At 65.0% G+C, this 56,572-nt stretch carries 52 protein-coding genes and 1 other RNA gene (2 of these 53 running past the window's edge); 34 read left to right on the forward strand and 19 right to left on the reverse strand.

All coding sequences use genetic code 11. From position 1 onward, the window contains the following. The 4 genes in view from ACFSQR_RS13860 to ACFSQR_RS13875 are tightly spaced (at most 14 nt apart) and all read left to right on the forward strand, a layout consistent with a single transcriptional unit that may run on beyond the window. Positions 1-1,032, forward strand: partial view of a heme A synthase gene (locus ACFSQR_RS13860; RefSeq protein ID WP_377730478.1) — the 3' portion only. It extends 63 nt beyond the left edge of the window; only the last 1,032 of its 1,095 coding nucleotides appear in the window; its start codon lies off the left edge, out of view; it ends in the stop codon at positions 1,030-1,032. Beyond that, a complete protein-coding gene (cyoE, locus tag ACFSQR_RS13865) occupies positions 1,029-1,919 on the forward strand; it encodes a heme o synthase (RefSeq protein ID WP_377730480.1) in 891 nt (296 codons plus the stop codon). Before ACFSQR_RS13860 ends, cyoE begins: the two co-directional genes overlap by 4 nt. A gap of 1 nt (position 1,920) precedes the next feature. Further along, entirely contained in the window at positions 1,921-2,499 is a 579-nt protein-coding gene (locus tag ACFSQR_RS13870) for an SCO family protein (protein ID WP_377730481.1), read from the forward strand. 14 nt (positions 2,500-2,513) lie between these two features. Continuing rightward, complete coding sequence (locus ACFSQR_RS13875) at positions 2,514-3,569, forward strand: AI-2E family transporter (RefSeq protein ID WP_377730482.1); 1,056 nt, start codon at positions 2,514-2,516, stop codon at positions 3,567-3,569. A 38-nt stretch (positions 3,570-3,607) separates the two neighbouring features. Here the strand turns inward: ACFSQR_RS13875 and ACFSQR_RS13880 are convergent, their stop codons facing one another. Together ACFSQR_RS13880 and nhaR are read right to left on the reverse strand one after the other, a co-directional pair. Beyond that, the gene (locus ACFSQR_RS13880; RefSeq protein ID WP_377730483.1) at positions 3,608-4,942 is read right to left on the reverse strand and encodes a hemolysin family protein; all 1,335 of its coding nucleotides are present in this window, start codon (positions 4,940-4,942) and stop codon (positions 3,608-3,610) included. A gap of 40 nt (positions 4,943-4,982) precedes the next feature. Continuing rightward, positions 4,983-5,891 carry a transcriptional activator NhaR gene (gene nhaR, locus ACFSQR_RS13885; protein ID WP_377730484.1) on the reverse strand — a complete coding sequence of 303 codons (909 nt, stop codon included), beginning with the start codon at positions 5,889-5,891 and terminating at the stop codon, positions 4,983-4,985. 97 nt (positions 5,892-5,988) lie between these two features. Between nhaR and ACFSQR_RS13890 the strand changes: the two genes are divergently transcribed. The 5 genes from ACFSQR_RS13890 to ACFSQR_RS13910 all read left to right on the forward strand — a co-directional run bounded on the left by ACFSQR_RS13890 (position 5,989) and on the right by ACFSQR_RS13910 (position 10,652). Continuing rightward, complete coding sequence (locus ACFSQR_RS13890) at positions 5,989-7,038, forward strand: DUF475 domain-containing protein (RefSeq protein ID WP_377730485.1); 1,050 nt, start codon at positions 5,989-5,991, stop codon at positions 7,036-7,038. 56 nt (positions 7,039-7,094) lie between these two features. Continuing rightward, positions 7,095-7,790 (forward strand): TIGR00266 family protein, encoded by a 696-nt coding sequence (locus ACFSQR_RS13895; RefSeq protein WP_377730486.1) that lies wholly within the window; start codon positions 7,095-7,097, stop codon positions 7,788-7,790. A gap of 203 nt (positions 7,791-7,993) precedes the next feature. Next, positions 7,994-8,392: a GntR family transcriptional regulator gene (locus ACFSQR_RS13900; protein ID WP_377730487.1), complete on the forward strand. Its 399-nt coding sequence runs from the start codon at positions 7,994-7,996 to the stop codon at positions 8,390-8,392. After that, positions 8,389-9,267 carry an ABC transporter ATP-binding protein gene (locus ACFSQR_RS13905; RefSeq protein ID WP_377730488.1) on the forward strand — a complete coding sequence of 293 codons (879 nt, stop codon included), beginning with the start codon at positions 8,389-8,391 and terminating at the stop codon, positions 9,265-9,267. Before ACFSQR_RS13900 ends, ACFSQR_RS13905 begins: the two co-directional genes overlap by 4 nt. Beyond that, positions 9,264-10,652 (forward strand): hypothetical protein, encoded by a 1,389-nt coding sequence (locus ACFSQR_RS13910; protein WP_377730490.1) that lies wholly within the window; start codon positions 9,264-9,266, stop codon positions 10,650-10,652. Before ACFSQR_RS13905 ends, ACFSQR_RS13910 begins: the two co-directional genes overlap by 4 nt. Here the strand turns inward: ACFSQR_RS13910 and ACFSQR_RS13915 are convergent, their stop codons facing one another. The 6 genes from ACFSQR_RS13915 to ACFSQR_RS13940 form a co-directional block, all read right to left on the reverse strand. Next, positions 10,653-10,985 (reverse strand): hypothetical protein, encoded by a 333-nt coding sequence (locus ACFSQR_RS13915; RefSeq protein ID WP_377730491.1) that lies wholly within the window; start codon positions 10,983-10,985, stop codon positions 10,653-10,655. Positions 10,986-11,058: 73 nt separating this feature from the next. Continuing rightward, positions 11,059-11,949, reverse strand: coding sequence for an RNA polymerase sigma factor RpoH (gene rpoH / locus ACFSQR_RS13920; protein ID WP_377730601.1), 891 nt, complete (start codon positions 11,947-11,949; stop codon positions 11,059-11,061). A 288-nt stretch (positions 11,950-12,237) separates the two neighbouring features. Continuing rightward, a complete protein-coding gene (gene ftsX / locus ACFSQR_RS13925; protein WP_377730492.1) occupies positions 12,238-13,158 on the reverse strand; it encodes a permease-like cell division protein FtsX in 921 nt (306 codons plus the stop codon). Beyond that, positions 13,155-13,814: a cell division ATP-binding protein FtsE gene (locus tag ACFSQR_RS13930; protein WP_377730493.1), complete on the reverse strand. Its 660-nt coding sequence runs from the start codon at positions 13,812-13,814 to the stop codon at positions 13,155-13,157. The genes ftsX and ACFSQR_RS13930 overlap by 4 nt, the downstream gene beginning before the upstream one ends. 9 nt (positions 13,815-13,823) lie before the next feature. Next, positions 13,824-15,236: a signal recognition particle-docking protein FtsY gene (gene ftsY / locus ACFSQR_RS13935; protein WP_377730602.1), complete on the reverse strand. Its 1,413-nt coding sequence runs from the start codon at positions 15,234-15,236 to the stop codon at positions 13,824-13,826. Positions 15,237-15,701: 465 nt separating this feature from the next. Next, a complete protein-coding gene (locus tag ACFSQR_RS13940; RefSeq protein WP_377730494.1) occupies positions 15,702-17,399 on the reverse strand; it encodes a thiamine pyrophosphate-binding protein in 1,698 nt (565 codons plus the stop codon). 176 nt (positions 17,400-17,575) lie between these two features. Here ACFSQR_RS13940 and rnpB point away from each other — a divergent pair. After that, an RNA gene (gene rnpB, locus ACFSQR_RS13945) (RNase P RNA component class A) lies at positions 17,576-17,907 on the forward strand. A 16-nt stretch (positions 17,908-17,923) separates the two neighbouring features. Continuing rightward, complete coding sequence (glpK, locus tag ACFSQR_RS13950; protein WP_377730495.1) at positions 17,924-19,408, forward strand: glycerol kinase GlpK; 1,485 nt, start codon at positions 17,924-17,926, stop codon at positions 19,406-19,408. Positions 19,409-19,426: 18 nt separating this feature from the next. On the opposite strand, the gene ACFSQR_RS13955 is transcribed toward glpK, so the two are convergent. Next, the gene (locus tag ACFSQR_RS13955; protein ID WP_377730496.1) at positions 19,427-20,359 is read right to left on the reverse strand and encodes an EDSAP-1 family PEP-CTERM protein; all 933 of its coding nucleotides are present in this window, start codon (positions 20,357-20,359) and stop codon (positions 19,427-19,429) included. Between the two features lie 142 nt (positions 20,360-20,501). Then, complete coding sequence (locus tag ACFSQR_RS13960; RefSeq protein WP_377730497.1) at positions 20,502-21,434, reverse strand: EDSAP-1 family PEP-CTERM protein; 933 nt, start codon at positions 21,432-21,434, stop codon at positions 20,502-20,504. Between the two features lie 587 nt (positions 21,435-22,021). On the opposite strand from ACFSQR_RS13960, the gene mraZ reads away from it, so the two are divergent. The 18 genes from mraZ (at position 22,022) to lpxC (ending at position 41,901) form a co-directional block, all read left to right on the forward strand. After that, on the forward strand, positions 22,022-22,450 hold the full coding sequence (gene mraZ, locus ACFSQR_RS13965) for a division/cell wall cluster transcriptional repressor MraZ (protein WP_377730498.1): 429 nt from the start codon (positions 22,022-22,024) through the stop codon (positions 22,448-22,450). A 10-nt stretch (positions 22,451-22,460) separates the two neighbouring features. Then, positions 22,461-23,417 carry a 16S rRNA (cytosine(1402)-N(4))-methyltransferase RsmH gene (gene rsmH, locus ACFSQR_RS13970; protein ID WP_377730603.1) on the forward strand — a complete coding sequence of 319 codons (957 nt, stop codon included), beginning with the start codon at positions 22,461-22,463 and terminating at the stop codon, positions 23,415-23,417. Next, positions 23,414-23,686: a cell division protein FtsL gene (gene ftsL / locus ACFSQR_RS13975; protein WP_377730499.1), complete on the forward strand. Its 273-nt coding sequence runs from the start codon at positions 23,414-23,416 to the stop codon at positions 23,684-23,686. The genes rsmH and ftsL overlap by 4 nt, the downstream gene beginning before the upstream one ends. After that, positions 23,683-25,458, forward strand: coding sequence for a peptidoglycan D,D-transpeptidase FtsI family protein (locus ACFSQR_RS13980; protein WP_377730500.1), 1,776 nt, complete (start codon positions 23,683-23,685; stop codon positions 25,456-25,458). The genes ftsL and ACFSQR_RS13980 overlap by 4 nt, the downstream gene beginning before the upstream one ends. Continuing rightward, positions 25,458-26,999, forward strand: a complete 1,542-nt coding sequence (locus ACFSQR_RS13985) for a UDP-N-acetylmuramoyl-L-alanyl-D-glutamate--2,6-diaminopimelate ligase (RefSeq protein ID WP_377730501.1) — start codon at positions 25,458-25,460, stop codon at positions 26,997-26,999. The genes ACFSQR_RS13980 and ACFSQR_RS13985 overlap by 1 nt, the downstream gene beginning before the upstream one ends. Further along, positions 26,999-28,399 carry a UDP-N-acetylmuramoyl-tripeptide--D-alanyl-D-alanine ligase gene (murF, locus tag ACFSQR_RS13990; protein WP_377730503.1) on the forward strand — a complete coding sequence of 467 codons (1,401 nt, stop codon included), beginning with the start codon at positions 26,999-27,001 and terminating at the stop codon, positions 28,397-28,399. The genes ACFSQR_RS13985 and murF overlap by 1 nt, the downstream gene beginning before the upstream one ends. A 2-nt stretch (positions 28,400-28,401) precedes the next feature. Further along, positions 28,402-29,571, forward strand: coding sequence for a phospho-N-acetylmuramoyl-pentapeptide-transferase (gene mraY / locus ACFSQR_RS13995; RefSeq protein WP_377730504.1), 1,170 nt, complete (start codon positions 28,402-28,404; stop codon positions 29,569-29,571). Beyond that, positions 29,572-31,068 (forward strand): UDP-N-acetylmuramoyl-L-alanine--D-glutamate ligase, encoded by a 1,497-nt coding sequence (gene murD / locus ACFSQR_RS14000; RefSeq protein WP_377730505.1) that lies wholly within the window; start codon positions 29,572-29,574, stop codon positions 31,066-31,068. Next, entirely contained in the window at positions 31,068-32,279 is a 1,212-nt protein-coding gene (gene ftsW / locus ACFSQR_RS14005) for a putative lipid II flippase FtsW (RefSeq protein ID WP_377730506.1), read from the forward strand. Before murD ends, ftsW begins: the two co-directional genes overlap by 1 nt. Further along, entirely contained in the window at positions 32,276-33,358 is a 1,083-nt protein-coding gene (gene murG, locus ACFSQR_RS14010; protein WP_377730507.1) for an undecaprenyldiphospho-muramoylpentapeptide beta-N-acetylglucosaminyltransferase, read from the forward strand. Before ftsW ends, murG begins: the two co-directional genes overlap by 4 nt. Next, positions 33,355-34,746 carry a UDP-N-acetylmuramate--L-alanine ligase gene (gene murC / locus ACFSQR_RS14015; protein ID WP_377730508.1) on the forward strand — a complete coding sequence of 464 codons (1,392 nt, stop codon included), beginning with the start codon at positions 33,355-33,357 and terminating at the stop codon, positions 34,744-34,746. Before murG ends, murC begins: the two co-directional genes overlap by 4 nt. A gap of 2 nt (positions 34,747-34,748) precedes the next feature. Beyond that, the gene (locus ACFSQR_RS14020) at positions 34,749-35,708 is read left to right on the forward strand and encodes a D-alanine--D-alanine ligase (protein WP_377730509.1); all 960 of its coding nucleotides are present in this window, start codon (positions 34,749-34,751) and stop codon (positions 35,706-35,708) included. 13 nt (positions 35,709-35,721) lie between these two features. Beyond that, complete coding sequence (locus ACFSQR_RS14025; RefSeq protein ID WP_377730510.1) at positions 35,722-36,546, forward strand: cell division protein FtsQ/DivIB; 825 nt, start codon at positions 35,722-35,724, stop codon at positions 36,544-36,546. Between the two features lie 15 nt (positions 36,547-36,561). Further along, on the forward strand, positions 36,562-37,794 hold the full coding sequence (gene ftsA, locus ACFSQR_RS14030) for a cell division protein FtsA (RefSeq protein ID WP_377730511.1): 1,233 nt from the start codon (positions 36,562-36,564) through the stop codon (positions 37,792-37,794). A gap of 149 nt (positions 37,795-37,943) precedes the next feature. After that, a complete protein-coding gene (gene ftsZ / locus ACFSQR_RS14035; protein ID WP_377730512.1) occupies positions 37,944-39,137 on the forward strand; it encodes a cell division protein FtsZ in 1,194 nt (397 codons plus the stop codon). 277 nt (positions 39,138-39,414) lie between these two features. Then, positions 39,415-39,921 (forward strand): peroxiredoxin, encoded by a 507-nt coding sequence (locus ACFSQR_RS14040; protein ID WP_377730514.1) that lies wholly within the window; start codon positions 39,415-39,417, stop codon positions 39,919-39,921. Positions 39,922-40,024: 103 nt separating this feature from the next. Beyond that, positions 40,025-40,915, forward strand: a complete 891-nt coding sequence (locus tag ACFSQR_RS14045; RefSeq protein WP_377730515.1) for a DMT family transporter — start codon at positions 40,025-40,027, stop codon at positions 40,913-40,915. Between the two features lie 50 nt (positions 40,916-40,965). Next, positions 40,966-41,901 carry a UDP-3-O-acyl-N-acetylglucosamine deacetylase gene (gene lpxC, locus ACFSQR_RS14050; RefSeq protein WP_377730517.1) on the forward strand — a complete coding sequence of 312 codons (936 nt, stop codon included), beginning with the start codon at positions 40,966-40,968 and terminating at the stop codon, positions 41,899-41,901. A 21-nt stretch (positions 41,902-41,922) separates the two neighbouring features. On the opposite strand, the gene ACFSQR_RS14055 is transcribed toward lpxC, so the two are convergent. Continuing rightward, positions 41,923-42,420, reverse strand: a complete 498-nt coding sequence (locus ACFSQR_RS14055; RefSeq protein WP_377730518.1) for a DciA family protein — start codon at positions 42,418-42,420, stop codon at positions 41,923-41,925. Positions 42,421-42,638: 218 nt separating this feature from the next. Here ACFSQR_RS14055 and secA point away from each other — a divergent pair, with 218 nt between their 5' ends. Next, the gene (gene secA / locus ACFSQR_RS14060) at positions 42,639-45,401 is read left to right on the forward strand and encodes a preprotein translocase subunit SecA (RefSeq protein ID WP_377730519.1); all 2,763 of its coding nucleotides are present in this window, start codon (positions 42,639-42,641) and stop codon (positions 45,399-45,401) included. Between the two features lie 93 nt (positions 45,402-45,494). Here the strand turns inward: secA and ACFSQR_RS14065 are convergent, their stop codons facing one another. Further along, positions 45,495-46,199 carry a hypothetical protein gene (locus ACFSQR_RS14065; RefSeq protein WP_377730520.1) on the reverse strand — a complete coding sequence of 235 codons (705 nt, stop codon included), beginning with the start codon at positions 46,197-46,199 and terminating at the stop codon, positions 45,495-45,497. Between the two features lie 76 nt (positions 46,200-46,275). Here ACFSQR_RS14065 and ACFSQR_RS14070 point away from each other — a divergent pair, with 76 nt between their 5' ends. Next, on the forward strand, positions 46,276-47,358 hold the full coding sequence (locus ACFSQR_RS14070) for an alpha/beta hydrolase (RefSeq protein ID WP_377730521.1): 1,083 nt from the start codon (positions 46,276-46,278) through the stop codon (positions 47,356-47,358). Positions 47,359-47,453: 95 nt separating this feature from the next. Here the strand turns inward: ACFSQR_RS14070 and ACFSQR_RS14075 are convergent, their stop codons facing one another. Continuing rightward, entirely contained in the window at positions 47,454-48,818 is a 1,365-nt protein-coding gene (locus ACFSQR_RS14075; protein ID WP_377730522.1) for a DUF945 family protein, read from the reverse strand. Positions 48,819-48,984: 166 nt separating this feature from the next. On the opposite strand from ACFSQR_RS14075, the gene argJ reads away from it, so the two are divergent. The 3 genes from argJ to ACFSQR_RS14090 are packed head-to-tail and all read left to right on the forward strand — an operon-like array spanning position 48,985 to position 52,001. Then, positions 48,985-50,211 (forward strand): bifunctional glutamate N-acetyltransferase/amino-acid acetyltransferase ArgJ, encoded by a 1,227-nt coding sequence (gene argJ / locus ACFSQR_RS14080; protein ID WP_377730523.1) that lies wholly within the window; start codon positions 48,985-48,987, stop codon positions 50,209-50,211. A gap of 59 nt (positions 50,212-50,270) precedes the next feature. Further along, positions 50,271-50,696, forward strand: a complete 426-nt coding sequence (locus tag ACFSQR_RS14085; protein ID WP_377730524.1) for an NUDIX domain-containing protein — start codon at positions 50,271-50,273, stop codon at positions 50,694-50,696. A 9-nt stretch (positions 50,697-50,705) separates the two neighbouring features. Further along, complete coding sequence (locus ACFSQR_RS14090; RefSeq protein ID WP_377730525.1) at positions 50,706-52,001, forward strand: D-amino acid dehydrogenase; 1,296 nt, start codon at positions 50,706-50,708, stop codon at positions 51,999-52,001. Between the two features lie 62 nt (positions 52,002-52,063). On the opposite strand, the gene ACFSQR_RS14095 is transcribed toward ACFSQR_RS14090, so the two are convergent. The 6 genes from ACFSQR_RS14095 to ACFSQR_RS14120 all read right to left on the reverse strand — a co-directional run. Further along, on the reverse strand, positions 52,064-52,609 hold the full coding sequence (locus ACFSQR_RS14095; protein ID WP_377730526.1) for a transposase: 546 nt from the start codon (positions 52,607-52,609) through the stop codon (positions 52,064-52,066). Positions 52,610-52,739: 130 nt separating this feature from the next. Continuing rightward, positions 52,740-52,916 (reverse strand): DNA gyrase inhibitor YacG, encoded by a 177-nt coding sequence (yacG, locus tag ACFSQR_RS14100; protein WP_377730528.1) that lies wholly within the window; start codon positions 52,914-52,916, stop codon positions 52,740-52,742. Position 52,917: 1 nt separating this feature from the next. Beyond that, entirely contained in the window at positions 52,918-53,673 is a 756-nt protein-coding gene (gene zapD, locus ACFSQR_RS14105; protein ID WP_377730529.1) for a cell division protein ZapD, read from the reverse strand. A 64-nt stretch (positions 53,674-53,737) separates the two neighbouring features. After that, positions 53,738-54,385, reverse strand: a complete 648-nt coding sequence (gene coaE, locus ACFSQR_RS14110) for a dephospho-CoA kinase (protein ID WP_377730530.1) — start codon at positions 54,383-54,385, stop codon at positions 53,738-53,740. A gap of 22 nt (positions 54,386-54,407) precedes the next feature. After that, a complete protein-coding gene (locus ACFSQR_RS14115) occupies positions 54,408-55,274 on the reverse strand; it encodes a prepilin peptidase (protein ID WP_377730531.1) in 867 nt (288 codons plus the stop codon). A gap of 52 nt (positions 55,275-55,326) precedes the next feature. Beyond that, a protein-coding gene (locus ACFSQR_RS14120; RefSeq protein ID WP_377730532.1) for an acyltransferase family protein crosses the window boundary here: on the reverse strand, positions 55,327-56,572 show its 3' portion. It continues 719 nt past the right edge of the window; only the last 1,246 of its 1,965 coding nucleotides appear in the window; the start codon falls outside the window, past its right edge — the gene reads right to left on this strand; the stop codon is at positions 55,327-55,329.

Here is a 56,572-nt window from a genome sequence, read left to right on the forward strand (position 1 = left end):
CTGGTGGTGCTGCGTTCGCGCGACACCGACAAGTTCCGCAAGCTGGTGCGCGTGTCGATGTTCCTGACGCTCGAGCTGATCGCGTTCGGCGCCTTCACGCGCCTGACCGATTCCGGCCTGGGCTGCCCGGACTGGCCGGGCTGCTACGGCATGGCCAATCCCTTCCTTGCGCACGACCACATCGTTGCGGCCGAAGAGATCATGCCGCATGGCCCCGTGACCGTGATGAAAGCGTGGATCGAGATGATCCACCGCTTCCTGGCGATGGCGATCGGCCTGATGTCGATCGTCGTGCTCGCATGGTCCTGGCGCCTGTGGAAGAAGACCGGGCAGGCGCGCTATGCCCCCGGGCTGCCGCTGGCGATTCTCTTGTGGATCTGCCTGACCGGCGCATTCGGCGCCTGGACTGTCACCCTCAAGCTGCAACCGGTCATCGTGTCCGGACACCTGATGCTGGGCATGGGCACGCTGGCCCTGTTCACCTGGCTGTACTGCCGCCAGCAGGCGGTGTACGCGCCGTCCGCCAGTGCGCCGGTCGCACCGGGCATTCGCGCGCTGGCCGCCCTTGGCGGCGCCGTGACCGCGCTGCAGGTCGCGCTGGGCGGCTGGGTCAGCACCAACTACGCCACGCTCGCGTGCAACGACTATCCGCTGTGCGGCGGGCAGGTGGTGCCGGACATGGACTTCGAACACGGCTTTACGCTGTGGCGCGAGCTGGGCATGACGGCCGCCGGCCACTACCTGCCGTTCCAGGCGCTGACCGCGATCCACTGGGTCCACCGCAACTTCGCGCTGGTCGTGTTCGCGCTGCTGGCCGTACTGTTGGTGCGCGCCTGGAAGGTGGAGCACCTGCGCCCCCTGGCGCGTGGCGTGGCCGTCGTGCTCGCGCTGCAGGCGCTCACCGGCATTTCCACCATTTACCTCAGCACGCCGCTGGCGATCGCGGTGCTGCATAACGCGGGCGCGGCCGTCCTTGTACTGCTGATGACCATGTTAAACTACCGCGCAAAGCCCCACGCCCCTCAAGCATGACCACTCAACAGCTCAGCAAGCCCGCCAACCGCCTCGCCCAGTACTGGACGCTCACCAAGCCGCGCGTCACGCAGCTGGCCGTGTTCTGCGCGGTGATCGGCATGTTCCTCGCCACGGACAGCTTCCCCGGCTGGCAGGTCCTGATCGCGGGCACGCTCGGCATCTGGCTGCTGGCCGGCGCCGCGTTCGCCTTCAACTGCCTGCTCGAATCCGAGATCGACGCGCGCATGGCGCGCACCGCGCGCCGCGCCACCGCGATGGGCGAGCTGACCAAGACCCAGACCATGGCGGTGTCGGTGGCGGTGGGCGCGCTCGGCATGTGGGTGCTGTATGCGTTCGTCAATCCGCTGACCATGTGGCTGACCTTCGTCACCTTTGTCGGCTACGCGGTCATCTACACCCTGATCCTGAAGCCGTCGACGCCGCAGAACATCGTGATCGGCGGCCTGTCGGGCGCGATGCCGCCGGCGCTGGGCTGGGCTGCCGTCGCCAACGAAGTGCCGATGCAGGCGTGGCTGCTGGTGCTGATCATTTTCGTCTGGACTCCGCCGCATTTCTGGGCGCTGGCGATGTACCGCCGCGACGACTATGCGCGCTCCGGCCTGCCGATGCTGCCGGTCACGCACGGCATGCAGCTCACCGGCTTCCACGTGTTCCTGTACGCGATCATCCTGGCCGCCACCACCATGCTGCCATTCGCCGTGCAAATGAGCGGCCTGATCTACCTGGCCTGCGCGGTCGTGCTGAACGCGCTGTTCCTGCGCCACGCCTGGCTGGTGCACAAGCGCTACAGCGACATCGTGGCACGCAAGGCGTTCACCTTCTCGATCATCTACCTGTCGCTGCTGTTCGCCGCGCTGCTGGTCGACCACTACATCACACTGTGACATGAAAAAGCTTTTTGCAATCCTCGCGATGGCGCTCGCGCTGGCCGCTTGCGACAAGGCGGCGCCGCCGCCCAGCTTCCAGAGCGTCGACGTGACCGGGCTCGGTTATGCGCGCGACTTCAAGCTGACCGACCACAACGGCAAGCCGCGTTCGCTGGCCGATTTCCGCGGCAAGGTCGTGGTGATGTTCTTCGGCTTTACCCAGTGCCCCGACGTGTGCCCGACCACCATGGCCGAAATGGCCCAGGTGCTCAAGCTGCTGGGCGAACAGTCCAAAGACGTGCAGGTGCTGTTCGTCACGGTCGACCCCGAGCGCGACACCCAGGAACTGCTGCAGCAGTACGTGCCGGCCTTCCATCCGAGCTTCCTCGGCCTGCGCGGCGACGAGGCTGCGACGGACGCGGTCATGAAGGAGTTCCGCGTGGTGCGCATGAAGTCGGCCGGCAAGACGCCGACCAGCTACATGATCGACCACACGGCTGCCAGCTTCGTGTTCGACAAGGAAGGCAAGGTCCGCCTGTACGTGCGTCCGGACATGGCGCCTGAAGCGGTCGCCGCGGACATCAAACAACTTCTCTGATTGGCAGGCGGAGCATGGAACCACGCACAAGAAACTATGCCCGCATTACCCTGATCCTGCTGCTGCTGGTCGGCTGCCTGGTCGTGCTGCGGCCATTCCTGGCGGCCGTGCTGTTCGCCGGCGCCGTCACCATCTCCACCTGGCCGCTGTACCGCCATGTGCTGGACCGCATGCGGGGGCGCAATACGCTGTCGGCGGCCATCATGACGCTGTCCCTGGTGCTGGTGGTGATCGTGCCGCTTGCGCTGGTCGCCTACAACCTGGCCGACGACATCGCGCGCTTCTATGAAGAACTCAAGAACTCACTGATCCGCGGCGACCTGGCGCCGCCCGCGTGGCTGCGCCAGATCCCGGTGATCGGCGAGTGGGCCAACGCCTACCTCGACAAACTGTTCCACAGCCGCGAGGAACTGGTCGAAGTGGCCCAGCGCATGCTGGAACCGGCGCGCCGCATCCTGGCCGGCGCGGCCGTCGTGCTGGGCACCGGCGTGGCGCAGGTCAGCCTGGCCGCATTCGTGTGCTTCTTCCTCTACCGCGACGGCAATGCGATCGCCAGCGCCATCGCGATTGCCATGCAGCGCCTGATCGGCGATACCGCGCCGGAAGTCGCGGGCATCGTCATCCGCACCGTGCGCGGCGTGATGTACGGCCTGCTGGGCACCGCGCTGGCGCAGGCCTTCGTGGCCGCGATCGGATTCACCATCGCCGGCGTGCCGGCGGTGCCGCTGCTGTCCGTGATGACCTTCCTGTTCTCGCTGATCCCGGTGGGGCCGCCCCTGGTCTGGGGTGGCGCCGCGTTCTGGCTGTTCAGCCAGGGCGAGACCGGCTGGGGCATCTTCATGGTGCTGTGGGGCGTGTTCGCGATCAGCAGCGTGGATAACATCGTCAAGCCGATGCTGATCAGCCGCGGCTCGGACCTGCCGTTCCTGCTGGTGCTGCTGGGTGTGCTGGGCGGGGTGCTGGCGTTCGGGTTCGTCGGGCTGTTTATCGGGCCGACGCTGCTGGCGGTGGGGTTCTCGCTGATCCGCGACTGGACGCGCGTGCGGCCCGAGGGTCCGCCCCTCGAATAAAGCAGGAGACTGTCCCCGTTCAGGGAAGGTCCTCCATTTCAATCCTGCTCGTCGTCGATGGTAATGCGCGGCGAGCGCGGAATCACCTTCACGAGCACGATCCGCGGCCCGTTCATCTTCTTCACCACGATATCGAAGCCCGGGAACGTGACGCGCTGACCCTGCTTGGGGATATCGCCAAGCTGCACCATGATCAGGCCGCCGACCGATTCCACATCGTCCAGGCCTTCGTTGTCGATGTCGATCCCGAGGATGCGTTCAAGCGAGAAGATCGGCAGGCTGGCCTTGCCGATCAGCGTGCCGTCCGGTGCGCGCAGCCAGTCGTTCTCGTTGAGGCGGAACTCGTCGTGGATCTCGCCCACCATGGCGCCCAGCAGATTGTCCAGGGTGATGAAGCCGACCGGCCGCTTGCCCTTTTCGCCGATCAGCGCAAAGTGCGGCGCGCCTTCGCGGAAGCGGCGGAACAGGTCCTGCGCCTTGGTGCGGGCCGAAATGGTTTCCACCGGCCGCAGGTATTCGGCGAGGTTGGTGATCTGCTTGCCCGCCTGCTGCGCAAAGAACAGGTCCTTCAGGTGGATCACGCCTTCGACTTCCTCGCCGCTGGCATCGAAGTAGGGGTAGCGCGAGAACCGGTTGCGCACCATCGTTTGCAGGTTTTCTTCAAGCGTGTTGTCGGCGTGGAGCGCGATCACCTCGTTAATCGGCCGCATCAGGTCCGACACCGACAGCTGGCTGAAGTCGAGCGACTGCGCCAGGATGTGGCGCTCGTCATGCGTGAACTTGCCCGGCTGGCTGGTGCGCAGGATCAGCTTGAGTTCCTCGGTCGAATAGTGCTGCTCGCCGTGGCCGCCCGAACCGGACAGGCCGGCCAGGCGCAGCACCATGTTGGCGCTCTTGTTGAGCAGCCAGATCGCCGGGTACATCGCCCAGTAGAAGCCGTACAGCGGCGCCGCGCACCACAGGCCGACCGCTTCCGGATTGCGGATCGCCAGCGACTTAGGCGCCAGTTCGCCGACCACGATGTGCAGGAACGAGATGAGGCTGAACGCGACCACGAACGATATGCCGTGGATCAGTTGCTCCGATTCGACGCCGGCCGCTGACAATGCCGGCTCCAGCAGGCGTGCGAATGCAGGTTCGCCGACCCAGCCCAGGCCCAGCGATGCCAGCGTGATGCCGAGCTGGCAGGCGGACAGGTAGGCATCGAGCTGCTCGTGCACCTTGCCCAGGATGCGGCCGCGGACCCCGCGGCTGCGGGCGATCGCGCGCACGCGGGTCGGGCGCAGGGTGACGATGCCGAATTCGGCGGCGACGTAGAAACCGTTGAGGGCGACCAGGACCAGCGCGAGCAGGACCAGCAGGAAGTTATCCATGAAGTGGGGTGGTGCGGGCTGTCAAAACGGCCATTGTATGTTATCGGGGATTAAAGACGCCGCTGGCGGCGGCCGCAATGATCGCTTCGACCGCGGGATGCTCGATCTTGCGTCCGTTGGCCACCGCGTAGCATTGCTCGCGTACTTGCGGCACCGGGCCGACCGTCACCGTCCCGTATTGCGCCTGCAGGTCGGCCGCCAGCACCGCCGGGGCAAAGAACAGGCCGGAGCCATTGCGCCCGAAGGTGTTGAGCAGCGCGTTGTCGTCGAATTCGCCGACCACGTCCGGGCGCACCTGGTGCAGCTCGAACCACTCGTCGATCTTGCCGCGCAGGGCATTATTACGTGCGGGCAGCAGGAACGGCGCACCGTTGAGGCTTGCCGGGAACTGGCGCGCATAGCGCCGCGCCAGCTGCGGCGTGGCCGCCACGATCATTTCGGTCTCGAACAGCAGGTGGCTGAACACGCGCAGGGTGGTGCCGGCGCGCACCGGGCGGTCTGTCAGCACCACGTCCAGCTTGTGCAGCGCCAGGTCGGCCAGCAGTGCATCGAATTCGCCTTCCGAGCACACCAGCCGCACCGGGGCCTCCAGCTGCGTCGTGGCCGACAATACGCGAAAAGCGGTAAGCTTGGGCACGGAATCGGAGATCCCGACCGACAGCCGCATCTTCTTGCCTTCGCTTTCGGCGAGCGCATCCTGCATCTGCTCCCCGAGCAGGAAGATCGGGTCGGCAAAGGCCAGCGCAGTGCGTCCGGCCTCGGTCAGCACCAGGCGGCGGCCCTGGGGCGTGAGCAGCGACTTGCCGAGCGACTGTTCCAGCAGCGTGAGCTGCGTGGAGACCGTCTGCACGGCCAGGCCAAGGCGGCGCGCCGCACGTGTCACACTGCCTTCCTTCGCCACCACCCAGAAGTAGTAGAGGTGGCGGAAGTTCAAACCTGCGTGTTTCATCTGTTTTTCCGAAGGCACGATTCAATAAACTTCGCTTTTTTTAATCGTAGCATACGCTTACACTGCGATGAATAACTAACAATAGGGTATCGATTTCATGAAGCACTTCCGGATTTCTTTCATCGTCACCTTTGTCTGCCTGGCGGCGGCGGGGTGGTGGGGCTATAGCAACGCGGGACTGGGCGGCGCGCTCACCGCGCTCGGCATCGCCATCATCCTGAGCGTGATGGAAGTCTCGCTCTCGTTCGACAACGCGGTCGTCAACGCCTCGGTGCTGAAGAACTGGGACGAATTCTGGAAGAAGCTGTTCCTCGGGCTGGGCATCATCATCGCCGTGTTCGGCATGCGCCTCGTGTTCCCGCTGGTGATCGTGGCGGTCGCGGCCGACCTGGGCATGGCGGAAGTGTGGAATCTCGCGCTCACCAACCCCAAGGAATTCTCGCAGCACCTGACCGACCACCACGCCGAGGTCGCGGCATTCGGCGGCATGTTCCTGCTGCTGGTATTCCTGAATTTCCTGCTCGACGACGAAAAGGAACTGCACTGGCTCGGCAACATCGAACGCAAGCTGTCGTCGCTGGGCCGCGTGTCCTCCATCGCCGTGCTGGTCGCGCTGGGCACCCTGCTCGCCAGCCTGTCCATGATCCCGCCGGAGCAGGAAATGGTGGTCCTGTTGGCCGGCCTGTGGGGCATCCTGGTCTACATCGGCGTCGACATGATCTCGTCTCTGCTCGAGAAGGAAGAAGCGGAGGGCGGCGACGTCGGCGACATGGTCAAGCGCGGCGGCATCGGCGGCTTCCTGTACCTTGAAGTGCTGGACGCATCGTTCAGCTTCGACGGCGTGATCGGTGCATTCGCCATCACGTCCGACGTCGTCATCATCATGCTCGGCCTGGCGATCGGCGCCATGTTCGTTCGTTCGATGACGGTCTACCTGGTCGACAAGGGCACGCTGGACAAGTTCGTCTTCCTGGAGCACGGCGCGCACTACGCGATCGGCATCCTGGCCTTCATCATGCTGGCGAGCATGAAGTACCACATTCCGGAGATCTTCACGGGCCTGATCGGCGTTGCCTTCATCGTCGCGTCGCTATGGTCCTCGATCCGCCACAAGAAGCTGCACGGCGCGGTGAGCGCCGACGTCTGACGTCGCCCCGGCCGTCGCCGGGACGACGATAACCTGAACCAAACGAGGAGGGCACCATGGCAGTCTTCAGCATCACCGGCGACATCGACCCGTTCCTGCACGTCTCGCTCAAGCGTGGCGAGACGCTGTACTGCGAATCGGACGCGATGGTCACGATGGACAGCACGCTTGAACTGAAGGGCAAGATGAAGGGCGGCCTGGCCGGCGCGCTGATGCGTACTTTCGCCAACGGCGAGTCGTTCTTCCAGCAGCACATCGAAGCCACGCGCGGCGACGGCGAATGCCTGCTCGCGCCCACACTGCCGGGGGCCATGGCCATCGTCGACTGCGGTGCGCAGCAGTACAAGCTGGGCGACGGCGCCTTTGTCGCCGCCACCTCGGGCATCGACCTGCGCGTGCGCACGCAAAGCCTGGGCAACGCGCTGTTCGCGCAGAGCGGCGGCTTCTTCATCACCGAGACCAGCGGCACGGGCCAGGTCGCGATCGCAGGCTTCGGCGCGATGCGCGTGCTCGATGTCACCCCCGACAAGGAAGTCATCATCGACAACGCCCACGTCGTCTGCTGGGACGCCGCACTGCGCCACGACATCACGGTCGGCACCAGTCGAGGCGGCCTGCTGGGCGGCCTGGTGAACAGCCAGTTCAGCGGCGAAGGCATGGTCATTCGCTTCTCCGGCCGCGGCAAGGTCTACGTCTGCTCGCGCAACCGCACCGCCTTCCAGCGCTGGCTTCTCCCCGCCCAGGGCCAATAAGCGCCCCGCATCGTCTTCCCATGACTGAGGTCGCACTCGGCTGGGATCATACTGAGCGTCGGCAGCTGGACGCCCCCCGATCGTTGCCAGTCCATGGATCCCGGCCTTCGCCGGGATGACGATCGCCAGCGGGCCGCCGGAACATCGATGTTGACACGGCCGCGGCCATTGTATTACTGTATTAATCAGATAATACACATGCCATGGCAACCCATACCCCCACCATCTTTACGATTGCCACCGGATCGGCAGAGCCGATCTACCGGCAGCTGGCCGACCAGGTGCGGCGGCTTGCGGCTGGCGGCCACCTGGCGCCCGGCGACGGCTTGCCTTCCGTCCGCGACGTCGCGCAGGCCCTGGCGGTCAATCCGATGACGGTGTCGAAGGCGTACGGCCTGCTCGAAGCGGAAGGTGTGCTGGACCGGCGCCGCGGCGCGGGCATGACAGTCGCGGAGCGAGGCCACCGGCAGCGCCGCGAAGGCAGCAAGGAGGCGCTGCTGCGTCCGACGCTGGAACGCGCCGCACTCGAGGCCAGGCAGCTTGAACTCGACAACGAAGCGGCGCTCGCGCTGTTTGCCAACATCCTGAAGGAACATCCATGAGCGATACCGTCGTCCGCATTGCATCCCTGTCGAAGTCGTTCGGGTCCCAGCCGGTGCTGTGCAACCTGGACTGGTCAATCCACGAAGGGAAGGTCATCGGCCTGCTCGGCCGGAACGGATCCGGCAAGTCGACGCTCCTGCAGGCGATGCTGGGCCTGACGGCGACCGATACCGGCAGCGTCACCATCTATGGCGACGATGTGCATTCCCTGTCGGACGGGACGCGTGCCCGCATCGGCTACGTGCCGCAGCAGTCGGACCTGTTCGAGTGGATGACGCCGACCCAGATGCTCGCGTACTTCCGTGCGCTGTACCCGGTCTGGAATACGCACAAGGTGGAAGGGATGCTGGGGCGCTGGGGCTTCGACGCGGTCCAGCGCAGCAAGCCCATCTCCAACCTGTCGGGCGGCCAGCGTCAGCGCCTGTCGATCATCCGCGCGCTGGCCCACGACCCTTCGCTGCTGGTGCTCGACGAGCCGGTGTCGTCGCTCGACCCCGCAGGCCGGCGCGACTTCCTGCGCGAGCTGATAGACGATGTGGTCGAGCGCAATACTACGGTCGTGTTTTCAACGCATATCCTGTCGGACCTCGAACGCGTGGCGCTCGACGTCGCGATCCTGCGCGGCGGCCGCATCGTGCTGCAGGGCGAAATGGACAGCCTGCTCGAGCAAACTTTCCGTATCGCCGGCAGCAAGGACGCCCTGCACGGATTGCGCGTCGCCAATGAGATCAGCCGCACTGCGGACGGTGCCGGCGGCGAGATAGTCGTCGCCCGTCTGTCGCAGGGCGAACACGCCGCACTGGCCGCTGCCGGCAACGCCCTGCGCATCGAGCCTGTCAACCTCGAGGAACTTTTCATGGAGGCGACCGCATGAGGACCGTCCCGACCTTGCGGCTGGCGGGGATGCTCTGGCGGCAGGCCGTGCTGCACCGCCGCAGCCAGGGTTCGCTCTGGCTCACATGGGCTCTCCTCGGCATGCTGGGGCTGCTCAGCCTTGCCCCGATAACGGGGCAGGATGCGAAGCTGTTGCTGCTGCCGGCCGTTCCCCTCGCGCTGCTCGGCTTTCTGTGGGGCGTTGCGTTTGTCGCCTTCTGCTCCGAGCAGTATTGGCAGCTCACCGCCGGGCTGGTGCCCGGACTCCGGGCGGGCATTCGCAGGATCATGATCGGTTCCACCTTGTCGATTTCGCTGGTGCTCGGCGCTGCCGCAGGCGCGCTGCTGGGGGCGCCCGCTTTATGGATCGCAGGACTGCTCTTCGTCCTATCGGCCGGGATACTGTCTGCTTGGGGCTGGCTCATCTTCCTGGCCGTGCAGTGGTTGGGTCCGGAACAGCTTGCAGGCGTGGTTACCGCGCCGGCCGGGCAGGCAGCCATCCTTCTTGCCGCGGTCCTGTTCTGGTGGCGCCGCCTGCAGCGCAATTTCCCCGGCTCGGACGCCGCTGTGATCGCAGCCCGCGACCGCAGGCCGGACACGATGCAGAAGCGCGCGCAAGCGGCGGTCAATGGCGGAGTCGCCAGCCTGTGGATGCGTTGGTCGCTGGGCCGGTACTGGCGCGACTTCCAGGAAGCCGTCCGCGCGCGGCGCCGGCTGGCAATCCATGTGATCGGGGATGCAGCTCACTGGTCGCAGTCGACTGCCCCTTTGCTGGTGCCGGCGGTGATCGTCCTGCTGGTGATTGCATTCACGGATGCGCAGCGGGAGGAGGCATACCTGTTCTTTGTCCACTGGCTGTTGATCGCGGCGATGTGGCACATGAGCCTGTCGAAGATCCAGCAAATGGTACGGCGGCTTGCCGGAACGGTGGCCGAACAGGGCGTGCTGCGGCTCGCGCCGGGCATTCCGGCCGGCGCGGCGCTCACGCGCGAGATGGTCGCGGCGATGTGGATGCGCTGGCTGCTCTGGTGGACCGCCTCGACGGCGGGCGTCCTGCTCGCATATGCGGGCATATTCGATGGGATCGAGGAAGCGTTGCGCTTGATCGCACTGCTGTCCGCCTCGCTCGTCATGAGCGCCCAGCTGGTGCGCGACTTTACCAGGGCATTCAAGCCACTGGAAGTGGGATCGGTTTCCTTCCTCCGCTTGCTCGCGCTGACCTGGGCTTTGCTGGGCGCCTTCCTTGCGGTGCGCGCCTACGTGGCTCCGCTCTCGTGGTCCGTGCTGGTCGTGGCGAACGTGATCGCTGCGGCATGCGTCCTGCGCATGCGCTGGCGCGCATTGGAGCGCGCGCCGGGCTTGTTCCCTGTGGCGCGGTTTGCCTGATCAGTCAGGGCCGATAACGATGTCGACGCGTTCAACCGGGCGCGCGCTGGCCGGGCCGCGTGGTGGCGGCTCGCCGGCAAGCGCGATCCGCATTGGCGGGGCAGCTGCGAGCGTGTGCGACGCGGCCTGCGGCTGGGTACCCGACGCGAGGACGAACTGCTCGGTCTTGCCGCAGGACGCCAGCTCCAGCTGGTAAGCGATGCGGCCGGCCCAGATGCATTGCACGCCTTCCGGACAGCGGCTGTCATCGACCGCGAGCAGCGTGATGCGCGCGTCTGGCGATACTTGAACGGGAACGCCCTGGGTCAGGCTGTAACGGCCGGGTTCGACCATGGTCGTGCACGGGGTTGCGCACCCCGCGAGGAGAAGGGCGGCGGCGCATGACAGCGCCGCCGGGAGACGATACTTAGACGTACGCAACAAGTGCGGTTTTCATCTTCTTGAGCGCAGCCGCTTCGATCTGGCGGATGCGTTCGGCGGACACGCCGAATTCTTCTGCCAGCGAGTGCAGCGTCGCGCCCGAGCCGTCGTCGTTGGCCAGCCAGCGCGCTTCCACGATGCGGCGCGAACGCGGGTCGAGCTTGGACAGTGCGGTTTCCAGGCCTTCCGATTGCAGGCGCGTCACCTGTGCGGCTTCCAGCACCTTGGTCGGCTCTTCGTTATCGGTCGACAGGTATGCGATCGGCGAGAACTTGTCCTCTTCGTCGTCGGCCTGCGATTCGAGCGCGATGTCGCGGCCCGACAGGCGCGTTTCCATCTCGATGACTTCTTCGCGCTTCACGTCGAGCATCTTGGCCATGGCGTCGATCTGGGTCGGCGTCATCGCATCCAGGCCCGCCTTGTTGCTGCGCAGGTTGAAGAACAGCTTGCGCTGTGCCTTCGTGGTTGCCACCTTGACCAGGCGCCAGTTCTTGAGGATGTACTCGTGCATCTCGGCTTTGATCCAGTGCATCGCGTACGACACCAGGCGCACGCCCTGGTTCGGGTCGAAGCGCTTGACGGCTTTCATCAGGCCAATGTTGCCTTCCTGGATCAGGTCCGCATGCGGCAGGCCGTAGCCAAGGTAGCCGCGCGCGATCGACACCACCAGGCGCAGGTGCGAGAGCACCAGCTGCTGGGCTGCGTTCAGGTCGTTTTTCTCGTGCAGGCGCTTGGCCAGCGAGATTTCTTCTTCATGGGTCAGCATCGGCAGCCGGTTCACAGCCGAGATGTACGCATCGATGTTGCCCAGATTGCCGGAAAAACCCAGGTCCAGGGCACGAGTGCCGGCCGGAACCAGTGCGTTTTGTGCGGACATTGTCATGTGTTTTCCTTGTCAGTGTTCGGTGTGCGCGTTGCTGAAATGCACAGAAATTTCTTTCGTTGAATCATATATTAGCACTCTTCGGGGAGGAGTGCTAAGACCTGGTCAAGTTCGGCCGGATAGAGGATCTAAATTACGGCGGGGAAATCGATAGTAGTGCGCACGGCTTAGGAAATATCCTAAACGGAGGCCGGCATGACCTCTGTGCGATGACGCACGCTGCCTCGCCCCGCCGTCCAGCAAGCCCATTATCTGGAGCATTGCTGAAGGCGGGCTTAAGGATCAGTTGAGGCGGGCGAGGTGGCGCTGCACCGAGAGCACGGCGCCGGAAAGGCCGAGCAGGGCGCTGACGGCCAGCAGGATCGCGATACTGGCCGGGCCGAGCGGCGCCAGCTGGAACTCGGACGCGTACAGGCGGGCAAATTCGGCAATCGCGCTGTTCAGGGGGCGCAGCGCGAGCGCGACTGCGCCCAGGGCGACCGCACCGGCGCACAGGCCGAGGAAGGCGCCCGTGTAGTAGAACGGACGGTGGATGAAATTGTCGGTCGCGCCCAGCAGCTTAGACACGGCAATCTCGTCGCGCTGGGTGAGCACCTGCAGGCGGATCGTATTGAAGACCACCGCGACCACCACCATGCCCAGCGTCAGCGCCAGCAGGAGCAGGGCCAGGCGCAGGATGCCGAGCAGCGCGGCGAGCCGCTTCACCCAGGCCGAATCCACCTGCACGGTGTCGATGTTGGGCAGCGCGCGGATCTTCGTGGCCACCGCTTCCACCGCATTGGCTTCGCCGGCGCCGGCAAAGCTGTTCAGCTTGACCACATAGCTGTCCGGGAGCGGGTTGTCGCCCAGGGTGGTCAGGACATCGGACAGGCCGCTCTTTTCCTTGAGCGCGTCGAGCGCCTGCTCGCGCGGCACGAAGACCACGCTGCCGCGGTGTTCCGCGGCGATCGTCTGCAACTGCGGGCCGAGGGCGCGAGCCTGCTCCGCTGTGGTGTCGAGCGTCATGAACACGCTGATTTCAGGGTCGACCGACATCTGGCTCGACATCGGGCGCACGTTTTCCAGCAGCGTGAGGCCGGTAAACGGCAGTGCAAGCGCGATCGCGACCACCACCACGTTGAACAGGAAGCCGCCGGGCGACTTGCGCATGTGGACCAGCGACGCGCCGATCGCGAACCAGTGTTGGCGCAGCCAGTTCTTCATGCCGCACCTCCCTGCAGGGCGCCTTGGTTCAGTCGGATCACGCGGGCTGCGTTATCCAGCACGTAGTCGTCGTGGGTGGAGATCAGGCAGGTCACGCCGACCGAGTGGAAGGCGCGCAGCGCATCGATCACCTTGTCGGCTGCTGCGCGGTCCAGGTTGGCGGTCGGCTCGTCGGCCAGGATGATCTGCGGGCGGTTGACGATGGCGCGCGCGATCGACACGCGCTGCTGTTCACCGCCGGACAGCTCGAGCGGATAGGCTTTGGCGCGCTCCAGCAGGCCGACCTTGTCGAGGGCGGCGCGGGCGCGCTGCTCGGCCATCGACTTCGATTCGCCGGTGACGAGCAGCGGCATCATCGTGTTCTGCAGGATCGAGCGGTCTTCCAGCAGTTTCTGCTGCTGGAAGATCAGGCCCAGTTTGCGGCGCAGGAAAGGGACCGCAGCGGCGCGGATCTTGCCGATGTCCTGGCCGTTGACGGTTACCGTGCCGCGGGTCGGGCGTTCGATCGCCGCCACCATCTTCAGGAGCGTCGACTTGCCGGCGCCGGACGGGCCGGCCAGGTACACCAGTTCGCCCTTTTCGACCGTCAGGCTGACGTCGCGCAGGGCCATCGCATCGGCGGAATACCGCTTGGAGACAGACTGGAATTCGATCATGTAGTTGTGTTATCCGAGCAGGGCTTCGACGAATTCTTCTGCGTTGAACGGCTGGAGGTCTTCCAGCTTCTCGCCGACGCCGATGAAGTACACCGGCACCGGGCGGGTGCGCGCGATTGCGGCCAGCACGCCGCCCTTTGCGGTGCCGTCCAGCTTCGTGATGATCAGGCCCGTGAGGGTCAGTGCCTCGTCGAAGGCCTTTACCTGCGCCAGCGCGTTCTGGCCGGTATTGCCGTCGATGACCAGCAGCGTCTCGTGCGGCGCGCCGTCCATCGCCTTGCCTAGCACGCGCTTGACCTTCTTCAGCTCCTCCATCAGGTGCAGCTGGGTCGGCAGGCGGCCGGCGGTATCGATCATCACCACGTCCATGTTGCGCGCCTTGCCCGACTGGACCGCATCGAAAGCGACTGCGGCGGGGTCGCCGGACTCCTGCGAGATCACGGTGACGTTGTTGCGGCGGCCCCAGACCATCAGCTGCTCGCGTGCGGCGGCGCGGAAAGTGTCGCCGGCGGCCAGCAGCACGGACTGCTCGTAGCTTTGCATGTGCTTGGCCAGCTTGCCGATGGTGGTGGTCTTGCCGGCGCCGTTCACGCCGGCGATCATCATCACCAGCGGCTCATAGCGGCCCAACTCGAGCGGTTTCTGCAGAGGGGTGAGCATCTCGACCATCAACTGCTTCAGCGCGGCCTTGACTTGCGCGGCGTCGAGGAGCTTCTCTTCCTTGACCTTCTTGCGCAGCTGGGTGAGCAGGAAATCGGTGGCGTCGACGCCGGCATCTGCCATCAGCAGGGCCGATTCCAGTTCGTCGTACAGGTCTTCGTCGATCTTTGCGCCGACGAAGAGCAAGGACAAGTTGGTGGAGGTCTTTGCCAGGCCGGCTTTCAATCGCGCCATCCATGACAGCTTGCGCTCCGACTCGGGCACGGGTTTCGGTGCGGGCTCCTCAGGCATGCCGCCGAACGAAGGCGCTGCCACTGGCGGTGGCGCAGGAATTGAAGGAGGCGGCGCCGGAACCGTCGCCGGAGCTGGCGGTGGAACAGGTGTTGGTGCAGGTGCAGGTGCAGGTGCAGGTGCAGGTGCAGGTGCAGGGGCAGGCGCTGGAGCTGGAGCAGGCGTTGGTGCAGGTGCAGGCGCTGGAGCTGGAGCTGGAGCAGGTGCTGGAGCAGGTGCTGGCGCTGGCGCAGGAGCAGGAGCAGGAGCAGGAGCCGGTGCGGGTGCAGGAGCCGGTGCGGGTGCAGGAGCCGGGGCAGGTGCTGGAGCTGGAGCAGGTGCTGGCGCTGGAGCAGGAGCTGGAGCAGGAGCAGGAGCGGGAGCTGGAGCAGGAGCAGGAGCTGGAGCTGGAGCAGGAGCCGGTGCGGGTGCAGGAGCCGGTGCCGGCGCGGTTGCCGGCGGAGTCGGAGGAACCGGTGCCGGTGTAGGAATCGTTGCACCGACGGAGCCGTAGCGGCGTCCATGCGATGGCTGGACCGGAGCTTCCGCTACGGGCTGCGCGGCAGGGCTGGCAGGAGCTTCTGGAACAGGCGCGGGAGCTGGCGGCTCGACCGGCACGGCTGCTGGAACTTCGGGTTCGGGCTTTTTTCTCTTAAAGAAGCTAAACATTGGGGCAATCGTGGAGGGAACTGCGGCGTGCTGCCATGCGGCGCACGACAAAAAGGGTCGCGCATATTTTACCAGAGCGTCAATCCCTTACCCGCGTGTAACGACACCATTCGGAAAACATCCCGCCGGTGCCTGACCCCATTTCCAGTTTGTCTGACAAAATTCTTCGGAAAACTTCCGCTCGGTGCCTGACCCCGTTTCTGGTTTGTCCGACAAAATTCTTCGGAAAACTTCCGCAGGGTGCCTGACCCCCGCGGGGGTTTGTCCGACAGCGTTGTCGGACAAACGTTATTTGCCGGAGGCGACGGCGGCGGCGCGGATGGCTTCCAGCGTCAGGTTCGGGGTGATGAGGTTGCCGTCGTAGCGCAGCTCGATCAGTGCCGGCAGCGAGTGCGCGGCGGTGTGGGCGAGGGCGCGCGCGAGGGCAGGGGCGAATTCGGCGGTCTGCGTGACTACTTCGCCATGCGCGCCATACGCGCGCGCCAGCGCGGCGAAGTCGGGGTTGTGCAGGGTGGTGCCGGATACGCGGCCCGGGTAGTCCCGCTCCTGGTGCATGCGGATGGTGCCGTACATGCTGTTGTTGAAGACGATGATGATGAGGCCGGCCTTGTACTGGACGGCGGTGGCAAGCTCCTGGCCATTCATCATGTATTCGCCGTCGCCTGCGAAGGTGACCACGGTGCGCTCCGGATGGACGATCTTGGCGGCGACGCCGGACGGGACGCCGTAGCCCATGGCGCCGTTGGTCGGGGCGAGCTGGGTGCGCATGCCGCCGTAACGGTAGAAGCGGTGCGCCCACGAGGCGTAGTTGCCGGCGCCGTTGGTGAGGATCGTGTCGCGCGGTACCGCTGCCATCAGGTCCTGCACCAGTTGCCACAGGTCGAGCGGGGCGCTGCCGTCCTTGAAGATGGGCGGCTGCTGCTGGTAGGCGGCCAGTTCGGCCTTCGCCTCTTCGATGGTATGCCGCCAGGCGGAAGCGTCCACCGGTGCCATCGCGGCGAGCATGGCGCAAGCCTGCGGCGCGCCGCTGTTGATCATCAGGTCGGCCTGGTAGACGCTGCCCAGTTCTTCGGCATCCGCGTGGATGTGGACCAGGTGCTGCTGCGGCACCGGGGAGGCCAGCAGGGTGTAGCCGCCGGTGGTCATCTCGCCGAGGCGCGGGCCGATGGCGATCACCAGGTCTGCGTTCTTCACGCGCGCAGCCAGCTTCGGGTTGATGCCGATGCCGACGTCGCCAATGTAATTAGGATGCGCGTTGTCGAGCAGGTCCTGGAAGCGGAAGGTGCAGCCAACCGGCAGGCTGTTCGCTTCTGCAAAGCGGCGCAGGTCGGCGCAGGCCTGTTCGTTCCAGGTGCCACCGCCCAGCAGGACGATCGGGCGCCTGGCTTCGGCCAGCATGCCGCGCAGGGTGTCGATCTGCTGTGCCGACGGCGACGCCTGCACCGGCTGGTACGGGCGCGTGTCCGCGACGTCCGCTTCGGTGATCAGCATGTCTTCCGGCAGGGCCAGCACGACGGGGCCGGGACGGCCGCTGGTCGCGACCTGGAATGCGCGCGCGAGGTATTCGGGGATGCGGTCGGCGCGGTCGATCTGCGCGACCCACTTGGCCATCTGGCCATACATGCGGCGGTAGTCGATCTCCTGGAACGCTTCGCGGTCGATGAAGTCGTTGCCGACCTGGCCGATGAACAGGATCATCGGGGTGGAATCCTGGTAGGCGGTGTGGACGCCGATGGAGGCGTTGGTGGCGCCCGGGCCGCGGGTGACGAAGCAGATGCCCGGCTTGCCCGTCATCTTGCCGTAGGCTTCGGCCATGAACGCGGCGCCGCCTTCCTGGCGGTTGATGATGAAGCGGATGCCGGAATCGTGCAGCGCGTCGAGCACGTCGAGGTAGCTTTCGCCGGGCACGCCGAAGGCGGTATCCACGCCGTGGACTTGGAGGGCATCGACCAGGATCTGGCCGCCGGAGCGAAGGTTTTGCGTCATGTTGTGTGCCTGCGGTTGGGTGGGCCGGATGGGCCGAGTCTGGATGATTCTATGTCAACGGGCGGGATGCAGGCTTGCAGAATGGCGACATCCAATTTCAAAAATCGCTATCGGAATGCGCAGGCCTGCTGCGGCCTACTCGGGCCGGCGGCATGGGGCAGGGTATAATAGCGCCTGATGCAAGCCAGACAGCCGCTGGCCGGCGCAAGCCGGCGGGAGGAAGGTCCGGACTCCATAGAGCAGGGTGACGGTTAACGGCCGTCCGCCGAAAGCCCCCGGGTATAAGGCGAGGAATAGGGCCACAGAGACGAGCGTATTAAGTTACGGTGAAACGCGGTAACCTCCACCTGGAGCAATTCCAAATAGGCACGCGTTGAGGTGACTCGCTGAGCGTGCGGGTAGGAAGCTTGAGCGCCGGAGTAATTCGGCGCCTAGAGGAATGGCTGTCATAGCGCAAACCGCAAGGGGCGCGCCGTAACAGAATCCGGCCTATCGGCTTGCTTCAACTTTTTCTTCAGGATGCTATGAGCGAATACATCCTCGCCCTTGACCAGGGCACCACCAGCTCCCGCGCGATCCTGTTTGACCATGCAGGCCACCCGCGCGGGATCGCGCAACAGGAATTCCCCCAGCATTATCCCCACCCCGGTTGGGTCGAACACGATCCCGAAGACATCTGGGCCAGCCAGCTCGCGGTGGCGCAGCGCCTGCTGCGCGAGCAGGATGTGCGTGCGTCCCAGGTCAGGGCGATCGGCATCGCCAATCAGCGCGAGACCACGCTGCTTTGGGATCGCCGCACCGGCCAGGCGGTGGCGCCGGCGATCGTGTGGCAGGACCGGCGCACCGCTGCCCATTGCGACCGTTTGCGCGAGGAAGGCCACGCGCCTGCCATCCATGCGGCGACCGGCCTTGAACTCGACCCCTATTTTTCGGCGACCAAGCTGGCTTGGCTGCTGGACCACGTGCCCGGCGCACGTGCGAAAGCGGAGCAGGGCGCATTGTGCTTCGGGACCGTGGATAGCTGGCTTGCCTACCGCCTCACCGGCCGCCACGTGACGGACGCCAGCAACGCGTCGCGCACGATGCTATTCAATATCCATGACCTGTGCTGGGACGACGCGCTGCTGGCACTGTTTGGCATTCCGGGTTCGCTGCTGCCCGAGGTGGTCGGATCGTCCGGCGTCATCGGGCACACGCACGCCGACCTGTTTGGCGCGCCAATCGCGCTCGCCGGTATCGCGGGCGACCAGCAGGCCGCCACCTTCGGCCAGGCCTGCCATCGTCCCGGGATGGTGAAGAACACGTACGGCACCGGGTGCTTCATGCTGATGCATGCAGGGTCGCACGCGCCGCGTTCGCACAATCGGCTGCTCTCCACGGTCGGCTGGCGCATCGATGCGGCGACCGACTACCTGCTGGAGGGAAGCGTGTTTATGGCTGGCGCCACCATCCAGTGGTTGCGTGATGGCCTCGGCATCATCTCCAGATCGGACGACGTGGAGGCGCTGGCGCAAACGGTGCCCGACAACGGTGGCGTTTATCTTGTTCCCGCGTTCGCAGGGCTCGGAGCGCCGCATTGGGACCCGTACGCTCGTGGTGCACTGGTCGGCATGACGCGCGGCACCACGCGCGGCCACATCGCGCGGGCAGCTGTCGAAGCGATCGCCTATCAGAGCGCTGAGCTGCTCAATGCGATGCGCCGCGACACGTCATGCGAGGTGACGGAGATACGCGCCGATGGCGGCGCCTCCCGCAACAACACGCTCATGCAATTCCAGGCAGACCTGCTCGGTGTGCCGGTCGTGCGGCCCCGGGTAACGGAAACCACTGCGCTGGGTGCTGCGTTCCTGGCCGGCCTTGGCGTCGGCTTCTGGGGCTCGCGCGAAGAGGTGGGCGCGCAGTGGCGGTCTGAGCGCGTCTTCGACCCGTCCATGAACAATGATCGGCGCGCTGCACTCATGGAGCGATGGAACCTCGCCGTGACGCGTTCCCTCAACTGGGCCGTATGAGCAATCGAGGACGGCCAGTCATACCGCTTCACCGGAGATCAACCGGGTGCCCAACACCTTTCGTCGCCATCCGAGTGCTAACAACGACACCAGGCCCGTTCCTAGCATGGCAAGCGAAGAAGGTTCTGGAACGGCACTGATGTAGGTAGTGGCAGCGAGGCCGATGCGAAGTTCATGCGGTTGTCCCGGGTTGAGTATTCCACTGTCAAAGCTGAAACTCATCCTGCCCGGATCGTACGCCAGGGTCCCCACCTGGGACGGACTGCCGAACTCGAGCTGGGTAAACAACGCCGCCGGATCAAGAAACAGCACGTACTCTTCAGTCAACAAATTGACGATAGAGATTGTAAAGCCAATCCCGGCAGAAGCCTGTTCAAGTGGGGAGGTCGCAGCCGTCGGTCGGGATACTTGGAGGTAAGGGGTGGCATCAAATTCAAATGTCATCGTCTGCGGCTCGTCGTAGAGCACGAAGCGGAACGCGACTTCCGACGAAGCACTTCCACCCCAGGTACCATTTGCTGTCGACTGGGCACTTGCGTCGCTGCGGGCCTGCATGTGCAGGTCTCCCGTCAGCAAACTGCCCAACTGCCGCTGGTCGACGTTACTGAAGTTCCCTCCAGGCGACGCGGATAACCGGGAAAAGTCGTTTTCGCTCGTGACTGGGCAGGGTGATCCAATACAGATCCCTGGAATATCAACCTGTTCGCTGGTGGGCGACACGATGTCGTACTCTACGGTGGCGCCAGTACGGTATGAGATTATCGCTCCGTTGAGGACTGAGGTGATCTCTCCAAAATCCGACGCAGTGTAGGGAGTGCCGTCTGCACGCAATATGCGCAGTTGGCTCACGTCGATGATAGCCGATGCGGTCACCTCCGCCTGCGCCGCAAGCGGCAAGGCGACGCCGGCGCAGAGGAAAAGTGTTGAGATGATGCTGGCTGGACGTCGCATGTTGTTACCTCCTTTGATGTTATTCGGACAGGGTCGCTATTCAATGCTGGGGAGCGCCACGCTGACGTTGTGTCAGATGCTCGTGGAACGCTGCCGAGCGACCTTTTGAGCAGGATTGCCGGGATTAGCCCAAAACGATGTTTCATGACTTCCTCCTGTCGGCTGCTGGCTGCGGCCGGCCCGCCCGGCGACGGCGCAGCAGGAGGAGCGAAGCCATGCCGGCACTAAACATGGCGAGTGAGGACGGTTCGGGAACGGCGGAGATGAACGTTCCTGCGCTGGCACTGATGAAGAGCTCATATGTGTTGTTCGGACTCAGTACGCCACTGGTGAAGCTGAAACTCATGGTGTCGGGGTCGTAGATCAGGTCTCCTACTTGCGAATCACTGCTGAACTGGAGTCGTGCCGCATCGGTCAGGGCTTCCGGCTCGATGAACAGGACATTCTGGTTGTTCGTGAGGTCGGCGATCGTGATCCTCAAGAAGGTGCCAGCCGAACCCTGTTCCCCGGGCGAGCTGGCAGCCACCGGACGCGACAATTCGACAAATGGCGTTGCATCGAATGAGACCGTCATTGTTCCCGCCTCGTTCAGCTGGAACTGCAGCGAGACCCCCGACTCGCTGTCCCCGCCCCAGAATCCGTCGGCTGTCGACCCGGCGCTGCTGTCGCTGCGCGCCTGCCAGTGCAGGTCTCCTGCCAGCAGGCTGCCTGTCTGGCGCTGGTCCACATTGCTGAAGTACCCGCCCGGTGACGCGGATAGCGGCGAGAAATCGTTTTCGCTGGTAACGGGGCAAGGTGCGCCGGCACAGGCGAGCCCAACGTCCACCGCGCCTGTCGTCGGCGACACGATGTCGAACTCCGTTGAGTCGCCGGTATGGTAGAAGACGTTGCCCTGGTTCATGACCGATACCTGGGCAAAATCGCTTGTGGTAAACGGTGTGCCATCTGAGCGCAGTATGCGTAGCTGGCTTACATCGATGATGGCCGTTGACCTCACGTCCGCATATGCCGCAAGCGGCAAGGTTGCGCCGACGCAGAGTAGAAGTGCTGGGATGAAGCGCACTGGATGTCTCATCTTGATGGCTCCTTGATGTGATTGGCGATCGCTCAGGGAGGACCCGAGCGTACAAGCTGGCTCGAATGGAGGAAGTGAAGCCGGCTGGACGCCGCCGGAAGGTGTGCCCAGGGTGCACGACTGCGCGGCCGTGCGGCGAACAGGTCCAACCGGGCCTCCGTTCTTATTTATGGATCGATTCAGTCTAGATGCTGATCAGGCGGCCACGGCTTTAATCTGTATCGTTTTGACGGAAGTCAAACGGCGCATGACAAACGGCATGTTGCTCTGATGTTACTTCCAGAAATATTTTTTCGCGCCGCCCGGGCGGGAAACCGGCGTATATACATGAGACAGCACTTTCAGTGTGTCTTATAAGTGCTTAATTTCACGCGATATTTTGTGCGCATCCAACTTCAGCGAAGTGCGCTAAGTCTTTGGTTTCATTGAAAAAATTCCCGTTTTCGATTGGTGAAAACGCTTGACCCTAGGAATTCATTACTCTAAAGTGGGAAAACGTGTGAAAAAGTGTAGTTTTGTGGAGCAAAAAGTCCGAGACTGCACCGATCGACGTACTTACAATGAACCCCACAGGCCAAGGCTAAACCGTGTTTCAAGGCGCTTCAGCGATCAATCTCGATGCGAAAGGCAGGATGTCCATCCCTGCCAAGCATCGTGACGCGCTGCAAGTGCAGTGCGACGGCCGCCTGACCCTGACCAAGCACCCGGAAGGCTGCCTGCTGTTCTTCCCGCGCCCTGTGTGGGAGCAGCACCGCGAGCAGATCTCCAAGTGGCCGATGTCGGCGCGCGCGTGGCAGCGCATCTTCCTCGGAAATGCGGTGGATGTCGAGATGGATTCGGCCGGCCGCATCCTGATCACGCCGGAGCTGCGCGCAGCCGTCGGCCTGACCAAGGACGTGATGCTGCTCGGTATGGGCACCCATTTCGAGATCTGGGACGCAGCCAAGCTGGCTGAAAATGAAGAGCAGGCCGTCGCCGGCGGCATGCCCGATGTGTTGTCCGATTTTTCCTTCTGAGGCGTCGAACATGACCACATCGGCGATGCCAGAACACCAGCATCGGACTGTCCTGCTAGACGAAGCGGTTGACGCGCTCAACCTGGCGGGCGCGCGCGCCGGCGGTATCTATATAGATGGCACCTTCGGTCGCGGCGGCCATTCCCGCCTGATCCTGTCCAGGCTGGGCGAGGGCGCGCGCCTGTACGCCTTCGACAAGGACCCGCAGGCCATCGCCACCGCGCAGCAGATCAACGACCCGCGCTTCGAGATCGTGCACGACAGCTTCGCCACCATGCGCGAGGCGCTTCACGCGCGCGGCGTGACGCAGGTCGACGGCATCCTGCTCGACCTGGGCATCTCTTCGCCGCAGGTGGACGACGCCACCCGCGGCTTCAGCTTCCGCAACGACGGTCCGCTCGACATGCGGATGGATACCACGCGCGGCATGCCCGCGTCCGAATGGCTGGCCACGGTTCCCGAACAACAATTGGAAAAGGTGATACGCGAATATGGGGAAGAACGGTTTGCTTTTCAGATTGCAAAGGCGATTGCTGCTAGCCGGGCAGTCCAGCCAATTTCAAGCACACGACAGCTTGCCGGTATCGTGGCAGGCGCGGTCAAGACCCGCGAAAAGGGCAAGGACCCGGCAACTCGCACCTTTCAGGCTATCCGGATTTTCATCAATCAGGAACTTGAAGACCTCGAGGCAGGCCTAGAAGCTGCATACGCCATGCTGGCGCCGGGCGCACGCATGGCCATCATCAGCTTCCATTCGCTGGAAGACCGCATGGTCAAGCAGTTCCTGGCTTCCAAGGTCAAGGTCGCGCAACCGGACCGCCGCCTGCCAATCAGGGCCGCCGACCTGCCACAGCCCGAGATGAAGCTGATCGCCAAGATCAAGCCGTCCGACGCCGAAGTAGAGGCAAACCCGCGCGCCCGTTCGGCGGTGATGCGCGTGGCCGAGCGCCTGGGAGCGAGGCAATGAGCGGCAAGGCGAACATCTTCCTGACGGCCCTGCTGGTCGGCTGCGCGCTGCTGCTGGTGAATTCGCAGTACCGCGCGCGCAACCTGTTCATTGAGCTGGAACGCGCGCAGCAGAAGACCCGCCAGCTGAATATCGAGTGGTCCCAGCTCAAGGTGGACCAGTCCACGCTGGGCAAGAACGCGCGCATCGAGGAGATCGCGCGCACGGAACTGAACATGGTGCCGCTCACTCCCGATCGCACCCAATACCTGAACAAGGACGCGGAATGAGGCGCGGTTCGAACGCACAGTCGCGCGTCGCCGCATCCAAGGGCGTCTCGTTCTCGCAAAGCCCGGTGCTGGCGCTGCGCCTGCCGACGTGGCGCTCGCGCTTCGTCCTGTTCGTGATTTTCGTCGCGTTCGCGGCGCTGGCCGGCCGCGCCGTCTGGCTGCAGGGCGTGTCCACCCAGTTCCTGCAGAAGCAGGGCGAGATCCGCTACGCGCGCACGCTGGAGCTGCCGGCAACGCGCGGCAAGATCATGGACCGCCACGGCCAGGTGCTGGCGTCGTCGCTGCCGGTCAAGGCCATCTGGGCGATTCCGGAAGACGTGCTGAAGGCGCCCGCGGCCAAGCTGGTGGAGCTGGCGCGCCTGCTCGAGCTGAGCGACGCCGACCTGCGCAAGAAGCTCAACGCCGACCGTACCTTCGTCTACCTGAAGCGCCAGGTGGAGCAGGACATCGTCGCGCAGGTCGAGAAGCTGGACATCCCCGGCATCCACACCCGCAAGGAATACAAGCGCTACTACCCGCAGGGCGAAGTGGCGACCCACGTAGTCGGCTTTACCAACGTCGAGGACGTGGGCCAGGAGAGCATGGAGCTGGCGCAGCAGAAGACGCTGGTGGGCCAGACCGGCAGCCGCCGCGTGATCAAGGACCGCCTCGGCCGCATCGTCGAGGACATCGGCTCGATCAAGGTGCCGCACGATGGCCAGGACCTGACGCTGGCGCTGGACAGCAAGCTGCAGTACATCGCCTTCACCCAGGTGCGCGAGGCGGTCGAGAAGTACAACGCCAGCGCCGGCGGCGCCGTGATCCTGGACGTGCAGACCGGCGAGATCCTGGCGCTGGCCAACTGGCCGTCCTACAACCCGAACGATCGCCGCAAGCTGACCGGCGAGCAGCTGCGCAACCGCGTGCTGACCGACACCTTCGAGCCCGGCTCCACGCTCAAGCCGCTGACCGTGGCGCTGGCGCTGGAGAGCGGCCGCGTGCGTCCCGAGACCGTCTACGACGTGGCGGGCGGCCGCATCCAGATCGGGCCGAACGTCATGCGCGACATGCATCCGAAGGAGCCTGCGCTGACGGTGGCGCAGATCATCCAGAAGTCGTCCAACGTGGGCATGGCCAAGATCGCGCTGCCGATGCCGTCCCAGGAAATGTGGGAGATCTTCACCAAGGCCGGCTTCGGCCAGCAGCCCAAGATCGGCTTCCCCGGCGCCGTGGCCGGCCGCGTGCGTCCGTACAAGTCGTGGCGCCCGATCGAGCAGGCCAATATGGCGATCGGCCACGGCATTTCGGTGTCGCTGATCCAGCTGGCGCGCTCCTACATGATCTACGCCCGCGACGGCGACATCATCCCGCTGTCCTTCCTCAAGGTGACCGAGCCGCCGCAGGGCACCCAGGTGATCTCGCCGAAGACGGCAGCGCAGATGCGCGCGATGCTCGAGAGCGTGGTTGGCCCGGGCGGCACTGCGTCGCGTGCGCAGGTGCCGGGCTACCGCATCGGCGGCAAGACCGGCACTGCCGAGAAGCTGATCAATGGCCGCTATTCCAAGACCAACAATATTGCGTCGTTCGTCGGCATCGCGCCGATGTCCAAGCCGCGTTTCATCATCGCCGTCATGGTGGACAATCCGCGCGGCGCACTGCGCACCGGCGGCAGCGTGGCCGCGCCAACTGCTGGCCTGCTCGCCGCCAATGCGCTGCGCGCGGCAAACGTGCCACCCGATTCGGATGTGACCGATATCATCGTTCCTGCAGATCCCGTCGAGGAGGCCCTGTAATGCCAGAGCTGACGAACCAGATGGTTTGCGACTGGATCGCCGCCAACGCCCCCGCAGGCAAGCTGGCGTCCGACTCGCGCCGCGTCGGCGCGGGCGACGTGTTCTTTGCCTATCCGGGCGAGACCGGCGACGGCCGCGCGTACATCGGCGCCGCAATCGACGCCGGCGCAGCTGCGTGCGTCTATGAAGACGGCGGCTTCGAATGGGACGCCGCCTGGACCATCCCGCACCTCGCGGTCAGCGGCCTGCGCTTCCAGGTCGGCCCGATCGCCCACCTGTGCCTCGGCATGCCGGACCGGGACATGTTCACCGTCGGCGTGACCGGCACCAACGGCAAGACTTCCTGCGCGGTCTGGCTCGGCCAGGCCTTCGCAAAGCTGGGCGATACCGCTGCCGTCATCGGCACGCTGGGCGTGGGCGTATTCCGCGGCCGCGCCGAGCCGCAGTTCGATACGACCGGCTACACGACACCTGACCCGGTGATGCTGGCGCAAAAGCTCGCACAGGTACGCGACGCGGGCGCCCGCGCGCTGGCCATCGAGGTGTCCTCGATCGGGCTGGAGCAGGGCCGCGCGCTGGGCATGCACTTCGACGTGGCGATCTTCACCAACCTGACGCGCGACCACCTCGACTACCACGGCGACATGGACAGCTACGAAAGCGCGAAGCGCAAGCTGTTCGACTGGCCTGGCCTGAAGACCGCCGTGATCAACCTGGACGATCCGGCCGGCCTGCGCCTGGTCGAGTACGTGCGCGCACAACAAGGCGCCAAGCCCGCACTGGTCGGTTACACGCTGCACGATGCGGCCGCACAACCGGCCATCGAAGGCGTGGCGATCCTGCGTGCATCGAACCTGCGCAGCCGCCATTCGGGCACCGACTTCCACCTCGACACGCCGCAGGGCGCCGCGACGGTCAGGACCCAGCTGGTCGGCCACTTCAATATCAGCAACACGCTGGCCGTGATGGGCGCGCTGCTGGCCAAGGGCTGCGCACTGAAGGCCGCGGTCGATGCGGTCGAAGCGCTGGTGCCGGCGCCGGGCCGCATGCAGCAGGTCGGCGGCCAGGACACGCCGATGGTCGTAATCGACTACGCGCACACGCCGGACGCGCTGGAAAAGACGCTGCAGGCGCTGCACCAGGTCGCGCAGGAACGCGGCGGCGCGCTGTGGTGCGTGTTCGGCTGCGGCGGCGACCGCGACCCGGGCAAGCGCCCGCAGATGGGCCGCATCTCGCAGATCGCGGAGCACGTGCTGGTCACCAGCGACAACCCGCGCAGCGAAGACCCGCACAAGATCATCGAACAGATCGTGGCCGGCATGGAGCAGGACCATCCCGCTTCGCGCTACCAGGCGATCGAGGACCGCGCTGCCGCGATCCTCTCGGCCATCCGCAATGCGGCCAAGGCCGATGTGATCCTCCTGGCAGGCAAGGGCCACGAGCCCTACCAGGAAATCAAGGGCAGGAAGATGCCATTTTCTGACGCCGACCACGCCGCGCTGGCGCTGGCCGCGCGTGTCACCATGATGAGGCCTGACTGATGCGCGGATCCCTGGCACACATGATTGCGTCCATGCCGGGCGCACGGATGACGATGAACGCGGCGTTCGACGGCGTGTCGACCGACAGCCGCTCGGCGCCGGCCGGTTCCCTGTTCGTGGCGCTCAAGGGCGAGAACTTCGACGCGCACGATTTCCTTCCGCAGGTGGCCGCGCGCGGCGTGGCCGCCGTGGTGGTGAACCGCGTGCCGGAAGGCTTCACGCTGCCGGCGATCATCGTGCCGGATACGCTGGCCGCGCTTGGCCAGATCGGCAATTTCTGGCGCAGCAAATTCGATATCCCGCTGATCGGCGTCACCGGCAGCAACGGCAAGACCACGGTCAAGGAGATGATCGCGGCCATCCTGGCGCAGGCGCACGGCGCGGACAACCGCCTGGCCACGCAGGGCAACCTGAACAACGAAATCGGTGTGCCGCTGACGCTGTTCCGCCTCGCTCCGAACCACAAGTCGGCCGTGGTGGAACTGGGCATGAACCATCCGGGCGAGATCGGCCGACTGACCGCGATCGCGGCGCCGACCATCGGCATGGTCAACAACGCGCAGCGCGAGCACCAGGAATTCATGCACACCGTGGAAGCGGTCGCGCGCGAAAACGGCTGCGTGATCGCGGGCCTGCCGGACAACGGCGTGGCCGTGTTCCCCGGCGACGACGAGTACACCCCGATCTGGCAGGAGCTCGCGGCGGGCCGTGGCGAACGCCGCGTGATCACCTTCGGCCTGTCCGGCGCCGAAACCGTCAGCGCGACCCACGTCGTGTCGGCCCACGGCAGCGAACTGGCCGTCACCGTGCGCGAAGGCGCCAACGCCGGCACTTTCACCGTGCGCCTGAATGCGGCGGGGCTGCACAACGTGCGCAATGCGCTGGCGGCAATCGCCTGCGCCTGCGCGGCAGGCATCGGCAAGGACGACATCGTCGCCGGCCTCAAGTCGTTCGCGCCAGTCAGCGGCCGCCTGCAGCGCAAGCAGGCCGCCAACGGCGCCACCGTGATCGACGACAGCTACAACGCCAACCCCGACTCCGTGCGCGCGGCCATCGACGTGCTGGCGCAGGCGCCGTCCCCGCGCATCCTGGTGCTGGGCGACATGGGCGAAGTCGGCGACCAGGGACCTGAATTCCACCGCGAGATCGGCGCCTACGCCGCCGAGCGCGGCATCGATTGCGTTCTCGCGACCGGTGAACTGGCGCGCCACATGCAGGATTCCGGCGCGCGGCATTTCGAGCAGTTAGACGAACTTTTGGCGGCACTGGACCAGCAGCTTGGCCAGTCTGGGCGCCCAGGCGACGCAACTGTACTGGTGAAGGGCTCGCGCTTCATGAGGATGGAGCGCGTGGTCCAGCACCTGCTTGGCACTCAACACACTGGCAAGGAAGCCCACTAACCATGCTGCACTGGCTCGCACAATACTTGCAAGACGACTTCGGATTCCTCCGCGTCTTCAACTTCATCACCTTCCGCGCGGTGATGTCGACGATCACGGCGACGCTGATCGGCCTGTTCGCAGGCCCGGCCGTGATCCGCTACCTGACCCGGATGAAGGTCGGCCAGGCCGTCCGTACCTACGGCATGGAGACCCACCTGAAGAAGCACGGCACCCCGACCATGGGCGGCGTGCTGGTGCTGATCGCGATCGGCGTATCCACGCTGCTGTGGATGGACCTGTCCAACCGCCTGATCTGGCCGGTGCTGGTAGTCACGCTGGGCTTTGGCGCGGTCGGCTGGGTCGACGACTACCGCAAGGTGGTCTACAAGGACCCGGAAGGCATGCGCTCGGCCGAAAAATACTTCTGGATGTCGCTGGTCGGCCTGCTCGCGGCGTTCTACCTGGCGTTCTCGGTCTCGGCCGAGACCCCGGGCAAGGTGGCGCAGCTGATCCTGGCCTGGATCCAGTCCGGCTTCTCGATGGCGCTGCCGCCGGAAGCGCACCTGATCGTCCCGTTCTTCAAGACCATCAGCTATCCGCTCGGTGTGTGGGGCTTTATCGCGCTGACGTATTGCGTGATCGTCGGCACCTCGAACGCGGTCAACTTCACCGACGGCCTGGATGGTCTGGCGATCATGCCGACCGTGATGGTAGGTTCCGCGCTCGGCCTGTTCGCCTACCTGACCGGTAGCGCGGTGTATTCGAAGTACCTGCTGATCCCGCACATCCCGGGCGCCGGCGAGCTGCTGATCTTCTGCGGCGCGATGGCGGGCGCGGGCCTGGCCTTCCTCTGGTACAACGCGCACCCGGCACAGGTGTTCATGGGCGACGTCGGCGCGCTGGCGCTCGGCGGCGCGCTCGGCACCATCGCCGTGATCGTGCGCCAGGAAATCGTCCTGTTCATCATGGGCGGCGTGTTCGTGGCCGAGACCCTCTCCGTGATCTTCCAGGTGGGCTGGTTCAAGTTCACCAAGAAACGCTACGGCGAAGGGCGCCGCCTGTTCCTGATGGCGCCCCTGCACCACCATTTCGAGAAGAAGGGCTGGAACGAAACGCAGGTCGTGATCCGCTTCTGGATCGTGACCATGATGCTGATCCTGGTTGGCCTGTCCACGCTGAAGCTGCGATAAATGAACTACGAAGGCAAACACGTCCTGGTACTGGGGCTTGGTGAATCCGGGCTCGCGATGGCGCAGTGGCTCGCCCGCTGCGGCGCGCGCGTGCGCATCGCCGATACGCGCGAGGCGCCTGCGCGCCTGGCCGAACTGCAGGCCGCGGTGCCTTCTGCGGAGTTTGTCGGTGGCGAGTTCGCCGCCAGCCTGGTCGAGGGAATCGACTTCGTCGCGGTCAGCCCTGGCCTGATGCCAACGAAAGAACTGGCGGCGATCACGCCGGCGGCCAGCGAAAAGGGCATCCCGGTGTGGGGCGAGATCGAACTGTTCGCGCAGGCGCTCGCATCGCTCAAGGAAAACGAAGGCTACGCGCCGAAGGTCATCGCCATCACCGGCACCAACGGCAAGACCACCGTGACCAGCCTGACCGGCCTGCTGTGCAAGCGCGCAGGCCTGAGCACGCGCGTGGCGGGCAATATCAGCCCGGCGGCTCTGGACGTGCTGCGCGAAGCGCTCGACAACAACGAACTGCCGCAGGCATGGGTGCTGGAACTGTCCAGCTTCCAGCTGCATGCGACCTACAGCCTGAACCCCGACGCGGCCACCGTGCTGAACATCACGCAGGACCACCTGGACTGGCACGGCGACATGGACGCCTACGCGGCCGACAAGGCGCGCATCTTCGGCGCCGACACCGTGCGCGTGCTGAACCGCGACGATGCGGTCGTGATGCGCATGGGTTCGGGCGCACCGGGCGTGATCACCTTCGGCACCGACGAGCCCACGGAGCCTGAGTGCTTCGGCCTGCTGAACGAGCGCGGCGTGATGTGGCTGGCGATGGCCGTCGGCGCGGAAGAAACCGAAAAGAAGCGCCGCAAGAACGCCGCAGCGGAGCCGGTGGAAGTGACGCTGCAACGCCTGATGCCTGCGGACGCGCTGCAAATCCGCGGCATCCATAACGCATCGAACGCGCTGGCCGCGTTGGCCCTGTGCCGCTCGGCCAACTTGCCGCTGGCGCCGCTGCTGCACGGCCTGCGCGAGTACAAGGGCGAGCCGCACCGCGTCGAGCTGGTGGCGACGATCGACTCGGTCGACTATTACGACGACAGCAAGGGCACCAATGTGGGCGCCACCGTCGCCGCGCTGAACGGCCTGGGCAAGGCATTCGGCGGCACGGAACAGAAGATCGTGCTGATTGCAGGGGGCGACGGCAAGGGCCAGGCGTTCGAGCCGCTCGCGCTGCCGGCCAGCCGTTACGTGCGCGCAGTCATGCTGATCGGCCGCGACGCGCCTGCCATCCGCGCCGCGCTCGCCGGTGCCGGCATCGAACTGGTGGACTGCGCAAGCCTGCCGGAAGCGGTGGCGCGCGCACGCGACGCGGCCCGCGCAGGCGACGCCGTGCTGCTGTCGCCGGCTTGCGCCAGCCTGGACATGTTCACCAACTACGCGCACCGCGCGCAGGTATTCGTGGACGCCGTGCGCGAGATCGCACTTGAAAAAGGGCAGGACATCTGATGGCGTTCCAGCTGCCCTTCAAGTTCTCCGGCACGTCCGCCGACGCGGTGGCCGCCGGCCGTGCGCGCCCGTCGCGCATGATGGAATACGACCAGCCGCTGGTCTGGGTCACCGTGCTGCTGGTGCTGCTCGGACTGGTGATGGTGTACTCGGCGTCGATCGCGCTGCCCGATTCGCCAAAGTTCTCCAACTACGAGAACGCGTATTTCCTGAAGCGCCAGGCGATCTTCGTCACGATCGCGTTCATTGCCGCCGCTTTCGTCTTCCGCATTCCGGTCGCCGTGCTGCAGCGCACCGCCCCGTTCATGTTCATCGGCACGCTGGTCCTGCTGGTCCTTGTGCTGGTGCCGGGCATCGGCGTAGTCGTCAACGGCGGCCGCCGCTGGCTCAACCTGCGCGTGTTCAACCTGCAGCCGTCCGAGCTGATGAAGGTGGTGATGGTGCTGTACGCCGCCGACTTCACCGTGCGCAAGCAGCAGTTCATGCACAAGCTGACCAAGGGCTTCGCGCCGATGGCCGGCGCGGTCGGCCTGGTCGGCGTGCTGCTGCTGCTGGAGCCGGACCTCGGCGCCACCGGCGTGATCGTCTGCATCGCGATGGGCGTGCTGTTCCTGGGCGGCTTCAACGCGATCTGGTTCGGCGGCATCGCCGGCGTGCTGGTGATGGCATTCAGCACCATCATCGCGCTGTCGCCGTTCCGCCGCGAGCGCCTGTTCGCCTATCTCGACCCGTGGCAGGAAGACAATGCGCTGAACAAGGCCTACCAGCTGACCCATTCGCTGATCGCGTTCGGCCGCGGCGAGTTCACCGGCGTGGGCCTGGGCGGCAGCCTGGAAAAGCTGCACTACCTGCCGGAAGCGCATACCGACTTCCTGATGGCCGTGATCGGCGAGGAGCTTGGACTGGCCGGCGTGCTGGTCGTGATCGCGATGTTCTACTGGCTGGTCAAGCGCGCATTCGACATCGGACGCCAGGCCATTGCGCTCGACCAGACCTTCGCCGGCCTGGTCGCGAAAGGCATTGGCATCTGGATCGGTATCCAGACCTTCATCAACATGGGCGTGAACCTGGGCCTGCTGCCGACCAAGGGCCTGACGCTGCCTTTGATGAGCTATGGCGGCACCGGCGTGGTGGTCAACTGCATCGGCCTCGCGATCCTGCTGCGCATCGACTACGAGAACCGCGTCATGATGAAGGGAGGGCGGGTATGAAGCGCCTGATGATCATGGCGGCCGGCACCGGCGGCCACATCTTCCCCGGTATCGCGATCGCGCAGACGATGAAGAGCCGCGGCTGGGAAGTGTCCTGGCTGGGCACCGCGCACGGCATGGAACAGGACCTGGTGCCGCGCGCCGGCATCGCGCTCGATTCGATCGAATTCTCCGGCATGCGCGGCAAGGGCCTGGGCCACACCGTGTCGGGCGCCTTCAAGCTGGCCGGCAGCTTCTTCACCTGCCTGGGGCATCTCGCGCGCCGCAAGCCCGATGTCGTGCTGGGCATGGGCGGCTACGTCACCGTGCCGGGCGGCCTGATGGCGCGCCTGCGCGGCGTGCCGCTGGCATTGGTCAATGCCGATGCGGCGCTGCTCCTGTCGAACAAGACGCTGGCGCCGGTCGCGCAGCGCGTGCTGTTCGGCTTCCCGGCCGATTTCGGCAGCGCGGCGGCCAAGGCGCAGGTCACCGGCAATCCGGTGCGCGGCGAAATCCTGGCGATCGAAGCGCCGCAGACCCGCTTCGAGAATCGCAGCGGCCCGTTGCGCGTGCTGGTGGTCGGCGGCAGCCTGGGCGCGAAAGCCCTCAATGACGCGGTGCCGGCGGCGCTGGCGCTGATCCCGGCCGGCGAGCGCCCGGTGGTGACCCACCAGTCGGGCAAGAAGAATATCGATGCGCTGCGCGCCGCATACGCGCAGGCAGGGGTGCAGGCCGAAGTGGTCGACTTCATCGACAACATGGCGGCGCGCTACGAGCAGGCCGACATCGTGATCTGCCGCGCCGGCGCGATCACCGTGTCCGAACTGACCGCTGCGGGCGTGGCCAGCATCCTGGTGCCGTTCGTCGCCTCGACCACCTCGCACCAGCGCGACAACGCGCAGTGGATGGAACAGCAGAAGGCGGCGATCCACCTGCCGCAGCAGGCATTGAACGCGCAGGACCTGGCGCGCACGCTGCAGGCGCTCACGCGCGAGCAGTGCCGCGCGATGGCGCAGGCAGCACACACCGTGGGACGGCGTGACGCGAACGACGCGATCGCCGCAGTACTTGAACAGCTGGCAGCCGGAAAGCACAAATGAAGCACAAGGTCAGGAACATCCATTTCGTCGGCATCGGCGGCAGCGGCATGAGCGGCATCGCCGAAGTGCTGCACAACCTCGGCTATACCGTGACCGGTTCGGACCTCGGCTCGAACGCCGCCACCGCGCGCCTGGAGAGCCTGGGTGTGAAGGTGTTGCGCGGCCACGCGCCGGACAATATCGGCGAGGCGGACGCCGTCGTGACCTCGACCGCCGTCAACGAAGGCAATCCGGAAGTAGTCGCAGCGCGCGCCAGGAGCATTCCGATCGTGCCGCGCGCGGTGATGCTGGCCGAACTGATGCGCCTGAAGCGCGGCATCGCGATCGCCGGCACGCACGGCAAGACCACCACCACCAGCCTGGCCGCGGCCGTGCTGGCGGCCGGCGGACTCGATCCGACCTTTGTCATCGGCGGACGCCTGAACAGCGCCGGCGCCAATGCGCGCCTGGGTTCGGGCGAATACATCGTGGCAGAGGCGGACGAATCGGATGCGTCCTTCCTGAACCTGGCGCCGATGATCGAGGTGATTACGAACATCGACGCCGATCACATGGAGACCTACGAGCACGATTTCGAGAAGCTCAAGATGGCGTTCGTCCACTTCACCCACCGCCTGCCGTTCTACGGCCGCGCGATGCTGTGCATCGACGATCCGCACGTGCGCTCGATCATCCCGCATGTGACCAAGCCCGTCACCACCTACGGCTTTTCCGCCGATGCGCAGGTGCGCGCGTTCGACGCCGAGGCGCAGGGCATCCAGATGCACTTCTCGGTGCGCCAGGAAGGCTACCCGGACACCCGTTTCGTGCTGAACCAGCCCGGCATGCACAATGTGCTGAACGCCTGCTCGGTGATCGCGATCGCGCGCGAACTGGGCATCGAAGACAGCGCGACCCAGCAGGGCCTGGCCGAATTCACCGGCGTGGGCCGCCGCTTCACCCGCTACGGCGAAATTGAGATCCCGGGCGGCGGCAGCTTCACCCTGGTTGACGATTTCGGCCACCACCCGATCGAGACCGAAGTCACGCTGGCGGCCGCGCGCGCCGCCTATCCGGGCCGCCGCCTGGTGCTGGCCTTCCAGCCGCATCGCTATTCCCGTACCCGCGACCTGTTCGAGGACTTCGTGAAGGTCCTGTCCCATCCGGACGTACTGGTGCTGGGCGAGGTGTATCCGGCCGGGGAACAGCGCATCGTCGCCGCCGACGGCCGTGCGCTGGCGCACGCGCTGCGCGTGGCGGGCCGCATCGAACCGATTTTTGTTGAAGCCGTTGCCGACATGCCGCAGACGATCATGAGCATCGTGCGCGACGGCGACGTGGTGCTGACGATGGGCGCAGGGTCCATCTCCGGCGTTCCCCAGCAACTGACCAATTTCCAGAAGGCCTAATCGTGAGCGTACTTTCCACTTCAGAAGCACAGGCGCTGGGCAAGGTCGGCGTCCTGTTCGGCGGACGTTCGGCAGAGCGCGACGTCTCCATCATGTCCGGCACCGGCGTGCTGAAAGCCCTGCAGAGCCAGGGCGTCGATGCGCACGCGTTCGATCCGGGCACGCAATCGCTGGCGGACCTCGCCGCGCAGAAGTTCGACCGCGTGTTCATCGCGCTGCACGGCCGCTACGGCGAGGACGGCAGCCTGCAGGGCGCGCTCGAGCAGATGGGCATTCCCTATACCGGCAGCGGCGTGATGGCATGCGCGATCGCGATGGACAAAATCTACACCAAGATGATCTGGCTGATGCACGGCCTTCCGACGCCGAAATACGCGACTGTCGCCAGCGGCGCCGACCTGGCGCAGGTGGCGCAGCAGGTCGGCATCCCGATGATCGTCAAGCCGCCGCACGAAGGCTCGACCATCGGCATCACCAAGGTCGCGTCCGACGCGGAAGTGCAGGGCGCGTTCGACACCGCATTCAAGTACGACGACCCGGTGCTGGCCGAGGAATTCGTCACCGGCCGCGAGTTCACCGTCGCCATCCTCGGCAAGGGCAAGGACGCGCGCGCGCTGCCGGTGATCGAGATCGTGGCGCCGGAAGGCAACTACGACTACCAGAACAAGTACTTCACCGACGTGACCCAGTACTTCTGCCCGGCGCAGCTGGATGCGGCCACCACCGCCGAGATGCAGCGCATCGCCGTGGAAGCCTACCGCGCGCTCGATTGCGAAGGCTGGGGCCGCATCGACTTCATGCTGCGCGCAGCGGACAACAAGCCGTTCCTGATCGAGGCGAACACCTCCCCGGGCATGACCAGCCACTCGCTGGTGCCGATGGCCGCGAATGCGGTCGGCATCTCGTACGAAGAGCTGTGCGTGCAGATCGTGCGCTCGGCCAGCCTGAAACTGAAAGCGTAAGGAAGAAGACACCATGTGGCATGACGCACGCACGCTCAACGCAACCGCCAGCGGCATCTTCGCGCTGACGGTGCTCGCGTGCGTCGCGGGCGCCGTGTGGTGGCTGTCGCAGCTGCCGGTGTTCACGCTGCGTACCATCCGTGTCGAAAGCATGGCTGCGGAGCGCGACCTGAAGAACGTGAACTACCTGACCCTGCGCGAGGGCGCGGTGGGCCGCTTCCAGGGAAATTTCTTCACGACGGACCTGGAAAAGGTGCGCACCAGTTTCGAGTCGGTGCCCTGGGTGCGCCGCGCGGCGGTGCGCCGCGAATGGCCGAACCAGCTGATCGTCTCGCTCGAAGAGCACGAGGCGCTCGGCACCTGGGGCGAGGATGGCCGCCTGCTGTCGGTCAAGGGCGATGTGTTCACCGCCAACCTGGCCGAGGCCGACGAAGACCACGCGCTGCCGGCGTTCTCGGGCCCGGCCGGCACCGAAAAGGAAGTGATGGCGCGCTATTCGGACCTGTCGGGATGGTTCAAGCCGCTGGGACTGGCGCTGCAATCGCTGGACCTGTCGAATCGCTACGCATGGACCGTGAAGTTCGATAACGGCATGACCGTGTCGCTGGGCCGCGAGCAGGATTCGAACACCCTGCGCGTGCGCGCGCAGCGCCTGGTCGATGTGTATCCGCGCCTGTCGCAGAGCGTGCCGCACATCGCCAACATCGACATGCGCTACCCGAACGGGCTGACGCTGTCGGCAGCGAACCTGAAGCTGGTCGACTGGGCGAAGGCGCGCAGGGCGATCGAGGCGGCAAAGAAGCAGCAACTCAATAACACAACCACCAAGAACACATAAGTAGGCGACAGCAACATGACAAAAGACGCGAAAAACCTGATCGTCGGCCTCGACATCGGCACCTCCAAAGTGGTTGCCGTGGTGGCGGAAGTGATGGCCGATGGCCGCCACGAAGTCATCGGCCTCGGACAGCACGAGTCGAGGGGGCTGAAGAAGGGCGTTGTCGTCAACATCGAAGCGACGGTCGAATCGATCCAGCGCGCGCTCGAAGAAGCGGAGCTCATGGCCGACTGCAAAATCCGCAACGTGTACGCGGGCATTGCGGGCAGCCATATCCGCAGCTTCAATTCGAGCGGCATGGTGGCCATCAAGGACAAGGAAGTCACCGCGACCGACGTGGCGCGCGTGATCGAGACGGCCAAGGCGGTCAACATCCCGACCGACCAGCAGCTGCTGCACACGGTGCCGCAGGAATTCATCGTCGACAACCAGGAAGACGTGCGCGAGCCGATCGGCATGAGCGGCATCCGCCTGGAAGTGCGCGTCCACATCGTCACCGGCGCGGTGTCGGCGGTCCAGAACATCGTCAAGTGCGTGCGCCGCTGCGGCCTGGAAGTGTCGGACCTGATCCTGCAGCCGATGGCGTCCGCCGACGCTGTCCTGACCGACGACGAGAAGGAACTGGGCGTGGTCCTGATCGACATCGGCGGCGGCACCACCGACATCGCCGTGTTCTCGGACGGCGCGATCCGCCATACCGCCGTGATCCCGATCGCCGGCGACCAGATCACCAACGACATCGCGATGGCGCTGCGCACGCCGACCGGCGAAGCCGAAGAAATCAAGATGCGCTACGGCGTGGCCAAGCAGGTGCTGGCCGATCCGGGCGAGCACCTGGAAGTGCCGGGCCTGGGCGACCGCGGCCCGCGCAACCTGTCGCGCCAGGCGCTGGCCGCCGTGATCGAGCCGCGCGTCGAAGAACTGTTCGCGATGGTGCACCAGGTGGTGCGCGAGTCCGGCTACGAGGGCGTGCTCTCGTCGGGCATCGTGCTGACCGGCGGCACCTCGATCATGCCGGGCATGGTCGAAATGGCGGAAGACATCTTCCTGAAGCCGGCGCGCCTGGGTACGCCGGACTATCGCGGCCAGCTGGCCGACGTGGTGCGCAGCCCCCGCTACGCCACCGTGCTCGGACTGCTGGAAGAGGCGAAGAAACAGTATTTGCGGGGCCACATCGTGACGCGGCAGGATGGCTCGGTAAAGGCGGTGTGGCAGCGTATGAAGGAATGGTTCCTGGGGAATTTTTAAGCGGTACGTGGATTTGAATCGGCAGTAAAAAGAACAGCAGTACAAGCACAACATTTTTGAGACAACCCGCAGTTTTCAACCTCCAGGTTTCATACCTGAGTGTGAGCCCTGGCGCTTGGAAACGGCACTTTGATATTTAGGAGTTCATCATGGAGTTTGATATGGTCGATAACGCAGCACTCGGTACCGTCATCAAGGTCGTCGGCGTCGGTGGAGCCGGTGGCAATGCGGTTCAGCACATGATCAACAAGGGCGTTTCCGGCGTTGAGTTCATTGCAGCGAACACGGACGCGCAGGCGCTGGCCATGTCTTCGGCACACAACGTGATCCAGATCGGCGAGACCGGCCTGGGCGCAGGCATGAAGCCGGAAGTCGGCCGCCAGCTGGCCGAAGAATCGCGTGCACGCATCGAAGACTCGCTGCGCGGCGCGCACATGGTCTTCATCGCGGCCGGCATGGGCGGCGGCACCGGCACCGGCGCTGCCCCGATCGTCGCGGAAGTGGCGAAGGAGCAGGGCGCGCTGACCGTGGCGGTCGTGTCCAAGCCGTTCTCGTACGAAGGCCAGAAGTGCATGGACATCGCCGAGTCGGGGCTGGAAGAGCTGTCGCGCCACGTCGATTCGCTGATCATCATCCTGAACGAGAAGCTGGAAGAGATCTACGAAGACGAATCGATGATCGACTGGATGAAGCACGCCGACGACGTCCTGAACAACGCGGTGGCAGGTATCGCCGAGATCATCAACGTGCCGGGCCACATTAACGTCGACTTCAACGACGTCAAGACCATCATGGGCGAGCAGGGCAAGGCGATGATGGGCACCGCGACCGCGTCGGGCGTGGACCGTGCGCGCATCGCGGCCGAGCAGGCGGTGGCCTCGCCGCTGCTGGACGGCGTCGACCTGTCGGGCGCGCGCGGCGTGCTGGTCAACGTGACCGCAAGCCGTGGCCTGAAGGGCAAGGAGATCAAGGAAGTCATGGCGGCAGTGCGCGCGTTCGCGGCGCCGGACGCGTCGATCGCGCAGGGCATCGCGTACGACGACAACATGGGCGACGAGATCCGCGTGACCGTGGTCGCGACTGGCCTGGGCAAGGCGAAGAAGAACATGCAGCTGGTCCAGCCGCCGATGCCGATGCTGCGCACCGGTACCGACAACCAGCCTGTGATGGCCAACCGCGGCGCAGGCCTGGGCGGCTTCGCATCGGGCGTCGGCCATGCAGAAGGCCTGAAGCAGCCGGCAGTATGGCGCCGTGAGCAGGCATCCGAGCAGGTGCTCGCGATGCAGAAGAACGGCATGGAGACCTACGACATTCCGGCCTTCCTGCGCAAGCAAGCCGACTAAAGCATTCTCCCCGTAGTTTTGGCCGGCAGCGCGTGATGCGCGCGCCGGCTTTTTTTCGCCTGGAGGAAGCGGATAGCCCGAACCGCGCCGATCTGTGCTCATCTTTAGTCTTCTGTACGCATCTTTACGCATCTTGCGGGATCCGGGCCATGCGGAGCCCAATCCGGGCCATCGTGGCCGATCTTGCGCTAACTGAGCGTTTCTGGCCTCATCCTGCAGGAACTCCGCGCATCAGGCATACTGGCGTTTTGTCAATAACACCTGAAGGAGATCCTCCATGACCATCAAGATCGGCGAACGCCTGCCGGAAGGCCAACTGGCCGAGTACATCGAGACCGAAACCGAAGGCTGCACGCTCGGCCCGAACACGTTCAATGTCTCGGACCTGGTCAAGGGCAAGAAGATCGCCATCTTCGGCCTGCCAGGCGCCTACACCCCGACCTGCTCGGCGCAGCACGTGCCAGGCTACGTGGCCAAGGCGGAAGAGCTGAAGGCCAAGGGCATCGACGAAATCTGGTGCATCTCGGTCAACGACGCGTTCGTGATGGGCGCATGGGGCCGCGACCAGAAGGCGACCGGCATCGTGCGCATGATGGCCGACGGTAACGGCGCGTTCAGCAAGGCGCTGGGCCTGGACGCCGACTTCTCCAAGTACGGCATGGGCACGCGTTCGCAGCGCTACTCGATGCTGGTGGAAGACGGCGTGGTCAAGCAGCTCAACGTAGAGCAGGGCGGCGCGTTCGAAGTGTCGAACGCCGAGACGATGCTCAAGCAGCTCGCCTAAGCCCGGTCCGCTGCCGTCATCCCCGCGAACGCGTTCGAAAATGGGGACAGACCCCATTTTCGAAATGGGGTCTGTCCCCATTTTTCATTTACAAGGCACACGTATGACAGCCCGCCGCGCCGACAAAGGCAACCTCTACGCCATCTACGCGATGATGATCGCGGTCGTGATGTTCGCGTTGATGGACACCGTGATGAAGATGCTGGCCGAAACCCTGCCGGCGATCCAGGTCGCGGCACTGCGTTCGCTCGCGTCGCTGCCGCTGGTGTGCCTGTACCTGCTGTGGCGCGGCGCCTTCGGCGGCATCTTCCGCATCCGCTATTCACTGCACCTGCTGCGCGCGGCGGTCGGCATTTCGATGCTGTTCTTCTTTGCCTACGGCCTCAAGTCGCTCTCACTGGCCCAGGCGTACACCATCTTCTTCGTCGCCCCTGCGATGGTGACCGCGCTCTCGGTCCTCATCCTTGGCGAACAGGTTGATGCCCGGCGCTGGATCGCGATTGTCGTGGGACTGGTCGGCGTCGTCATTGCCCTGCGCCCGAGCGGCGAGGGCTTCCTGACCCTGGGCGGCCTGGCCATCCTCGGCTCCGCGCTGGGCTACGCGATCTCCGCGATCGCCGGCCGCATCCTGGCGCGCACCGAACGCAGCGAGCACATGGTGTTCTGGCTGATGTGCATGATGGCGATCGGCGCCACCGCGCTCGCGCTGCCCAGCTGGAAGGCGATCGGCGTGCAGCACGCCTGGCTGCTGGTGGCGCTGGCGGTATCGGGCTTCTTCGGCCAGCTGGCGATTACCGAAGCGTTCAGCCACGGCCACGCATCGGCCGTCGCGCCGTTCGAGTACACCGCGCTGGCCTGGGGCGTCGCCATCGACTTTGCCCTGTGGCAGGTGCTGCCGGACGGGTACACCATGCTCGGCGCCGCGATCATCATCGCCAGCGGCATCTATTTGATCCGCCACGAGAAGGTGCACGCGGAAAGCGAGCATCCCTAGACACCGGGGGCCTGCCTGCGGCCCCCACCCAAGTTCGATATAATCGAACGATGCTTAAACAGAGAACCATCAAACAGCTGGTGCGCACCACCGGCGTCGGCCTGCACTCGGGTACCAAGGTAGAGCTGACGCTGCGCCCTGCGGCGCCGGACAGCGGCATCACCTTCCGCCGCGTCGACCTCGATCCGATCGTTGAATTCCCTGCAAGTGCCGGCATCGTCGGCGAGACGCGCATGGCGTCCGTGCTGGTGAAGGACAAGGCGCGCGTGTCGACCGTCGAGCACCTGATGTCGGCCTGCGCGGGCCTCGGCATTGACAACATGATCATCGACGTCAGCGCCGAAGAAATCCCGATCATGGATGGTTCCGCATCGTCGTTCGTGTTCCTGCTGCAGCAGGCGGGCGTGCAGGAGCAGGCCGCGCCGAAGAAATTCATCCGCGTCCTGAAGGATATCGAAGTGCGCCAGGGCACCGGCAATCACGAGAAGTGGGCGCGCCTGTCACCGCACAACGGCTTCAAGCTCGACTTCTTCATCGAATTCAACCACCCGGCAGTGGACGGCACCATGCAGCGCGCCTCGGTGGACTTTGGCGACATCACCTACGTGCACGATGTGGCGCGCGCGCGCACCTTCGGCTTCATGCAGGACGTGGAAAGCCTGCGCGGCCTCGGCCTGGCGCGCGGCGGCTCGCTCGAGAACGCGATCGTGATGGACGAATACCGCATCCTGAATTCCGACCCGCTGCGCTACGAGGACGAATTCGTGCGCCACAAGATCCTCGATGCGATTGGTGATTTGTACATGGTGGGGCATCCGCTGCTGGCCAGCTATACCGCCCACAAGTCGGGGCACGCGCTGAACAACGACCTGCTGCGCGCGATGCTGGAGCAGCCCGGTTCATACGAGATCGTGTCGTTCGACCGCCTGGAAGACGCCCCGGAATCCTACTCGCGCCAGATGACGCGCGAGTGGTCGTACACCTGATAGCAGTAGGGGCGGTTACGCTTATTTGCCTCGCCGCGCGGCGAGGCGGTTCAGGGCTGCGACCAGGTCCGCATTCGCGCCCGACTGTTCCAGCTCCTGTCCTAGCTGTTTAAAGGCGTCCACCGCCGAATCGGGCATCGAAAGCTGGCGCGGCACGTACTGCGGCGCGATCGGCTGCGTCACCTGCACCTTCAGCCGGATGCTGTTCACCGTCCAGCCGCGCTTTTGCAGCGCCGCCGTCAGGGTCGGCACCTGCTGCTTCAGCCGCGCCGCGACCGCCGCATTCGGCGCCCCCAGCACCAGCACCCCTTCCTCGAACGACAGCACCCCGCAGCTGCCGGCGATCAGCGGCAGCGTCTTGGCGACGTCGGCCTGCAGGCTGGCCATGCGGCTCGCCGCCGGCATCAGGGACGCCAGCCGGTCGTTCGCACGCAGGAAGTGGGTCGCCCCGAAGGAAGTCTGGCGCTTTTTGGTGCCAAAAATATGGAAGGGACGTTGATGTGGATCAGCAGTGTGCATGCGCCGAACGATAGCACAGCTGTGCCTGCCTCTACCATTGTTAACCCGTCAAGGCGCAACGATCCTGCTGAGCAATACTTGCAATCCGTTATATCGTCTCCAATTGAGCTTGCGGTGCGTGATAAAATCACAGCCCTTTGCCACAGTCGGCCGATGATGGTTGTAATTTTGATATCATCAGGCTTTTTAGCAGCGCAATTTATTTAAAACAAAATAGCATGTCATTCCTGACCAAGATTTTCGGTAGCCGCAACCAGCGGCTGCTCAAGCAATATCGAAAAAAAGTTAGCGAGATCAATGCGCTCGAGCCACAGATCGAGAAGCTGACCGACGCCGAGCTGCAGGCAAAAACCCCTGAATTCAAAGAGCGCCTGACCAAGGGCGAAACGCTGGACGACATCCTGGCGGAAGCATTCGCCGTGTGCCGCGAAGCCGCGCGCCGCGTGCTCAAGATGCGCCACTTCGACGTGCAGCTGATCGGCGGCATGGTCCTCCACAGCGGCAAGATCGCCGAGATGGGCACGGGCGAGGGCAAGACGCTGATGGCCACGCTGCCGGCCTACCTGAACGCACTGTCGGGCAATGGCGTGCACGTCATCACCGTCAACGACTACCTGGCGCAGCGCGACGCCGAATGGATGGGCCGCCTGTACGGCTGGCTGGGCCTGACCACCGGCGTCAACCTGTCCCAGATGCCGCACGACGTCAAGCAGCAGGCCTACGCCTCCGACATCACCTACGGCACCAACAACGAATTCGGCTTCGACTACCTGCGCGACAACATGGTCTACGACGCGCGCGAGCGCGTGCAGCGCGGCCTGTCGTTCGCGGTCGTCGACGAAGTGGACTCGATCCTGATCGACGAAGCGCGCACCCCGCTGATCATCTCCGGCCAGGCCGAGAACCACACCGACCTCTATTACAAGATCAACGAAGTGCCGAAGCTGCTGACCCAGCAGATCGGCGAAGTCACCCCGGACGGCAAGGGCAAGATCGAAGTCCCGGGCGACTACACCAAGGACGAGAAGGCGCACACCGTGCTGCTGACCGAGTCCGGCCACGAGCACGCCGAAGAGATCCTGACCAAAATGGGCCTGCTGCCGGAAGGCGCATCGCTGTACGACGCGGCCAACATCTCGCTGATCCACCACCTCTATGCCGCCCTGCGCGCGCATGCGCTGTACCACAAGGACCAGCACTACGTGGTGCAGAACGGCGAAGTGGTCATCGTCGACGAATTCACCGGCCGCCTGATGACCGGCCGCCGCTGGTCCGAAGGCCTGCACCAGGCAGTCGAAGCCAAGGAAGGCGTGAAGATCCAGAACGAGAACCAGACCCTCGCGTCGATCACGTTCCAGAACTACTTCCGCATGTACAGCAAGCTGTCCGGCATGACCGGTACCGCCGACACCGAGGCATATGAATTCCAGGAGATCTACGGCCTCGAAACCGTCGTGATTCCGCCGAACCGTCCTTCGCAGCGCAAGGACCGCCAGGACCAGGTGTACAAGTCGGCCCAGGAAAAATACCAGGCCATGCTGAACGACATCCGCGACTGCTTCGAGCGCGGCCAGCCGGTGCTGGTGGGTACCACCTCGATCGAGAATTCCGAACTGCTGTCCGGGATCCTGAAAAAGGCGGGCCTCGAACACAACGTCCTGAACGCGAAGCAGCACGCCCGCGAAGCGGAAATCATCGCGCAGGCGGGCCGTCCGAAGATGATCACCATCGCGACCAACATGGCCGGCCGCGGTACCGACATCGTCCTGGGCGGTAACGTCGAAAAGCAGATCCAGTTCATCGAAGCGAACGCCGAGCTGTCGGATGCCGACAAGGCGTCCCAGGCACAGAAGCTGCGCGACGAATGGCAGTCGCTGCACGATCACGTGGTCGCGCAAGGCGGCCTGCACATCATCGGCACCGAACGCCACGAATCGCGCCGCGTCGACAACCAGCTGCGTGGCCGTGCCGGCCGCCAGGGCGACCCGGGCTCATCGCGCTTCTACCTGTCGCTGGACGATCCGCTCCTGCGCATCTTCGCCGGCGACCGCGTGCGCGCGATCATGGAACGCCTGAAGATGCCGGAAGGCGAACCGATCGAAGCGGGCATCGTCACGCGTTCGATCGAATCGGCGCAGCGCAAGGTCGAGGCCCGCAACTTCGACATCCGCAAGCAGCTGCTCGAATACGACGACGTCGCCAACGACCAGCGCAAGGTGATCTACACCCAGCGTAACGAACTGCTCGAGGCGACCGACATCTCCGAGATGATCGCATCGCTGCGCCATGGCGTGTTCACCGACGTGGTGCGCAGCTTCGTGCCGGCCGAATCGGTGGAAGAGCAGTGGGACATCAAGGGCCTGGAGCAGGCGCTGCTGAACGACTGGAGCCTGCCGGTCAACCTCGCGCTCGAGCTGGAGAAGGACCACAGCCTGAACGACGACGACATCCTCGAGAAAGTGCTGGAAGCTGCCGACGCGTCGTACAACGCCAAGGTCACCCTGGTCGGCAAGGAATCGTTCGGCGGCTTCGAGCGCAACGTCATGCTGCAAAGCGTGGACACCCACTGGCGCGAACACCTCGCGGCGCTGGACCACCTGCGCCAGGGCATCCACCTGCGCGGCTACGCGCAGAAGAACCCGAAGCAGGAATACAAGCGCGAAGCGTTCGAACTGTTCGCCCAGATGCTCGACATGATCAAGAACGAAGTGATCCGCACCATCATGACCGTGCGTATCCAGACCCGTGAGGAGATCGAGCAGGCGGAAGCGGCAATGCACGCGCCGGCAGTCGAAAACATCAACTACCAGCACGCCGACTTCAATCCAGAAGCCGCGCCGGAAGACCTGCTGGCGCCGACCGCCGCGCCTGCGGGCATGGCTGCCGAGGAACTGCCGTTCGGCTACAAGGTCGGTCGCAACGACCCATGCCCTTGCGGCAGCGGCAAGAAGTTCAAGCAGTGCCACGGCAAGCTGTCGTAATCGCTGCGTAGCGCAAACAAGAAGGGCAGACCGTTGGTCTGCCCTTTTTTATTGGTGAGCGCTCCTCTTTGGCATGCACTACGCCTGCGCGGATTAAAGATCGGGGGACGGTCCCCTGGTGGGGACGGTCTCCGTCCCATGTGCCGCTTCCAGCTCATCGCAAAAGCGCTCGATCTGCGCCTCCGCCCATGCGCTGCCTATCCCGAAGCTGGACAAGGAGCGTCCGAACACCATCCGGCTGATCGCCCGGAACAGGTACTCCATCTCGTTAAAGAAGAAGAACTCGTGGAAGCCGCTCGACACCGCCAGGCTGCCCGCGTGCCGCGCTTCGCGCGCCGCGATGCGATGGCGGATCGGCGTGAACAGCATCTGCATCTCGAACACATCCAGCGGCGGACCGCAGAAGGTCGCGAACGACGCGACCGGCTTTCCCGCCAGGCCTTGAACGGTGTTCAGGTAGCGCGCCACCGGATACGCGATGTACAGCCACTTGGGGCCGCCCACGCACACGGCATCGAAGCCTGACGCATCCGGCCACGCCAGCGGCGCCAGCGCCTGTTCGGGCTGCGGGTAGCGCTTGAACCACCAGTTGCGGAATGGTGGAGCCCACAGGATCAGCGGCAGCAGCGGAATTGCTGGCCACAGGGGCGGCACCAGGCGCCAGCGGCTGGGCCGCTCGTGGGGCGTGATGGCTTCGAACGCCAGCTCGTGGCCGCGTGCGGCCAGCCGGTCGGACAGGACCGCGGCCAGGCGCGCGGTGTGGCCGGTGCGGGAAAAGCAGGCGATGAGTATCTTCATGCGGTCGAGTGTCTTGGCTGGCGAGGGCACGCGCATGATACATTGGAAGACTACTAATTCATCTGGAATATCTACTATGCGTATGCAGGTCCTGGCGCTCCTTGTCGCCGCGTGCTCTCTGAATGCCTCCGCCGGCACCGCGCAAGCCGATGCAAAGCCGATCGGCGCCGCGCCGATCCAGTGCGGGGCAGGTGAGCGGAAGCTGAGCCAGGAAGGCTATGTACGCATCGGCGGCATCGAACAATGGGTCGTGGTGCGCGGCGAAGACTGCGCCAACCCGGTGATCCTGTGGGTGCACGGCGGACCTGGCAACCCGTCCACGCCTTTCAGCAATTCGCCATACCGCGCCTGGGAAAAGGAGTTCACCATCGTCCAGTGGGACCAGCGCGGGGCGGGCCGGACCTATGCGCGCAACCCGGTCGATCCGGAGACGACCGCGCAGCTGCTGACCATCGAAGGCATGGCCAACGACGGCGCCGAAGTCGCACAGTGGGCAGCGAACTACCTGAACAAGAAGAAGCTCATCCTGGTCGGCGGCTCGTGGGGCTCGGCGCTCGGCGTGCACATCGCGAAGACGCGGCCGGACCTGTTCGCGGCCTACCTGGGCACCGGCCAACTGGTCAAGCGCAGCGAGAATGACGCGTGGAGCTACCGCAAGACGCTTGGCCTGGCGCGTGCGGCAGGTGACCAGAAGACGGTGTCCATGCTCGAGGGACTGGGCGAGCCGCCGTGGACCAACCCGCGCGCGCCGGGCATGCTGCGCCGTGCCACCCGCATGTATGAGGCGAAGGCCACCACGCCGGCTCCAGCCACCTGGTTCGAGCATGGCGGGGCGTACGCCACCAGGCAGGCGCAGGCCGACTACACCAATGGCGAGGATTTCTCGTGGCTGCAGTTCGTCGGCATCAAGGGCAACGGCATGCAGGCCACGCTGGACATCAACAAGCTTGGTCACGACTTCCCGATGCCCGTGTTCCTCGTGCAGGGCGCCGAAGACCTGGTGACGGTGCCGGAAGTGGCGCGCACGTACTTCGACGCGATCAAGGCGCCGCAGAAGGAATTCTTCCTGGTGCCGATGGTGGGGCACGATCCGAACCCGCCGATGGTCGATGCGCAGTACCGCATCCTCAAGTCGCGCATCCTGTCCCTGGTGAAGTAAGCGCCGCGGAGGCCCGGGTCCGCCGGGACGACGGAAAGGAAAAGGGCAGGCCTTGCGGCCTGCCCTTTCCCTGTGCGCCAGGAGACGCGAGCGCCTTATTTCGCGGCGACCGTCATTTCGCGCGGCGGATGCGCCGCCGCTTGCGCAGGCGCCTTGTCCTGCTGTCGCGGCGCCGGCAGGTTGACCGGCTTGCCGTTGGCAGTCAGCTTCCCGTTGCGCAGCACGATCGTGGAGACCAGGTGGTCCTTCTCCAGCGCGGCAAAGCCCGATCCGACCGCCTTGCCGATCAGCGCGTCGCGCACGTTATTGGCCGCCTCGGCTAGCGCGGCCTCGTCGACCGGCTCGCCCGGCTTCTTCCTGGCCAGGTCCGCGCTGGCGATGGAGCGCGCGATCTCCGTCATCATCGCGACAGGGATGCGCAGCGTGAACTTGCCGTTCAGGTGCTTGAGGATCTCCATCCTGGACGCCGCGGAGACATTTTTCATCGGGATGAAGGTCAGCTGGCCCTTCAGCGTCGCCGTCTGTCCCTTGTACGTCATGCCCAGGCGATCGATGTGCATCGCGCCGCCGGCTGCAGCGAAGCGGGGCGCAAGGCGCTTGAATTCCTTGAGCGTCTCCTGCATCTTCAGCTTTGGATCCTCGATGCTGTCGAGGCGAACCTGTGCGTCCAGCAATGCTGCCATGGCGCTGGCAGGCAGGCCGAGGATGCGGCCGGCCAGGTCATACGATCCGGCCTCCTCGCCACCCACCTTGATCGACTTCGTCTCCAGCGCATAACGGATGTCGATCAGCTTGCCCCGTTCCGACATCGTGAAGGCGCCACTGGTGTCGTCCATCGCGAACGACGCAGGTCCGGTCACCGATAGCGACTTGAGGCCGAAATCCATCGCGCCGAACCATATGCTCTCCACTCCGCGCCGCATCCGGGCCGTTCCGCTCATGCCGGACAGCAGGAGGGTCATGTCCTTGTCGGCGACTTTCATGAACGGCCATGTTGCGTCCGCGGTATATCGCTTGCCCGCCGGGTCGGTGCGGATGGTGCCGGTGAACGGCGCCCACGACATCACGCCGCCGTCTGCCATCGTGTACTCCAGCGCCTGGAGCGACATGTCGTAGGTCAGCTGCGTAGTCGTGGTGGCGGTGCGCTTCACCACCACCGGCTGGTCAGTGCCGAACAGCTTCATGAGCTTTTCGCTGCTGCGCGGCGTCACGCGAAAGCTTGCGAAATCGTCCAGCGACTTGACCATGTTGCCGCGCCACGGGAAGGCGCGGTTCAATTCGGAGGTAAGCGCCTGGAGCGCCTCGTCGAGCACCGTGTCCTTGGGGGCGGGCGCTGGCGCGGCCGCGATGGCAGGAGGAGGGGTGGCCGGTGCCGGCGCCGGCGCCGGTTCTGCGAGCGCATGGGTCGCAAACAGCAGCGCCGCTGCTGCGGTGGCGCGCAAGGTAAAGGTCTTGGACATGACAGGAAGTTATACGTGACAGAAGAGATAGCATTGTCGCCTGCCAATGACCAAAAGTCACCAAAAAATGGTCGACGATTTGACGCATCCGGGGGCTCCTGCGGCGGCACGCCCGTCCTCTATGGCGGTACAATAGCGGCTTCCCGGATCAACATAAGAATTCGCCATGGCCGTCAACTTCCCACAGATTGTCCCCGCCGACCTGAAACCAGTCGCCGGTATCGAACTCGGATATGCCGAAGGCGGCATCAAAAAGCCAAACCGCAAGGATGTCCTGGTCATGAAGCTGGCCCAGACGGCCACCGTGGCGGGGGTCTTCACCAAGAACCGCTTCTGCGCAGCGCCGGTCCAGATCAGCAAATCCAATTTGGCCTCGGGCGCCCACATCCGCGCGCTGTTGGTCAACACCGGCAATGCCAACGCCGGCACCGGCGAGCAGGGCCTCGCGCGCGCCCAGGAATCGTGCGCCGCGCTGGCCGGCCTGCTCGACTGCGCGCCGGAACAGATCCTGCCGTTTTCGACGGGCGTGATCCTCGAGCCGCTGCCGGTCGATAAGATCGTCGCCGCGCTGCCGGCCGCGATCGCCGACCTCAAGGCCGACAACTGGTTCAACGCCGCCGAAGCGATCATGACTACCGACACGCTGCCGAAGGCCGCGTCGCGCACCGTCACCATCGGCGGGCATGCCGTGACCATGACCGGCATCAGCAAGGGCGCCGGCATGATCAAGCCGAACATGGCGACCATGCTGGGCTACCTCGCGTTCGACGCCAAGGTCGCGCAGCCAGTGCTCGAGCAGATCGTGCGCCATGCCGCCGACCATTCGTTCAATGCCATCACCATCGACGGCGACACCTCGACCAACGACTCGTTCATGCTGATCGCCACCGGCGCCGGCGCGCTGGAAGTCACCTCCACCGACACGCAGGAATACATCGAACTGCGCGACGCCGTGACCGACCTGTCGCGCCACCTCGCCCAGCTGATCATCCGCGACGGCGAAGGCGCCACCAAGTTCATGACCATCACGGTGGAAGAGGGCGCGACGGTCGAGGAATGCCGCAAGGTCGCGTATGCGATCGCGCACTCGCCGCTGGTCAAGACCGCGTTCTTCGCGTCCGACCCGAACCTGGGCCGCATCCTGGCCGCGGTCGGCTACGCCGGCATCGACGACCTCGATGTCAGCAAGATCAACCTGTACCTGGACGACGTATGGGTGGCCAAGCATGGCGGCCGCAATCCCGAGTACCAGGAAGCGGATGGCCAGCGCGTAATGCAGCAGAGCGAAATCACCGTGCGCGTGGTACTGGCGCGCGGCGACCAGAGCGCCACCGTGTGGACCTGCGACCTGTCGCACGACTACGTCTCCATCAACGCCGACTACCGTTCCTGATTCGATCGCAGTACCGATGAAGTATTCGATGTCATTTCCGCCAACGGGCAGGCCAGCGCATGGCTGAACAGGCCGCACGTCCCATCGACGTCGCAGTCGGCATCCTGGTCAACGCGCACGGCGACATCCTGCTCGGCCAGCGGCCGGCGGGCAAGCCGTACGCCGGCTACTGGGAATTCCCGGGCGGTAAAGTCGAACAGGGCGAATCGATCGAACACGCGCTCAAGCGCGAGTTCCTCGAAGAGCTGGGCGTCGACATCATCAGCGCCACCGAATGGTGCGGCATCGAGCACGTGTACGAACACGCGCACGTGCGGCTGCACTTCTTCATCAGCCACGACTGGCGTGGCGAACCGCAAAGCCTGGAAGGGCAGGCCTTTGCGTGGCAGGGCGCGGTGGAGGTCGAACCGCTGCTGCCGGCCACCATCCCATTACTAGAATGGCTCGACGTAAGACGGGCCGAAGCCGCACACCAAAACACCTGAAGGACAGCTGTGAAGATCATCGTACTAGGCAGTGGCGTCATTGGCACCACCACCGCATACTACCTGGCCAAAGCCGGGCATGAAGTCACCGTCATCGACCGCCAGCCGGGCGCCGGCCTCGAGACCAGTTTCGCCAACGCCGGCGAAATCTCCCCCGGCTATGCGTCGCCGTGGGCCGGCCCGGGCGTGCCGGCGAAAGCCGTCAAATGGCTGCTCATGAAGCATAGCCCGCTGGTCGTGCGCCCGCAGCTCGACCCGGCGCAGTGGCGCTGGATGCTGCAGATGCTCGCCAACTGCAACCTCGCCAGCTACCAGCGCAACAAGGGGCGCATGGTGCGGCTGGCCGAATATTCGCGCGACTGCCTGATCCAGCTGCGCGCCGACACCGGCATCCAGTACGACGAGCGCACCCAGGGCACGCTGCAGGTGTTCCGCACCCAGGCGCAGCTCGACGGCGCGCAGGGCGACATCGACGTCCTGAAGGAATACGGCGTCCCGTACGAAGTGCTCGATCCGGCCGGTTGCGTCGGCGCCGAGCCTGCGCTGGCGCGCGTGCGCGACAAGATCGTCGGCGGCCTGCGCCTGCCGGGCGACGAGACCGGCGACTGCTTCAAGTTCACCCAGAATCTCGCGAAGATGGCTGAAGGCCTGGGCGTCACCTTCAAGCAGAACGTCCGGATCGAACGCCTCGCGTACGAGGGCGACCGCATCACCGGCGTCGTCACCAGCGAAGGCCAGCTGAGCGCCGACAGCTACGTGCTGGCGCTGGGCAGCTACTCCCCGCTGATGCTGCGCGACCTGGGCATCAAGATTCCCGTGTATCCGGTCAAGGGCTACTCCATCACCGTGCCGATCGTCGACGCCTCGGGCGCGCCCGAATCGACCGTCATGGACGAGACCTACAAAGTCGCGATCACCCGCCTGGGCGACCGCATCCGCGTGGGCGGCACCGCCGAACTGTCCGGCTACGACCTCACCCTGCGCGAAGCGCGCCGCGACACCTTGGTGCACTCCGTCACCGACATGTTCCCGGGTGGCGGCGACGTCACGCGCGCCGAATTCTGGTGCGGCCTCCGCCCGATGACCCCGGACGGCACGCCCGTCGTGGGGCCGACCCCGTACCGCAACCTGCACCTGAACACCGGCCACGGCACACTTGGCTGGACGATGGCGTGCGGCTCCGCGCAGATGCTGTCCGACCTCATCTGCGGACGCCAGCCCGCGATCAGCCTCGAAGGGCTGTTCATGGACCGCTACAGCGCCAACCGCCGTCCGCTCCACATCCCCGCCGGCATCACCCCGTAACCACCCCCGGGGTCAGGCACTCCCCACGGGCGGTGCCTGACCCCGGTATCGTTTTCCGCTACCTAGGGTTTTGCGCCGTCAATGATCTCGGTGTGGTCCGCCTGCAGCTTCTCCACAGGGGTTCCGTCATCCGATAGCGTGAACGCGAGCCACGACGGGCGCTCGTCCAGCCCGATGTGCGCCCGGTAGCTGCTCCATTTCCACTCGTGCGGATCCTGGACCAGCCTGGCCCGTACCGGATTGAGTTCGACGTAGCGGCAGACTTCGGTCATGTAGGGCTGCACCTGAACCAGGCTGGCGAAAAAGCGGCCCTGGAACACGTGTCCGCACGTGCTGTGACGCTTGTTATAGCGCTGGGTGTACACCCCGTTGATGAACTGCATGGCGGCGGAAAGGTTGGCGAGCCGCGTCTGCAGGATCAAGTGGTAGTGGTTCCCCATCAGGCAGTAGGCGAGAAACAGCAGGTCGTACTTCGCCGCCGCTTTGCCCAGCAATTCGAGAAACACATACCTGTCATCGTCCTCTTCGAAGATCGGCTCCTGCCGGTCTCCGCGCGAGCAGACGTGGTACAGCGCGCCCTCATATTGAATGCGTGGTTTGCGAGCCATGGCAACTCCTCAGTCGTAGTGATTGATGAGTTGGACCGCGGCCGTCACCGTCGGTTCCGCTAACAACCTCGGGGTCAGGCACCTCCTGAGGGGCAGGCCTGACCCCGGGGTTGAGCTAGATCAAACGGGGTTACTCGAGGTCGGGGTCGAGCGGCTCTTCGGGGGCTTTGCCGGGGATGACGTACTTTTCTTCGGCCCAGGCGCCCAGGTCGATTTGCTTGCAGCGCTCGGAGCAGAAGGGACGGAATTTGTTGGCCTCGGTCCATTCGACTTTGGCGCCGCAGGTCGGGCAGTTGACAGTGGCCATGCTAGAAATTACAGAGGGTCAGCTCGAACGGGATGTCTTCTTCCAGCGGCTTCGGTTTGAGGTCGCCGCCTTGGGTGGTGAAGCGTACCCAGAGCATGTATTTGTTGGCCGAGATTTCGGGAATGGCGCCCAGCGATTCGTCCAGCGACAGGCGCAGCATCTGGTACACCTTCCCCTGCAGCATTTGCTGGTAGGAGCCGGCGATGGCGATCAGCTTGACCGGCCCGCCACTGTCGCGCAGCAGGCGCAGCACGAGGCTGAGCGCTTCGAACAGCGGCGAGAGCGGCGCGAACCAGCCCATGATGTCGTTGTGGCGTTGCGCGGCGCTGCGCCGCTGCCACGCGTGATATGACGGGAGGTCGAATTCGCAGGCGCCGCCAGGGATGATGGTGCGCCCCCGGATGCTCATCAGCCATTCGTTGTCGCGCACGTTCTGGCCGGTCTTGCCCTGGGCGGCGACGAGGTTGGCGCTCACCTGCTCCAGTTCGCGCAGCACGGCGTCGAGCATGTCGGAGGCGACGTTCGGGTTGCTGCGGTAGGACAGCAGGCTTTGCTTCTGGCGCTCCAGTTCCTGCAGGAGGTCGGATTTGAGGTCGGCCCGCCCGGCCACTTCGAGCATGTCGAAGATGGTCGACAGGGCGACGTGGTGCTGCATCGGATGTTCTTGATTGACGAAGAACTTGAACTTGTCGTACAGGTCTTCCAGCCGCAACAACGTGCGAATCCGCTCGTTGAAAGGGTATTCGTAGACGATCAAGGTGACATCCCTTTAAATGGTGGCCAGACTACAACTACGTGATTTTCCACCAAGTGTCGGAAAATTACAAACGCTCGATGGGCCCAGCGGCCAATTTCGCTGCAAATGCGAGATATTGTTGGTGCAGCCGCTCCACTTGCGGCCCCAGGTCGTCGATGCTGCCGCTGTTGTCGACGATGTCGTCGGCCGCCGCCTGCCGCGCCTCGCGGGTGGCCTGGTTGGCCATGATGGCGCGCACCTGCTGCTCGGACAGGCCGTTGCGGGCCATGACGCGCTGTACCTGCAGCGCTTCCGGGCAGTCCACCACCAGCACCCGCGCGACACGCTCGCGCCAGCCGCCCGCTTCGACCAGCAGCGGCACGGCGAAGATGGTGTACGCGCCTTGCGCCACCACGGCGGCGGCATTCGCGGCTTCTCGGATCATCGGATGCAGGATGGCTTCGAGGCGCCGTTTGGCGCCGGCATCGGTAAATACAAGTTCGCGCATGCGCGCACGGTCCATCGAGCCGTCCGCGGCGATGTAGGCGCGGCCGAATTCGGCTTCGATGCGGTGCATGGCCGGCCCGTGCGGTGCGGTCATGGCATGCGCGATGGCGTCGGTGTCGACCACGGTGGCCCCGCGCGCGGCGAACATGTCCGCCACCAGCGATTTGCCGCTGCCGATGCCGCCGGTGAGGCCGACCGTGAATGCGGTGGTGTGCGGAGCGCTCATGGCAGTGGCCAGCGCGCGCAGCTTATCCCGCCAGCTGCTGCGTGAAGGCGGCCAGCGGCGCGCCCCACAGCATGGCGATGAAGCCCGCCGCAGCAAGGTAGGGGCCGAACGGGATCGGGTTGTCGCGGCCACGCTTGGTGAAGACGATCAGGCTGATGCCGACCACGGCGCCAACCACGGAGGACAGCAGGATGATCGTCGGCAGCATGGTCCAGCCGAGCCATGCGCCCAGCGCGGCCAGCAGCTTGAAGTCGCCGTAGCCCATGCCTTCCTTGCCGGTGGCGAGCTTGAACAGCCAGTACACCGCCCACAGCACCAGGTAGCCGGCCGCCGCGCCGATCACAGCGTCCTGCAGCGGCACGAAGGTGCCGTTGATGTTGACCAGGAGGCCGGCCCACAGCAGCGGGAAGGTCAGGTCGTCCGGCAGCAGCTGCGTGTCGGCGTCGATGAAGGTCATCGCGATCAGGAGCCAGCCGAACAGCAGCGCGGACATGCCCGCAACGCCGGTGCCCAGCTTCCAGGCCAGCAGCGCGGACAGGGCCGCGGTGAGCAGTTCGATGGCGGGGTAGCGCGCAGAGATCGGGGTCTTGCAGGCGCGGCACTTGCCGCGCAGCGCGAGCCAGCTCACGACGGGAATGTTCTCGGCGGCGGTGATCCGGTGCCCGCAGCTCGGGCACGCCGAACGCGGCGTCATCAGGTTGTAGGTGTCCTGGTGCGGCAGGTCCTTGCCGCTTTCGTGCGCGACGTAATTGTCCGAGTCGCGCTGCATCATCTTGGGCAGGCGGTGGATGACGACGTTGAGGAAGCTGCCGATCAGCAGTCCGAAGACCGCGACGAAGAGGGTGGCGCCAACATTGGCCGGCGCCGCGAACAGGAAGGACTCGAACATGGATGGGGGTTCCCGGGTGGGGTTGCTTGCGACGCGCTCATTGTAGGCGCTTTCACTGCTGTTGTGGATGGCGTCGGCGCTGTTCTTCCGAAAACTTCTCGCCGATGTACAGGTCCCCGGTATAGGTCAGGTGGGTCATGTCGCGGTACAGCAGGCGGCCGTCCTTCATTGCCCAGCACAGCTGGCTGTCGCACAGGTAGGGCATCGGGTCGAACAGTTCGACCTGGGGATGCTTCTTCAGCAGTTCGCCGAGGATGGCGTTGTGTTCGGCGGTCTCCCGCTCGACCTGGGCACGCGGCACGGCGCACGGGGTGCGCGTCACGGAGCTCGGCACCGCCACGCGCGGGATGCAGGAACGCGGCTCGAAATCCATCCGCGGGGTGACGTTCACGTAGATGACGCGCTTGCCCGCGGCGATGAAGCGACGCAGGGTGTCGTCCGCCGCCTTGTTGATGCGGTCGTGATCCATCGGGATGCGGGTCAGCCACCAGTGCATGGAGATGATCACGGTATGGATGGTCGGCGTGTTGAGCACGATGTCGAGCGCCGGATCGGTGACGCGCTGGTAGTCGTCGCCGCGCGGGTCCAGGCCCCAGAACGGGTAGCGGGTCGCGAACATCACGAAGTTCTCGCCTACCGCGCTGTAGTGCTTCATCAACCCCGCGTTCAGGTGGTAGGCGTGGCTGTCGCCCACCAGCGCGACGGTCGGCGCGCGGCTCGCATCGGCCTGCAGGCAGTACTCGGTGACTTCGTCGAAGCCATAGCGCGCCTTGCACGCGGCCACGTTCTGCTTGTCCTCGTAGACCTCCAGTTCCTTGTTGTTCTGGACGTTGTGGGCCAACGCAGGGCGCTCCGGGAAGCCGCCTTTCGAATAGGCGTGCCAGCCGAGACCCGCCACTGCCGCAAGCAGCGCCCACAGCAGCGCGACCTTGGCGTGCCGCGCGCCGCCGCCGCGCAGCGGGCGCTCCACCAGCCAGTACGTAAGGATGGCCAGCACAAAACTGAGCAGCACCGCTTTCACGCGCACATCCGGCGCCGGCGTCTGCGCCTCGACGATGTGGGCGAACGACAGCAGCGGCCAGTGCCACAGGTACAGCGGGTAGCTGATCAGGCCAATCCACACCAGCAGGCGGTTGCCAAGCAGGTAGCGATTGACCAGGGCATCCGGGCCGGCGGCGATCAGCAGCACCGCGCCGCCCACCGGCAGCAGCGCCAGCCAGCCGGGGAAGTGGATGCCATCGCTGATGCCGAGCGCGCCACCTGCCACCAGCGCCAGGCCAAGCACCGACATGGCGTTG

Source organism: Pseudoduganella sp. GCM10020061, from assembly GCF_042683405.1.
Lineage (GTDB): Bacteria > Pseudomonadota > Gammaproteobacteria > Burkholderiales > Burkholderiaceae_D > Telluria.

Bases quoted from the DNA above. Each gene is read 5' to 3' on its own strand.
- coaE (WP_377730530.1), bottom strand. From the start codon at position 54,385: ATGAGCGCTCCGCACACCACCGCATTCACGGTCGGCCTCACCGGCGGC.
- murF (WP_377730503.1), top strand. From the start codon at position 26,999: ATGCGCGGATCCCTGGCACACATGATTGCGTCCATGCCGGGCGCACGG.
- ACFSQR_RS13890 (WP_377730485.1), top strand. From the start codon at position 5,989: ATGAAGCACTTCCGGATTTCTTTCATCGTCACCTTTGTCTGCCTGGCG.
- ftsW (WP_377730506.1), top strand. From the start codon at position 31,068: ATGGCGTTCCAGCTGCCCTTCAAGTTCTCCGGCACGTCCGCCGACGCG.
- ACFSQR_RS14115 (WP_377730531.1), bottom strand. From the start codon at position 55,274: ATGTTCGAGTCCTTCCTGTTCGCGGCGCCGGCCAATGTTGGCGCCACC.
- ACFSQR_RS13940 (WP_377730494.1), bottom strand. From the start codon at position 17,399: ATGACGCAAAACCTTCGCTCCGGCGGCCAGATCCTGGTCGATGCCCTC.
- ACFSQR_RS13900 (WP_377730487.1), top strand. From the start codon at position 7,994: ATGGCAACCCATACCCCCACCATCTTTACGATTGCCACCGGATCGGCA.
- ACFSQR_RS13870 (WP_377730481.1), top strand. From the start codon at position 1,921: ATGAAAAAGCTTTTTGCAATCCTCGCGATGGCGCTCGCGCTGGCCGCT.
- ACFSQR_RS14065 (WP_377730520.1), bottom strand. From the start codon at position 46,199: ATGAAGATACTCATCGCCTGCTTTTCCCGCACCGGCCACACCGCGCGC.
- ACFSQR_RS13905 (WP_377730488.1), top strand. From the start codon at position 8,389: ATGAGCGATACCGTCGTCCGCATTGCATCCCTGTCGAAGTCGTTCGGG.
- cyoE (WP_377730480.1), top strand. From the start codon at position 1,029: ATGACCACTCAACAGCTCAGCAAGCCCGCCAACCGCCTCGCCCAGTAC.
- ACFSQR_RS14045 (WP_377730515.1), top strand. From the start codon at position 40,025: ATGACAGCCCGCCGCGCCGACAAAGGCAACCTCTACGCCATCTACGCG.
- ACFSQR_RS13875 (WP_377730482.1), top strand. From the start codon at position 2,514: ATGGAACCACGCACAAGAAACTATGCCCGCATTACCCTGATCCTGCTG.
- ACFSQR_RS14025 (WP_377730510.1), top strand. From the start codon at position 35,722: ATGTGGCATGACGCACGCACGCTCAACGCAACCGCCAGCGGCATCTTC.
- mraY (WP_377730504.1), top strand. From the start codon at position 28,402: ATGCTGCACTGGCTCGCACAATACTTGCAAGACGACTTCGGATTCCTC.
- ACFSQR_RS14040 (WP_377730514.1), top strand. From the start codon at position 39,415: ATGACCATCAAGATCGGCGAACGCCTGCCGGAAGGCCAACTGGCCGAG.
- ACFSQR_RS14085 (WP_377730524.1), top strand. From the start codon at position 50,271: ATGGCTGAACAGGCCGCACGTCCCATCGACGTCGCAGTCGGCATCCTG.
- ftsZ (WP_377730512.1), top strand. From the start codon at position 37,944: ATGGAGTTTGATATGGTCGATAACGCAGCACTCGGTACCGTCATCAAG.
- ACFSQR_RS13960 (WP_377730497.1), bottom strand. From the start codon at position 21,434: ATGAGACATCCAGTGCGCTTCATCCCAGCACTTCTACTCTGCGTCGGC.
- ACFSQR_RS13895 (WP_377730486.1), top strand. From the start codon at position 7,095: ATGGCAGTCTTCAGCATCACCGGCGACATCGACCCGTTCCTGCACGTC.
- ACFSQR_RS13985 (WP_377730501.1), top strand. From the start codon at position 25,458: ATGCCAGAGCTGACGAACCAGATGGTTTGCGACTGGATCGCCGCCAAC.
- ftsA (WP_377730511.1), top strand. From the start codon at position 36,562: ATGACAAAAGACGCGAAAAACCTGATCGTCGGCCTCGACATCGGCACC.
- ACFSQR_RS13955 (WP_377730496.1), bottom strand. From the start codon at position 20,359: ATGCGACGTCCAGCCAGCATCATCTCAACACTTTTCCTCTGCGCCGGC.
- argJ (WP_377730523.1), top strand. From the start codon at position 48,985: ATGGCCGTCAACTTCCCACAGATTGTCCCCGCCGACCTGAAACCAGTC.
- ftsX (WP_377730492.1), bottom strand. From the start codon at position 13,158: ATGAAGAACTGGCTGCGCCAACACTGGTTCGCGATCGGCGCGTCGCTG.
- ACFSQR_RS14075 (WP_377730522.1), bottom strand. From the start codon at position 48,818: ATGTCCAAGACCTTTACCTTGCGCGCCACCGCAGCAGCGGCGCTGCTG.
- nhaR (WP_377730484.1), bottom strand. From the start codon at position 5,891: ATGAAACACGCAGGTTTGAACTTCCGCCACCTCTACTACTTCTGGGTG.
- ACFSQR_RS13915 (WP_377730491.1), bottom strand. From the start codon at position 10,985: ATGGTCGAACCCGGCCGTTACAGCCTGACCCAGGGCGTTCCCGTTCAA.
- glpK (WP_377730495.1), top strand. From the start codon at position 17,924: ATGAGCGAATACATCCTCGCCCTTGACCAGGGCACCACCAGCTCCCGC.
- ACFSQR_RS14055 (WP_377730518.1), bottom strand. From the start codon at position 42,420: ATGCACACTGCTGATCCACATCAACGTCCCTTCCATATTTTTGGCACC.
- rsmH (WP_377730603.1), top strand. From the start codon at position 22,461: ATGACCACATCGGCGATGCCAGAACACCAGCATCGGACTGTCCTGCTA.
- secA (WP_377730519.1), top strand. From the start codon at position 42,639: ATGTCATTCCTGACCAAGATTTTCGGTAGCCGCAACCAGCGGCTGCTC.
- ftsL (WP_377730499.1), top strand. From the start codon at position 23,414: ATGAGCGGCAAGGCGAACATCTTCCTGACGGCCCTGCTGGTCGGCTGC.
- ACFSQR_RS13910 (WP_377730490.1), top strand. From the start codon at position 9,264: ATGAGGACCGTCCCGACCTTGCGGCTGGCGGGGATGCTCTGGCGGCAG.
- lpxC (WP_377730517.1), top strand. From the start codon at position 40,966: ATGCTTAAACAGAGAACCATCAAACAGCTGGTGCGCACCACCGGCGTC.
- yacG (WP_377730528.1), bottom strand. From the start codon at position 52,916: ATGGCCACTGTCAACTGCCCGACCTGCGGCGCCAAAGTCGAATGGACC.
- murC (WP_377730508.1), top strand. From the start codon at position 33,355: ATGAAGCACAAGGTCAGGAACATCCATTTCGTCGGCATCGGCGGCAGC.
- murD (WP_377730505.1), top strand. From the start codon at position 29,572: ATGAACTACGAAGGCAAACACGTCCTGGTACTGGGGCTTGGTGAATCC.
- murG (WP_377730507.1), top strand. From the start codon at position 32,276: ATGAAGCGCCTGATGATCATGGCGGCCGGCACCGGCGGCCACATCTTC.
- ACFSQR_RS13880 (WP_377730483.1), bottom strand. From the start codon at position 4,942: ATGGATAACTTCCTGCTGGTCCTGCTCGCGCTGGTCCTGGTCGCCCTC.
- ACFSQR_RS13930 (WP_377730493.1), bottom strand. From the start codon at position 13,814: ATGATCGAATTCCAGTCTGTCTCCAAGCGGTATTCCGCCGATGCGATG.
- ACFSQR_RS13980 (WP_377730500.1), top strand. From the start codon at position 23,683: ATGAGGCGCGGTTCGAACGCACAGTCGCGCGTCGCCGCATCCAAGGGC.
- rpoH (WP_377730601.1), bottom strand. From the start codon at position 11,949: ATGTCCGCACAAAACGCACTGGTTCCGGCCGGCACTCGTGCCCTGGAC.
- ACFSQR_RS14070 (WP_377730521.1), top strand. From the start codon at position 46,276: ATGCGTATGCAGGTCCTGGCGCTCCTTGTCGCCGCGTGCTCTCTGAAT.
- ACFSQR_RS14095 (WP_377730526.1), bottom strand. From the start codon at position 52,609: ATGGCTCGCAAACCACGCATTCAATATGAGGGCGCGCTGTACCACGTC.